The following is a 53,243-nucleotide window of genomic DNA, read 5'->3' as shown; positions in this document are numbered from 1 at the left end:
CAGCTCCTCACCCGCCTCGCGAAGATCGAAGCCAGGATCAGCGCTCACAAGATGGCTGCGGCCCGGGTGCTCGAGAAGGCCCGCAAGGCCGCAGCCAATGGTGACGGTCCGCGACCGGGAACGGGCACCTCCACCGGAGCCACGATCTCGATCGACTTCGGGGGTGACCGCAGCGGTGCCGACGCGTTGGTGAACACCGCGCAGCGGATCGAGGAGCAGACCACCCTCATCGAGAACGCGCTCGCCTCCGGAGTGATCAGCACCAAGCAGGCCGACCTCATCTCCCGCGCCCTGGCCAATCTGCCCGACGACGTGACCGCAGAACAGCGTGAGCGATGCGAAGAGACTTTGCTGAAGGACGCGCAGAAGCTGACGCTCAAGGACCTGCGCCGCAGGGCCGCCCGGATCACCGAGACCTACCGCAACACGACCGATGAGGTCGACGCCGACGAGGACGAGATCCTCCGCCGCCGCGAAGACGAAGCCCGCAAGAAGACGTCGTTCTCCATGTGGGACAACAACGACGGCACCGTCACCGGACGCTTCACCCTCCCCGAAGCCCAGGGCGCCATGCTCAAGACCGCGCTCGACGCGCTCGCCGCACCACACCAGAAGGTCGGGACCGTCAACGCCGCCACCGGCGAGATGGACGAGGTGGGGTTCGGGCAGACCTACCCCCAGCGCCTCGGACACGCCTTCGCCACCCTCGTCGAGCACCTCCCCGCCGACTCCCTGCCGTCCAACGGTGGTGTGAGTGCCGTCGTGACCGTGAACCTGGACCTCGACACCCTCGTCGGAGGTGTGAAGGCCGCCGGCCTCTCCGACGAGGCGAGGCGACTGGCCTGCAGCGCCCAGATCGTCCCGATGGTCCTCAACGGCACCTCACTCCCGATCGACCTCGGCAGCGCGAACCGCTACTTCAACAGGTCGTCCCGACGAGCGATGGAGAAGAGAGACGGCGGCTGCACCGCACCCGGATGCGACCGCGACTCACGGTGGACCGAAGCCCACCACCTGAATCCCTACGCCATCTCCAAGACCACCGACATCAGAGACGGCGCCCTCCTCTGTTCGTTCCACCACCACCGAGTTCACGACCAACAGTGGTCAGGCCGGATCAATCCCGATGACGGCCACGTCGAGTGGAAGCTCCCCGGCTCCGACACCTGGCAACGAAACCAGCGCTGGCGACCCTGACGAATCCACCACGGCACCCCGACCCATCGGTCGGGGCACTCGTGCTGCCCGGCCAGCACTGACCCATGTTGCTCGACCACGCCCCGCGGCTGGGAACAGGCTTCGGCCCCGAGAGCGGACGACGAGACTCGAACTCGCAACATTCTGCTTGGAAGGCAGAGACTCTAACCAATTGAGCTACGTCCGCTCTCGGGGCCGAAGCGACTCCAGGATGCCACATGCGCGTGGCCGGTGATGCTGCGGCCCGCGGGTCAGTCGCGACGTGCGAGCAGGAGCACCGCTCGGTCGTCGTCCTTGGTCTTCACCCGTCCGATGATGCGGCCGGCGGCGCCCTCGAAGCCGGGTCGCACGGCACGCGCGGCCACGGACCGGAGCCACTCGACGCCTTCCTCCACGCCCTGTTCACGGGACTCCACCACGCCGTCGGTGAAGAACAGCAGGGCCTCCCCCGACGCGAGGGTCCCTCGGGTCTCGTGGAAGTCGGGGTGCTGCAGGATGCCGAGCGCCGTGCCGCGGGCGTGGTCGGTCTTCCAGTCCGATGCGCCGGGGTGCCAGTGCAGCGCCGGCGGGTGGCCGGCGTTGATGATCCCGTAGTCCCCGCTGCGCAGGTCGATCGTCACGTGCACCGCCGTGGCGAAGCCCTCGTCCCAGTCCTGCCGCATGAGGAAGTCGTTGGCGGCCGCGAACAGGGCGAGCGGCGGCAGCGCCCCGATCAGACCACCGAGGGCCCCGGCGAGCTGCAACGACTGGGTCCCCGCGGCCACGCCCTTCCCACAGACGTCGACGAGCACCATCTCGAGCTTCCGCTCGTCCTCGCTCAGGTTGGCGACCATGAAGTCACCGGAGAAGTGCACCCCGCCCGCGGTCAGCATCGCGGACTCCGCGTGCCACGGAGCCGGCAGGGGCGGGACCTTGCCCTGAGCCTGCAGCCGGTCTCGGAGGTCGACCAGCATGGCCTCGCCCAGCGGACCGGGAAGTCCGCTCCGCCGACGTCGCGCCTCCCACAGCTGGATGCCGGCCACGACGGTCATCATCACGAGCGAGCTCACCCGGTTGGTCGTCATGCCCGTCTCGAGCGACTCGACGGTGACCGTGACGGCCACGAACAGCGCGATCGTGCCCACCAGCACGAGCAACGGCTTGAAGCGCAGGGTGATGCTGCCGAGCAGCAGCGGGATCACGAAGGTGAAGGCCGGGAACACCGGGTACGACACGATGGAGAGGGCGAGGATCACCGCGCTGAGGACCGCCAGCACCCCGAGGACCGCGACCTGACCCTCCTGGGTGCCGGTCTGCCAGCGCACGACCCGGTCGTCGACGTAGCGCCCCACGGTGTGCCGGGCGCGGCGAAGACGTGATCTCACCGGCCGAGCGTACCCGCGGCCTGGCACGTGGGGCACCAGAACAGGTTCCTTGCCGCGAGGACCTGGGTGCGCACCTCGTCGCCGCAGACGTAGCACTCCCGCCCGTCGCGACGGTAGACGTAGACCTCGCCGCCGTGGTCGTCGCGTCGCGGGAGCCGACCCATGACGGCCGGGCCGTGCGCCACGTGGACGGTGTCGATCCGACCCTTGCGCACGCCCTCTCGCATCAGGGCGACGAGGTCGGCCCAGAGGGCGTCCCAGATCGGCTCGGGCAGGTCCCGGCCGGGCAGGAACGGGTCGATGCGGTGCCGGAACAGTGCCTCCGCCCGGTACACGTTGCCGATGCCGGCGACCACCGACTGGTCCATGAGCAAGGTCGCGATCGGCGCCCTCGAGCGGTGGATCCGCTGCCAGGCGCGGTCGGGCTCGGCGTCCGCCCGCAACGGGTCGGGACCGAGCCGCGCGACGAGCGCCTCCACCTCTCCGGGCAGCAGCAGCTCGCACGCCGTGGGACCCCGCAGGTCCGCCGTGCGCGTGGGCCACTCCGCCGGGCCCTCGAGACGCCAGCGCACCTGGCCCTTCACCTCGGGGACCTCGCCCTCGGCGTGCTTCGAGATCCGGAACGCCCCGTAGAGGCCGAGGTGGACGTGCACCTGCTCGTCGAGGCCCTCGAACCGCACCAGCAGGTGCTTGCCCCACGCGTCGGCACCGGCGAGCACCAGCCCGTCGAGCCGGCCGGCTCCGTCGACGAAACGGCCCTGCGGACTGCTCGAGCGCACCCGGTCGCCGGTGAAGGTCTTCGTGAGGCGCCCGGCCAGGCGGTGGAGGGTGTGCCCCTCAGGCACGACGGTTCCGAAGGTCGGGGACGCCGCGGGAGAGAGCCACCAGGCGAGCGTAGCCATGCGGGTCGGACGCGCCAGTCGACCGTCCTGGAAGGTGCGGGCCGATGGCGGGGTCGGGCCGTGACTCCTGTGACGCCTCCTGTCATGATGAGGGATACGTGTCAGACGTGCGACCCTCCTGGGACGTGACGCGGCGGGTGAGGAGTCTCCGATGGAGCTCGGCAACAGTCGGCGCGCACTGGTGCGGTTCGCCTCGCTCCTCGCGTCGTTCGACGAGTCCAGCTACGTCGCTCCGCGCCTGTGCGAGGCCGCCCGCATCGTCGTCGGCGCCGACGGGGCATCGATCTCCGCCGCACTCCTGAACACCAAGCACGAGCTCCTGTGCGCGACCGACGACGTGACCCAGCGATACGAGGAGCTCCAGGAGGTCGCCGGAGAAGGCCCCGCCTTCACGGCCAGCCGTACCGGCGAGCTGGTCACGGTCCGCCTCGGCGACGTCTCCGCCGACCACTGGCCCGCCCTCGCCGTGATGAGCAACGACCTCGAGGGCACCATCTGGTCCGTCCCGATGCGTCCCGGTCGCCTCGTCGTCGGCGTCCTGACGCTGCACCGCGCCCACGGGCCGCTCGAGGAGGAGCTCGAGACCGTGCAGGAGGTTGCCGACGCCGTCGGCACCGCACTGCTCCAGGACTCGAGCGTCCTCGCCCCGGTCACCAGCGACACGGAGGCGTGGTCGGTACGATCACAGCTGCACCAGGCGAGCGGCATGGTGATCGCCCAGCTCGGAGTCAGCCCGGAGGATGCGGTCGCCCTGATCCGGGCACACGCGTACGCTCACGACAAGGACGTCAGCGTGGTGGCGGCCGACGTCATCGCGCGTCGAATCGACTACACGGACTTTCGCATCGGAGGCGACTGATGAGCGACATGGCACGCGCACTCTCCACGGTGTCGGCCTCACTCGTCATCCCCCACGACGTCGCAGGAACGTTGACCGCGCTGCTCGAGGAGGTCACGCAGGCCTTCGGCGCCGTGGCGTGCTCGGTGGCCGTCGCCGACCGGCACGACCGCCTCGAGGTCCTGACGTCGTCGTCCCACCGCGAGGACCTGCTCACGCTGCACGACGTCCAGGCCGCCGAGGGTCCGCTCTTCGAGGCGTGGACGCACGGCAGGCCCGTCACGATGCCCGACATCTCGAGCACGACCCATCCGTGGCCCGACCTCACGGCCGCGATGGAGACTGTGGGGGTCTGCTCCGCCCTGGCCGTGCCGCTGCGCTGGGGCGGCCAGCCGCTCGGTGCCGTGGGCCTCGTGCGCACCGTGCCGGGCGACTTCGACGCCGCCCAGGCCGTCCACCTGCAGGCGTTCGCCGACCTCGCCATGCTCGTCATCGTCCACGCGGACCCCGTCTCGGTGCGGACCGCCGTCCAGCGGATCGACGACGCACTGACCGGCCGGATCGCCGTCGAGCAGGCCAAGGGTGCGCTCGCGTACCTGCACGACTCCACGACCGCCGACGCGTACGACCTCCTGCGCAGGCGAGCCGAGGAGGCCGAGGTCACCTTGAGCGAGGCGGCCCACATCGTGCTGCGCGAGGCCGAGCAGGGCCGAGACGACGCCTAGGGCCAGAGACGTCGGCAGCGCGGCCGGCATCGCGGTGCGACCAGCCGTCGACGCATGACGGCGCCCGTCGGTGGCACCTCGTCCGTCCGCCGGAGACCCATCCGCCGCAGCGCGCCCTCCGGAGACCCACCGTCGATCAACCCGACCTCGCCGCCCGACCGATCCTCGGCCGGCGGACCCGTCGGGCCCCCAGGGTCTCGGCGATCCGAGCGATCATCTCGTCCAAGGTGGTCGTGGGCGCGTACCCGACGAGGCGCCGGACCGCGGTGTTGTCCGGGACGTGCCGGTGCTGGTCCTCCCTGCCGGACCCCTGCCTGTCCGCCTGCGGGACGTGGACGATCCGGCTGTGGCTCCGCGTCACCCGCGCGACGCGGCGCGCGAGGTGGTTGACGCTGAACGCCTCGGTGCCCCCGATGTTGTAGGCCCGGCCGATCGAGCCCTTCGACTCCTGCACGGCGACCATCGCGGGCACCACGTCGCCGACGTAGGCGAAGCACCGGGTCTGCTCGCCGTCCCCGAACACGGTCATGGGCTCGCCGGCCATGGCCTCGGCGACCAGGTGCGGCACGACCATGCCGTACTGGCCCACCTGACGCGGACCGATGGTGTCGAACAGCCGGACGATGCGGACCGGCAGACCGCGCTCGGTCCAGTAGGCGTGGCCGTAGGCCTCGTTGATGCCCCTGGCCGCGGCATAGGTCCACCGCGAGCGAAGCGGCGTGCCCAGGACCCGGTCGCTGTCCTCGGACAGGGTGTCGATCGCGTTCTTGCCGAACACCTCCGCCGTGGACACCAGCAGGACCTCGGCACTGGAGTCCAACGCGGAGTCGAGGACGTTCTCGGTGCCGTGGATGTTGATCCGCATGCCCGCGAGAGGCGAGCCGAGGGCCGCGTGCGCCCCGACGGCAGCTGCGAGGTGGAAGATGCGATCCGCACCCCTGACCGCGGACCGCACCTCCGACTTCTCCATGACCGAGCCCGATCTCAGGTGGAACCGTGGGTGGTCGAGCACCGTCGCGAGGTTCCTGATGTCGCCCGTCGAGAGGTCGTCCAGGACCACCACCTCGTCGCCCCGCTCGAGGAGCAGCTCGACCAGGTGACTTCCGACGAACCCCGCGCCGCCGGTGACGACGGACCGGTTCGTCCCGCTGGTCACGCGGTGTCCCCGGCCGTCGTCGACGTCGATCCACGCACGGTGTCGACGCCGGGCGCGATGCGATCGAACTCGTCGTCGAGGGCCACGCCGACGGCACGGTAGGTGTCGTCCAGGAGCTTGGTCAGCTCGGCGGTACCCAGCGTGCGCACCACGTGGACCTCCTGCTCGCACCGACCGACGAGCTGGGCGGCACGCTGCGCTGAGGCCGACGTCCATCCGGCGACCACGCGGGGGCCTGCTTCCTTCGCCGTCGCGCCGCGTCCCCCGATCCGGCGTCGGGCGCTGAAGGCGACGTGCACGGACGATCCCGGCTCGAGCCCGCGGTCGCGCAGCGGCTTCACCAGGAGGTCCTCCGTGCACCCCACGTACGCCGTGGAGGTGAGGAGGATGAGCTGGCCGGGGACCGCCTGGTCCACCACCACGGCGCACAGGGCTCGCAGGAGCTCGACGTCGGGGGCGTCGTCGTCGTCGGGTGTCGGCCCGCACACCACCACGGCTCGCGCGTCGCCGGCGCGGGCTAGGTCGGGCGAGACCGTGAACGTGTCCAGACCGAGGGTCGTGGCGAGACGCAGGAGGTCCTGGCCGGCAGGTCCGACGTCGTCCGGCGCCCGGCTCGGCGCCGGGACGTCCAGCGCGAGGACCCGCGATCCTGCCCTGTGGTGGGCGAGCGCCGTCAGCAGTCCGACCCGGCCGAGCCCGACGACGGCGACGTCGAAGGGGAACAGGTGCTTCAGCACGCTGCGCCGGGACGCCCGGGACGTGACGACCGAGGTCGGAGGACGGCGGCGTGCCGTGGCCAGCTGGGTCTGGGGGGAGTCGGCGAGCGTCATGGGGTGCTCCTTCTCGTCGGCGCCCCGTGCGCCGTCCTGGACGCCACTCTGGCCCCGACGCCCACAGGCTGAGAAGCCGAATCGCTCAGGCGTGCGGGGCGCAGCCGGACACCCGCACGTGGCCCGCCGCGGCCCGCATCCAGGTGTGCGGGACACCGCCGACGGCGGAGCGGAGCGCGACCGACGGCTCGGGTCTAGCCGCCCTCGCGCAGCATCTCCGCGACGAGCTCCGAGCGCGACGCCACCCCGATCCTCCGGTAGATCGCCGTGAGCCTCAGCTCCACCGTGCGGACCGACATGAACATCGCCGCGGCGATGTCGCGGGTGCGCAGGCCGTCCTTCACGTGAGTGGCGACGACCCACTCCTCGTCGCTGAGCTGGTCCCTGACGGGAGTGGCTTCGATGCCGTGCTCGGACGCTCCGCGGACCGCCCACCCCGTGGCCCCCGCGATGTCGAACGCGGCGACGGCCAGGGTCCGGGCCCGGGCACCCTCGTGCGCGTGGCCGAGCGCGGTGAGCCGGGTGGCCATCACCGCGAGCGTGCGGCCCTGCTCGTACGGGGACTCGCCCGGCTCGAACAGGCCGGCCGCGGCGGTGAAGAGCGGCAGGGACGCCTCACCCTCGGCGGTGAGCGCCCGCATGCGCGCGATCGCGAGGGCCGCCCACCGACTCGGATGGGCCGCCTGCCGGGCCTCGAGGGAGGAGAGGAGCCGGGTCGCCTCCCGGTGCCGACCCGTCGCGACACACGCCTCCGCGTAGTCGGCCCACTGACGCAGGAGGGTGGGATTGCGGAACCGGGCGGCGTAGCCGGTGACCTGGCGCAGCAGGGTGACCGAGGTGTCCGCGTCACCCCGGAGGAGGGCGATCGTCCCCCTCAGGGCGAGCGCCCGGGCCATGGTGGCGGGTGCACCCTCCAGCGAGGCCAGCTCACTGGACCGCTGCAGGACCTCGTCGGCGTCGTCGGTGCGTCCGACCGAGTACTGGATCCAGGCGCGCACGTACAGCTGCCCGGAGGACCGCAGCCCTGCCCACGGGGAGTCGGGGTCCCACGCGGTCGCGCACTCGCGGGCCCGTCGGAACTGACCGGCCGCCACCTCGTTCCCGACGGCGCCGAGCCGGGCCAGGTCGGTCCACACCGGGTCCAGGGCGGTCGGGTAGTGCAGCACGATGTTGAAGAGGTCGCGCGCCTCCCCGTGTCGCTCGGCCAGGGAGTGCGCCCGCGCCTGCATCAGCAGGGGCGCCGGCTCGCTGCCGTCCAGCGACCCGAGGCCGGTCACGGTGGCCCCCTCGGTCGACTTCACGCCGTCGATGGCGTCGAGGGCCGCGATGGTGATCCCGAGCTGGTCGACGGTCTTGTCCGAGAGCCGTCCCTCCGTGGCGGCGGTGGACGGGAGAAGCGCCCGCGCCTCCGCCGTCTCCCACCGCTCGGCGCGGAACCATGCGGCTGCGAGCTGGAGGCCGGCCGCCGTGTCGGGGGCGTTCCCGGCGTGCAGCTCGGCCAGGGCCCGCACCTGGTCGTCGACGAGCTGCTGCGACGTGACCATCTCGTGCACCAGCTCGAAGAAGGCCAGGCGCAGCGCCTGGGTGGCCGTGATGTCGACGACCTGCGGGTGGTGGCTGTAGCGCGCGGCCAGCACCACCTCGCCGTGGCGCAGGAGCTGGGAGCAGAGACCGATGATGGTGTCGAGGTGCCGGTCGACGTGCTCCACCCGCTGCAGCGCCCGCTCGGCCAGCTCGACCGCGGCCGCGACGTCGCCCGACGCGACGAGCCCGACCGCGCTGCGCAGGAGCGCCTCCACCCCGACGGGCTCGCCGTCGAAGCTCCCGTGCCACGCCTCGAGGTGCTCGCTGCGTCCCCGGGCCGCAGCGGCGAGACGCGCGTGCCCCTCACGGCGCGATGCCGATGACTGGGACCAGTAGATCCGGGAGCGCAGGCGGGCGTCCCGGAACGCGACGTGCTGGCCCCTACGGCTCAGGACACCCTCGTCCACCAGCTCGTCGACCGCGCCGGGCAGTCCGGAGTCGACGAGCCCGAGGACCAGGGGGTGCGCGAGGGACGAGAGGGCCACGACGTCGAGGGCGGTCCGCTGCCTCGCGTCCAGGCCGTCGAGGATCGGAGCGGTCAGCACGGCGGACCACGAGCCACCGCGCGGCGGGAGCTGGAGCCAGGCGTCACCTCGCGCCTGGTCCGGGTCGAGACGTTCCAGGTGCTCGCGCAGCAGGCTCGGGTTGCCGCGGCAGTAGGTCGAGAGCACGCGCACGGTCGACTCCGACGGTTCGTGTCCCGGGTCGCGGACCTCGTCGGCGAGGACGTCGGGCGGCAGCGGGCGCAGCTCTCGGCGGGGGATCCCACCCAGCGGCGCGCTCGCCGACATCGTCCGAGCCGTCACCACGAGCCGGAGCCCCGTGTGCAACAGGCGACCGGCCACGAGGCCGAGCACGGCCTGGCTGTGCGCGTCCATCCGGTCGACGTCGTCGACCAGCAGCAGCGTCGCGGGCAGTCGCATCGCCTGGATCACGTCGAGCACGTGGTGGGCCGCGTCGAGCTCCTGGCCGGGTCCCTCCGCCATCGACGCGGCCCGACGCTCGAGGTCGGGCGCCAGGTGCATCGAAAGCCCCACCAGCACCGACTCCAGGCCGGACATGGCGTACGCGGCCTCGTGCGGGTTGGTGCGCACCATGGTGGAGGGGACGGGCGTGCCGTCGACCGCCTCGCTCAGCAACCGGGTCTTGCCGATCCCCGGCTCTCCCACGACCAGCAGTGCACCCTCACGAGGTCCTTCGGCGAGGTCGATGATCGACCTCAGCGTGTGGTGGTGCGGGGTGGCGGTCACACGGCCTCCTGGTCCCCGACGCGAGGCACCGAGAGGTGTCTACATCGTCATGGTCGCCCAGGCGGGCCTGCAGCACCAGGGCCGGAGGTCCACGCCCGACCCGCCGACCTCAGTCGAAGCGACCGGTGGACTCGTACGTGGCGAGCAGGTCGATCCGGCGCTGGTGACGCTCGGCTCCGCTGAACGGCGTGGTCAGGAAGGTCTCGACGATCTCGACGGCCTGCTCGAACGTGTGCATGCGCCCGCCGATGGCCATCACCTGGGCGTCGTTGTGCTCACGGGCGAGTGCGGCCGTCTCCGTGCTCCAGGCGAGCGCCGCTCGAGCGCCGCGCACCTTGTTGGCGGCGATCTGCTCACCGTTGCCCGACCCGCCGATCACGATCGCCAGCGACCCCGGCTCGTCGACCGCGGCCTGGGCCGCCGCGACGCAGAACGGCGGGTAGTCGTCGTCGGCGTCGTACTCGTGCGCGCCGTGGTCGACGGGCTCGTACCCGTGGTCGGTGAGCCACGCCGCGAGGGCGTCCTTGAGCTCGAGGCCGGCATGGTCGGTTCCGAGGTGCACGCGCATGCGGACAGTGTCCCAGAGCGGACGGTTGCCGGTTCAGCGGCCTTCGCGCACCACGCGCCGCACGAACCCCGCGAAGGCGTCGGCGGACTCCTCGCCCCGGAACTCCCCCAGCACGTAGCGCTTGCGAGCCGACCGGGCCTCGGCCAGCGGGTCGTCCACGAGCAGGTCGTCGAGGACCTCGTCGAGGTTCTCGAGATCACCGCGCAGCACGTACGCGGTCTGGGCGATGGGGTACTCGTCGCGGAACTCCTCGACGCTCGACCGCATCGCCGTCATGCTGTACGGCTTCTCGGACTGCAGCCAGTCGGACACGACGCTGGACACGTCGGAGATGAGGGCGTCGGAGGCGTTCGTGCAGTCGGCCACGCTCCACTCGACGTCGGCGCGCCGTCCCCACACGTGCGCGGGACCGCCGGCGGCCCGGTCGGCCTCGAGCAGCCCGTGGATCTCGTGCACCACGGCCCGTCGGATGCGCCAGCGGTAGCTGAGCGGGTGCGGTCGGAAGACCACGCGCACCCCGCGTCGCAGGAGCGCGGCGACGATCTTCGGTCCCTGCTCCAGCGAGGAGAAGTTGACCGCGGGATCGAGGCCGTGCCACGTCGGCGCGTAGAGCACGGTCGGCTGCTCGAGGGACCCGATGGCACCGCGAGCGGGCTCGATGTCCCACGCCTGGGGGCGGCCGAGCACCTCGAACTTGTCGGCATCCACGTGGATGCCGTGGTTGGCGTATCGGTCGATGCCCGCCTGGCCGCACACGACGAGGACGTCGTAGTCCGCGTGCCGGGGGTTGTAGTTGGCCGGCTTGTCGGAGTCGCCGTGGTTGAGCCACACGTGCGTGATGTCCCGGCGCGCCATGAACCGGGCGTTGGTCTGGGCGTTCTGCACGTAGAAGAAGGCGCGGAGGCTGGGGACCAGAGCGTCGTCGAGGTCCTTCATCCCCCGTGACCCCAGCTGCACGAAGGGCGATCGCAGCGGGGTGTCGCCCTCGGTCAGGATCCGCTCGACGTACTTGGCGTGCAGGTTGATGATGACGTTCGGCTCACCGGAGCGCAGCAGGTAGGGCTCCCACATGCGAAGCTGCCACGGACCGCCCGACCTGCCGGCGTAGGCCATCGCCGTGGTCGGGGCGTGACGGACCAGGGCGCGACGCAGTCGTCTGCGGTGCCGCCAGTGCCGCAGCGTCCCCTCCGACGCGCCGACCGCGAGCGCGACGGCCACCACGACCCCGGGCACCGCCACGAGGGGCGTCGGGCGGGTGAGGGCGAGCACCACCAGGACGGCGAAGGCCGCACCCAGCAGCGCGGTGCGCAGCAGCGGCACCAGGCGGTGCGGGGCCGGAGGTCCGTCCGCGACGCCTCGCAGGCCGTAGGCGTGGGTGGGGACGACCACCAGGGGCTCGCGGCTGAGCTGCCGGTCGAGAAAGCGGCGCCAGGCTGGGCGCTCGGTCTGCCCCGGCTCGGCCTGCTCCACCACGCGCGACAGTATGCCAGCCGCGATCACGCCTCCCGTGCCGTGGACCGCGCCGTGTCGAGCCACCCGCCGACCGCGACCACGAGGGCCCGTGACGCGTCGAAGACGGCCGGCTGCCGCCAGAAGGAGTGGATCATCCCGAGGGCCCGGTGCGCGGTGACCTGCACGCCGGCGTCGGCGAGCGCTGCCGCATACGCCTCGCCCTGGTCACGGAGCACGTCGTGCTCGCACGTGACGACGACGGCGGGCGGGTGCTCGGCCAGGTCGGCTGCGCGGAGCACGCTCACCTCGGGCTCGTCGGCCCGGTCCCCCGGCGCGTACGCCTCCCACATCCACGTCATGTCGTCGATGCCGAGGGCGGCGTTCTCGAGCGACGGGTCGAGGTCGGCCCGGCGGTCGGTGACGGGGTACAGCAGGACCTGGTGGTCGAGGAGTGCCGGGTCGCGCACGCACAGGCCCGCGACGAGGTTGGCGCCGGCGGAGTCGCCGATCGCGGGGACCCAGTCGGTGTCGACCCGGTGGCCGCGGCCGTTCGCGCGGAGCCACCGGGCGGCCCGCTCCACGTCGTCGAGGCCCGCCGGGAACGGGTGCTCCGGAGCCAGTCGGTAGTCGACCGACAGCAGGGCCCAACCGGTGACGTGCGCGAGGTACCGGCAGAAGACGTCGTGCGTCTCGACGTCGTGCATGACCCAGCCGCCCCCGTGGACGTAGAGGGCCACGGGTGCGCCGAGCCTCGGACGGTAGAGCCGGCACGGCACGCCGTCGGCGTCCACGTCGGCCACGTGGTCGAGGCCGATGCGGTCCTGCTCCAGGGCGGCCGCCCGCGACTGGGCGCGGATGTCCCTGACGGCCTCGAGGTCCAGCGGCGGCCCGCCGTCGTCGGATCCAAGGGCCGCCAGGTAGGCCCGGGCCTGGGGGTGCAGCGTCATGGGGTCAGCCTAGGACTCGGGGGCCCGCGTCGGGCTCCGCGAGCGACACCGGGAAGCGTCGCCCACGGAGTCCACCCGCGCTCAGTCGAAGATCGGGTCGCGGTCGCGGGTGCGCTTCAGCTCGTAGAACCCGTCGTACCCGGCGAGCAGCCGCGCGCCGTCGAACACCCTGCCGGCGTCCTCGCCCTTGGGCGCGGGCGACAGCACGGGGCCGAAGAAGGCGGTGCCGGCGACGGAGATCACGGGGGTGCCGACCTCCTGGCCGACCCGGTCGATGCCGTCGGCGTGCGAGGCGCGGACGGCGTCGTCGAGCGACGTGTCCTCCGCGGCGTCGGCGAGCTCGGCGGGCAGGCCGACCTCGGCCAGGACCTCCTCGTAGAGCTCACGCGTGAAGTCGCGTCCGCCGGGGTGACGGGCCGTGCCGATGGCGGTGTAGAAGGCGCGCAGCTTCTCCTGCCCGTGCTGCTGCTCGATCGCGATGGCCAGCCGGACCGGACCCCACCCGGCCTGGATCATCTCCTTGTACTCGTCGGGGACGTCCTTGTCCTCGTTGAGCACCGACAGGCTCATCACGTGGAACACGGTGTGCACGTCGCGCACCTGCTCCACCTCGAGCATCCAGCGCGAGGTCATCCACGCCCACGGGCAGAGCGGGTCGAACCAGAAGTCGACGGTCTCGGTGGTGGCGGTGGCGTCGGTCGAAGTCATGCCCCGATCCTTCCACGCGAGCCCCAGCGCGCTCGGCGACCCGGCGATCTCACAGTGCCACCCCCGACCGTGTGCGGACAGTGTTACCGAGCCCTGACGTCGGGCGGTGCGCCGCGAAACACGTCGTCCCTAGCGTTCGAGACGTCCTGGGGCCCCTCGGCCCCTCCCGGATCGAACGAGGAAGTCCATGACGATCGAGCTCGACACGCCCCGCTCCGCTCCGTCGGCACCGACCCGGGCCGCGACCCCGCCACCGCAGCGTCGCACCGGCCGGTGGATCGACCACTGGGACCCGGAGGACCCCGCCTTCTGGGAGTCGCAGGGACGTCGGGTCGCGCGGCGCAACCTCGCCTGGTCGATCTTCGCCGAGCACCTCGGCTTCTCCGTCTGGCTGTTGTGGAGCGTCACGGCCACCTTCCTCGCCTCGGCCGGCTTCGCGTTCACCCCCCAGCAGCTGTTCTGGCTGGTCGCGGCTCCCAACCTCGTCGGCGCCCTCATCCGGCTGCCCTACACGTTCGCCGTGCCCCGGTTCGGTGCCCGCAACTGGACGGTCGTGAGCGCCCTGCTCCTGCTCGTGCCGACCGGGCTCTTCGCCTGGTTCGTGCAACGGCCGGACACGCCGTACTGGGTCTTCATCGTCATCGCGGCGACGGCCGGCGTCGGAGGCGGGAACTTCGCCTCCTCGATGGCCAGCATCAACTTCTTCTACCCGGCGAGCCGCAAGGGCGCGGCACTCGGTCTCAACGCCGCCGGCGGCAACCTCGGTGTCTCCCTGGTCCAGCTGTTCCTGCCCGTCGTGGTCGGCGGCGCCGGTCTCTTCGGACTCGTGCAGGCCAGCGGCTCCGGGATCGCGCTGGAGCGGGCGGCCTACGTGTGGGGAGGTCTGGCCGTCCTGGCCGCGGCCGGCGCGTTCTTCTTCATGAACAACCTGTCGGTGGCGGCGTCACGACCCCGCGAGCAGCTGCGCGTGGTGACCTACCGGCACACCTGGATCATGGCGCTGCTCTACATCGGCACCTTCGGCTCCTTCATCGGCTTCTCCGCGGCGATGCCCCTGCTCATCAAGATCAACTTCTGGAACCAGCCCGTGCCCGACGTCGTCGGCATCGGCGTCAACGTGGCCTCCTTCGCCTTCCTCGGCGCCCTCGTCGGCTCGATCACCCGACCGTTCGGCGGCTGGCTGGCCGACCGGTTCGGCGGAGCACGGATCACCGTCGTGTCCTTCGCCCTCATGACCGTGGGCACGCTCGCGGTGCTGCTCACCCTCACCCGGCTGACCCCCGTGCCCAAGATCGACCCGACCACCGTCGACCCGGAGACCTTCACCTACCCGACCGCCGTGACGAGCGCGGTGGAGGCCAACGAGCAGGTGTTCTGGTTCTTCCTGGCCGCCTTCCTCTTCGTCTTCGCGGCCTCCGGCGTCGGCAACGGGTCGACCTACCGGATGATCCCCATCATCTGGAAGGTGCAGGCCGAGCAGGCGGGGCCGGAGGGCTCGCCCGAGCGTCGCGCCGCCCTCCTGCGCTCCACGCGCGAGGCATCGGCCGTGCTGGGCATCGTCGGAGCCATCGGTGCGATCGGTGGCTTCCTCATCCCGATGACGTTCGGTGCACCGTGGATCACGGACCCGGTCTCCGCGGTGAAGACGGCCTTCGCCCTGTTCGCGGCGTTCTACGTGGTCTGCCTGGTGGTCACCTGGGCCGTCTACCTGCGGCCGCGGTCCGCTATGGCCCGCGCGAAGGTCTGACGTGCACGACACCCCCAGCCCCATCACCGACACCGACACGCACTGCCCCTACTGCGCCCTGCAGTGCGCGCAGCGGCTCGGCGGCCACCCTCTGGCCGCCGAGCCCCGCGACTTCCCGACGAACCGCGGCGGCATGTGCCAGAAGGGGTGGACGTCGGCGGAGCTGCTGCGCACCCCCGACCGGCTGGTGGAGCCGCTGCGGCGCACGCCCCGGGGGCTTCGACCGGTGAGCTGGGAGGAGGCCCTCGACGACATCGCCGACCGTTCACTCAGCCTCGCCGAGCAGCACGGACCCGATGCGCTCGCGGTGTTCGGCGGGGGCGGTCTCACCAACGAGAAGGCCTACCAGCTCGGCAAGTTCGCACGGCTGGCGCTCCGCACGCGGATGGTCGACTACAACGGGCGGTTCTGCATGTCGTCCGCCGCGGCGGCGGCCAACCGGTCGCTGGGCGTCGACCGCGGTCTGCCGTTCCCGCTCACCGACCTCCGGGACGCCGACGCCGTGCTGCTGCTCGGCAGCAACCTCGCCGACACCATGCCACCGGCCGTCCAGCACCTCGCCGGCGCTCGGGAGCAGGGCGGGCTGGTGGTCGTCGACCCGCGGAGGTCCGCCACGGCTCGCCTGTGCGACGACGGCGCGGGGACCCACCTGCAGCTCGTTCCCGGCACCGACCTGGCACTCCTGCTCGGCCTGCTGCACGTCGTCCTCGGTGAGGGCCTGGCCGACACCGCCTACCTGCACGAACGCGTGGACGGGGTGGAGGAGGTCCGCCGTTCCGTGGCCTCCTGGTGGCCCGAGCGCGTGGCCTCGGTGACCGGTGTCCCGGAGCCGCAGCTCCGCGCCGTCGCCCGGCGGCTGGCCGACGCCTCCCCGCACCGTGGCGGACGGGGCGCCTTCGTGCTCACCGGTCGCGGCGCGGAGCAGCACACCGACGGCACCGCGACGGTGTCGGCCGCGATCTCCCTGGCACTGGCCCTCGGGCTGCCCGGCGCCGAGCGTGGTGGCTACGGCGCCCTCACCGGGCAGGGGAACGGGCAGGGTGGTCGCGAGCACGGGCAGAAGGCGGACCAGCTCCCCGGCTACCGGTCGATCGAGGACCCCGCCGCCCGGGCCCACGTCGCGGGGGTGTGGGGTGTCGACCCCGACGCCATCCCCCGGTCCGGGGTCCCCGCCGTGGAGCTCCTGGCCGGGCTGGGCACCGCGGACGGTCCGCGCGGACTCTTCGTGCACGGGAGCAACCTGGTGGTGAGCGCTCCCCGCGCCGGTGCCGTGCGCGAGCGGCTCGCCTCGCTCGACCTGCTCGTCGTGTGCGACGTGGTGCCCTCCGAGACGGCACTGATGGCCGACTACGTCCTGCCGGTCACGCAGTGGGCCGAGGAGGAGGGGACGATGACCAGCCTCGAGGGTCGCGTGCTGCGGCGCCGACGCGCGGTCACGGCACCGCCCCAGGTCCGCGACGAGCTCTGGATCTGGGCCGAGCTGGCCCGGCGGCTCGACGCCCCCGGCACGTGGTCCACCGAGTCCCGGGAGGTCTTCGACGAGCTCGCCCGTGCCAGTGCCGGCGGACGGGCCGACTACGCGGGCATCGCCCACGACCGGCTGGACAGGGGCGAGGCGCTGTACTGGCCGTGCCCCGATCCGACGCACCCCGGGACCCCCCGTCTGTTCACCGAGCGCTTCCCCACGGCGTCGGGACGGGCCACGATGGTGCCGGTCTCGTCCGACGGACCCGACGACGCCGTCCGCGAGGACGCACCCATCCACCTGGTCACCGGTCGCCTGCTGCAGCACTACCAGTCCGGGGCCCAGACCCGGCGGGTCCCGGCGCTGCGCCAGGCCGCCGGCGAGGCCCACGTCGAGATGCACCCGGCGCTGGCGGCACGGCTCGGCGTGGACGCCGCGGAGCTGGTCCGGGTGACCTCGACCCGCGGCTCGATGGTCGCCCCGGCACGCCTGACCCGCGACATCCGCCCCGACACCGTCTTCGCGCCCTTCCACTTCGGCGGCGACGGACTCGTGAACGCCGTCACCAACGACGCCACCGACCCGGTCTCGGGGATGCCGGAGTTCAAGGTCTGCGCCGTGACCGTCGAACGGGTCGAGCCGGGGGCGGGCGTCCGCCGACCGACCGGCGCGCCCACCACGCTGCTGGAGGTCGAGTCATGAGGATCGTCGTGGTGGGTGCCGGGATGGTGGGCCACCGGTTCGCCTCCGAGGCGGTACGCCTGCGCCCGGACGCCGACGTGGTCCTCGTCGGCGAGGAGCCCTACGAGCCGTACAACCGCGTGCTGCTGTCGGAGCTGGTGGCGGGTCGGACCGACCTGGCCGCCCTCACCCTCCCGGCCACCCCCGGCGTCGAGGCGCTGCGGGGCGTGCGTGCGGCCGGTCTCGACCGCGCCGCTCAGCGGCTCACCCTCGACGACGGCACCACGCTGGCGTGGGACCACCTCGTGCTGGCCACCGGCGCACGGGCGCGCACGCTCCCCCTGCCGGGCCTGGACACCGCCGACGGGCCGCCGGTCCCCGGCGTGCACGTGCTGCGGAGCATCGACGACGCCCGCGCCGTCGTCGCGGGTGCCCTGAACGCCGACCGCGCCTGCGTGGTGGGAGCCGGCGCCATCGGGACCGAGGTGGCCTGCGGCCTGCGTCGTCGCGGGCTCGAGGTGACGGTGCTCGCCTCCCGCGACGGGATCCTCGACCGCGACCTCGACGAGCACGTCGCGCAGGTGGCCGGGCGCACGCTCGCCGACCTCGGGGTGCGGCTCGTGCCGCGCGCCAGGATCCGCGGCATCGAGGTGCAGGACGGGCACGTGGCCGCGGCGGTCCTCGGCGACGGCACCCGCGTCGGCACCGACCTGCTGGTGCTGGCCACCGGTTCCGTCCCCCGCACCGAGCTCGCGGCACAGGCCGGCCTCACGGTCCGTCACGGCATCGTCGTGGACGAGGACCTGCGCACGAGCGACCCGAACGTCAGCGCGATCGGCGACTGCGCCGAGACGGCGGACGGCGTCAGCGGCCTGGTTGCTCCCGGCTGGGCCCAGGCCGACGCCCTGGCGGCCCACCTCGTGAGGTCGACGCCCGTGCCGACGCTCGCGGTGACCGGTGCGGCCATGCGGCTCAAGGCCGTGGGCCTGGACGTGGTCACGGCCGGCGTGCGGGCCTCGACCGCCCGGCCCACCGACCGCGTGGTGGCACTCGACGACGGCGGTGCGCGACGGTTCGTGGAGGTGGTCGTGCGTCAGGGCACGCTCGTCGGCATGACGTGCGTGGGCGCGCCCGACCTCGCCGCTCGACTCTCCGTGCAGCTCGATCGCCCGGGCATCGCCCCGCCCGACCCGCTGCAGCTGCTCGTGGGCGCACCGGAGGAGCAGGCGGGCTCCCCCACGGCGATGCCGTCGAGCACGACGGTGTGCCGGTGCAACGGCGTGACCAAGGCCGACGTCGTGTCGTCGTGGGACGACGGCTGCTGCACCCTCGACGAGGTCGTCGCGGCCACACGCGCCACGACCGGGTGCGGAGGATGCCGCAGCCTCGTGTGCGGCCTGGTCGACTGGCTGCAGGAGGTCGACCCGCCCGCGCGACCCGCACCGGCACCCACTCCGACGGCGATCTCACGCCCCGCGCCTCAGGAGCGTGAGACAGGTGTTGCAGCCCGGTAACCGTGGACGTCGGACCTCGACACACGGGCTTCGTAGCGTCGACGACATGGAACGCAGCACCCTGGTCGTGGCCGGAGCAGGCATGGTCGCCCGCCGCCTCGTGGAAGCCCTCGTGGAACGAGGTGCCACCGACACGTGGGACGTGGAGGTGTTTGGCGACGAGCCGCACGCACCCTACGACCGGGTCGCGCTCACCAGCTACTTCGACCTCGGGCGACCCGAGGACCTGCTGCTCGGGGACCAGGCCCTCTGGAGCACGCCGGGCGTCACCCTGCACACCGGCGCCCCGGTGCAGTCCGTCGACACCGCGACCCGGACCGTCGTGGCCGGTGGCGAACGGCGTCGCTACGACGCCCTGGTGCTGGCGACCGGGTCGTACGCCGCGGTCCCCCCGGTCGAGGGAGCCGACCTGGCCGGCTGCTTCGTCTACCGCACGATCGAGGACCTCGACTCCCTGCGCACGTGGATCGACGAGCGGTCGTCCGCGCTCGGGCGACCGGTGCGAGGCGCGGTGGTCGGTGGTGGCCTGCTGGGGCTCGAGGCCGCGGGCGCCCTCACGTCGCTCGGCGCCGAGACCACGGTCGTGGAGTTCGCGGACCGCCTCATGCCGGTGCAGGTCGACCCCGGTGGCGGCGAGGCGCTGCGCCGGCTGATCGAGGGTCTCGGCGTCCACGTGCGCACCTCGACCGCGACCTCCCGCGTGGACGCCGACGACGAGGGTCGTGTCCGCGGCATGGAGTTCGCGTCGGGCGACCGGCTCGACGTCGACGTCGTCGTGTTCGCCACCGGCGTGCGGCCCCGCGACGAGCTCGCCCGGGGCGCCGGGCTCGACGTGCACCCACGCGGTGGTGTGCTCGCCGACGCCGGCTGCCGCACCAGCGATCCCGCCGTGTTCGCGATCGGCGAGGTCGCCTGCGTCGCCGACCGTGTGTGGGGCCTCGTCGGCCCCGGCTACACCATGGCCGAGGTGGTCGCCGACCGGCTGCTCGGCGGCGAGGCCGCTTTCACCGACGCCGACCTCTCCACCAAGCTCAAGCTGCTCGGGGTCGACGTGGCCAGCTTCGGCGACGCGTTCGGCACGACCCCCGGCAGCCTGGAGGTCGTCTACGCCGACCCCGTCCAGGGCCTCTACAAGAAGCTCGTGCTGAGTGACGACGCGTCCACGCTGCTCGGCGGGGTCCTGGTGGGCGACGCCTCGGCCTACGGCAGCCTGCGGCCACTCGTGGGGCACGCCCTCGGCACCGACCCCACGGGCTGGCTGCTGCCCGAGTCCGCCGAGCGACCCACGGGCGGCGCGCTGCCCGACGAGGCGACCGTGTGCTCGTGCAACAACGTGACGGCCGGTGCCGTGCGCTGCGCCGTCACCGAGCAGGGGTGCACCGACCTGGCCGGGGTGAAGGCCTGCACCAAGGCCGGCACCAGCTGCGGCTCGTGCGTGCCGATGGTCAAGCAGCTGTTCCAGGCCCAGCTGGCCGAGGCCGGGATGGAGGTCAGCGACGACCTCTGCGAGCACTTCTCCCTCAGCCGTGCGCAGCTGTTCGACGTCGTGCGCGTCAGCGGGATCCGGACCTTCAGCGAGCTGGTGGCCCGCCACGGCCGTGGTCGCGGCTGCGACGTGTGCCGGCCGGTCGCGGCCTCGATCCTGGCCTCGCTCTACCAGGAGCACGTCCTCGACGGCGAGGGCGCGGCGCTGCAGGACACGAACGACCACGTGATGGCCAACATGCAGAAGGACGGCACCTACTCGGTGGTCCCGCGCATCCCCGGCGGCGAGGTGACCCCCGAGGGACTGATCGTCATCGGCGAGGTCGCGAAGGACTTCGGCCTGTACACCAAGATCACCGGCGGCCAGCGGATCGACCTGTTCGGGGCGCGGATCGAGCAGCTGCCCGCCATCTGGTCGCGTCTGGTCGACGCCGGGTTCGAGTCCGGGCACGCCTACGGCAAGTCGCTGCGCACCGTGAAGTCGTGCGTCGGGTCCACGTGGTGCCGCTTCGGCGTGCAGGACTCCGTCGGCCTCGCGATCGCCCTCGAGCTGCGGTACCGCGGGCTCCGCTCGCCGCACAAGATCAAGCTCGGCGTGTCCGGCTGCGCGCGCGAGTGCGCCGAGGCGCGCGGCAAGGACGTCGGCGTGATCGCCACCGACCAGGGCTGGAACATGTACGTCGGCGGCAACGGCGGGTTCACGCCCCGGCACGCCCGGCTCTTCGCCGAGGACCTCACGACCGAGCAGCTGGTCCGTGCCATCGACCGGTTCCTCATGTACTACGTGCGCACGGCCGACCGGCTCCAGCGCACCGCACCCTGGGTCGAGTCGGTCGAGGGCGGCCTCGACGCCGTGCGTGCCGTCGTGATGGACGACGCCCTCGGCATCGCCGCCGACCTCGACGCGGCCATGGACGCCCACGTCGGGGGCTACCGCGACGAGTGGGCGGCCACGCTCGAGGACCCGGAGAAGCTCCGCAAGTTCGCCTCGTTCGTCAACGCCCCCGACGTCGCCGACCCCGACCTGGCCTACGTGCCCGAGCGCGGCCAGAAGCGACCGGCGTCGCCGGCCGAGCGCGGCGTCGTCATCGCCGGCGACACCTTGCCCGTCCGCACCGCAGGAGGCCCTCTGTGACCACGTCCCTCGTCCCGACGCAGACCACGACGGCCCACGCCGTGTGCCGCGTCGACGACCTGCACCCCGACCGCGGGGCCGCCGCGCTGGTCGACGGCCACCAGGTCGCGCTCTTCCTGCTCGCCGACACCGGTGAGGTGCTGGCGGTCTCCCACCGCGACCCGTTCACCGGCGCGAACGTGATGGCCCGTGGGCTCGTCGGGTCGCGGGGTGAGGCCGCCACCGTCGCCTCGCCCCTGCACAAGCAGACCTTCGACCTGCGCACCGGCCGGTGCCTCGACGACCCCGACGTGTCCATCGCCACCTGGCCCGTCTCGGTCGTCGAGGGCGTCGTGCACGTGCTGATCGACCAGACTGGGTGACCGTGAACGTCCTTCGACCCGTCCTCGCCGGCACCGCGGTGCTCGTCACCGCCCAGCGCCGGGCCGAGGAGCTCGCCGGCGCCCTGCAACGGCGGGGGGCCGAGGTCACGACGGCGTCGTCGCTCGGCGTGGAGTCACACATCGACGAGGCCGGTCTGCTCGCCGAGACCCGCCGACTGCTCGCGGACCCGCCGGACGTCCTGGTCGTCACGACCGGCATCGGCTTCCGTGGCTGGCTGGACACCGCAGAGGCCTCGGGCGTGGGGCACGACCTGGTCGAGGCGCTGGGCCAGACCCGCATCGTGGCCCGGGGGCCGAAGGCCCGGGGTGCCCTCCAGGCCGCGGGACTCACCCCGGACTGGGTCGCGGAGTCCGAGACGTCCGCCGAGATCGTCACGCTGCTCCTCACCGAGGGCGTGTCGGGTCTCCACGTGGCGGTGCAGCACCACGGGGCCGGTGACGACGGCATCGAGTCGGCGTTGCAGGACGCGGGCGCGACCACCACCACGCTCGTCGTCTACCGGTGGGGCCCACCCCCCGACCCCGAGGCCGTCGAGCGCTCCGTCCGCATCGCCACCTGCGGCGGGTTCGACGCCGTCGTCTTCACCTCGGCGCCGGGCGCCTCGGCGTGGTTCGAGGTGGTCGAGCGGCAGGACGGTCTCGACGCGTTGCAGCACCTGGTCGCGGCGCGGCGGCTGACGCTCGCCGCGGTCGGACCCGTGACGGCCGACCCCCTGATGACGCGCGGCTTCCGCCCGCTCGTGCCGGAGCGCTCGCGCCTCGGCGCCCTCGTCCGTGAGCTGATCGTGCACCTCGGCGAGGACGCCGCCGCGATCGAGGTGCCGGACGGACAGCTCCGCCTGCACGCCACGACCGCCACCCTGGACCACACGATCCTGCCCGTCTCGCCGAGCGGGCTCGCCGTGCTGCGGCTCCTGGCCGAGAAGCCCGGCAGCGTCTGCACGCGCGAGCAGCTGCTCGACGTACTGCCCGGGGACTCGCGCGACCCCCACACCGCCGAGATGGCCGTGGCCCGGCTTCGCGACGCGGTCGGCCGGTCGACCATCCGCACCGTCGTCAAGCGCGGCTACCGCCTCGCGGTCGAGGAGGAGACATGAGACCTGCGCTCGTCGCCACGTCCCACGGGACGTCGAGCCCCGAGGGCCGCAGGGCGGTGGCCGCCCTCGTCGAGGCGGTCCGGCAGCGGCTGCCGCACGTGGAGGTCCTCGACGCCTTCGTCGACGTGCAGGAACCGTCCCCGGACGCGGTGACGGCGCGGCTTCGAGGTCCGGCCGTGGTCGTGCCACTGCTCCTCGCGCCGGGGTTCCACGTTCGGGTGGACATCGCCCGTGCGGCGAGCGTTCCCGGCGCGTCGGCGGCCCCCACCTTGGCCCCGGACAGCCGTGTCGTCACCGTGCTCGTCCGACGACTCCTCGAGGCCGGGACGTGCGACGACGACGTCGTCGTCATGGCGTCGGCCGGCTCGAGCGACGACCACGCCAGGGCCTGCTTCGAGGAGGTGGCCCGCGACCTCAGCGCCGCCATCGGCCAGATCGTGCCGGTCGGCTATGTCGGCGGCACCGGACGACCGCTCGACGACGTGGTCGCCGACGCACGCGCCGGCGGGGTCGACCGACGCGTCGTCGTCTCCTCGTTGCTGATGGCGCCGGGCTTCTTCCACGACCGCATCGCCCACGCCGACGTCGACGTGGTGACCCGGCCGCTGCTCGACGACGGTCCGGTCGACACCCGCCTCGTGGACCTGGTGCTGGAGCGGTACTCCGATGCCGCGGCTCAGGGGGCGTGGAGCGGCACGGGCTGACCGGCGCGCATCTCCTCCACGAGCGACGCGACGACCGCGTCGAGGCGACCCTCGTGCGCGGCGGCGACCCTGCGCTGGCGCTCGTACGACGGCCCGCGTCGGACGATCTCGTCGATGCCGGCCAGCTCGTCGGTGCAGCCGAGCCGCTCGGCGACGGGCTCGAGCGTGACGAGCAGCCGGGCGAGGTCGGCCGTGACGAGGTCCTCGTGCGCGTGCTGGTCGAGGATGAGCCAGGAGTCCATGCCGTACCGCGCGGACCGCCACTTGTTCTCCTGGGCGAACCACGGCGGCAGGTCGGGCAGGTCGTGACCGGCGTCGAGCTCGCTCGAGAAGTGCTCGACCAGGCAGTGGGTGAGCGCGGAGATGCTCATCAGCTCGCTCATCGTGGGGATGCCGTCGCACACGCGGACCTCGAGCGTCCCGAACTTCGGGGACGGACGCAGGTCCCAGCGGATCTCGTCGAAGACGTCGATCACGCCGGTCGTGGTCAGGTCCTGCGCGTAGTGCTCCAGCTCGGACCACTCCTGGAAGTGGAACGGCAGCCCCGCCGTCGGGAGCTGCTGGAACATGAGGGCCCGGTTGGAGGCGTATCCCGTGGCCTTGCCGCCCCAGAACGGCGAGGACGCGCTGAGTGCCTGCAGGTGTCCGTAGTACGCGAGCATCGCGTTGCTGATCGGCAGCACCTTGTCGCGGTCCTCGATGCCCACGTGCACGTGCACGCCGTAGATCAGCATCTGGCGGCCCCACCACTGCGTGCGGTCGATGAGCGTCGCGTAGCGCTCCTGGTCGGTGACCTTCTGGTTGTCCCAGCGGGCGAACGGGTGGGTGCCGGCGCACATCAGCTCGACCCGGAGGGGGTCGGTCACGGTGCGGATCTCGTCGATCGCCTCCTGCAGGTCGGCACCGGCCTCGGCCACGGTCCGTCGCGGCCTGGACACCACCTCGACCGTGTTGAGGAGCAGCTCCTGACGGATGAGCGGGTGCTGACCCCCTCCCGCTGGGGCGACGGCGTCGAGCACCGTCTGCGCGACCTGGCGCAGGTCGCCGGAGTCGGCGTCGACGAGGGCGAGCTCCCACTCGATCCCGACGGACGAGCGCTCGGAGCGCGCGAAGGGAAGATCCACCCCCTCATCCTGCCCCAGGACGACGGCCGAGGCCTTATCGTCCCAGCATGCGCGACGTGAGCGGGGCCTGGCGGTCCGACCACCCGTGGGCGGTCGTGTACGACAAGGTCAGCGGTGACCCGCGGCTCGGTGCGCTCCTGTGGCGCGTGGGCGTCGGCTCGAGCGTCGACGAGCTGCACCGGCGGGCCCGCCGCGAGCTGACCGCTCTCCCGCCCGGGTCGACGGTCCTCGACGTGCCTTGCGGCGGGGGCGTGGCCCTGCGCGACGTCCCACCGGACGCGGCGCTGCAGTACGTCGCCGCCGACATCTCCCCCGCCATGCTCGCCCGCACGCGACGCGAGGCCGAGCGACTCGGCCTGCCCGACGCGGGCCCGCTCGCCGTGCGGACCCGCGAGGCCGACGTGCAGGACCTCGACGACGCCGACGACACCTACGATCTCGTGCTCGCCTTCACGAGCCTGCACTGCTTCCCCGACCCGGAGGCCGCCGTGCACGAGCTGGCCCGGGTGCTCAAGCCCGGCGGACGCATCGTCGTGAGCGTGTTCTGCTCCGACGCCGGCCTGCGGTTCGTCCCGGTCCACCTCGCCGGTCGCGCGGTCGGGGTGCTCGGCCCCGGGGTCCGGCGCGGCGACGTCCGCCGGTGGCTCGTGGAGGCCGGCTTCGTGGACCTGCGGCTGGACCAGGCCGGTGGACTCACGTACGCCGACGCCACCCTCGCCTGATCCCGGACGGCCGGCCGCCGACCGCGCACCACGGTGTCCTCCGCGGTGCATAGAGTGGGCGGCATGCCCGGAACCAACCTGACCCGTGAAGAAGCGACCGAGCGCGCAGGCCTCGTCTCCACCGACCACTACGTCGTCGAGCTCGACCTCACCACGGGCGAGGAGCGCTTCGGCTCCACCACGACCCTGCGGTTCGGCGCGGTCCCGGGCTCGTCGACCTTCGTCGACCTGGTCGGCGCCGAGATCGGCGCCATCACGCTCAACGGCACCTCGCTCGATCCGGCCACCTACGCGGACAGCCGCATCCCGCTGCCCGACCTGAAGGCCGAGAACGAGCTGGTCGTCGAGGCGACGTGCGCCTACTCCCACTCCGGCGAGGGCCTGCACCGCTTCGTCGACCCCGTCGACGACCGCGTGTACCTGTACACCCAGTTCGAGGTCCCGGACGCGCGCCGGGTCTTCGCGACCTTCGAGCAGCCCGACCTCAAGGCCACCTTCGACTTCCGCGTCACGGCCCCGTCGCACTGGGCGGTCGTGTCCAACTCCCCCGTCGCCGAGACCATCGAGGTCTCCGAGGGCGCCAGCACCCGGGTGTTCGAGACCACCAAGACCATGTCGACCTACATCACCGCCCTCGTGGCCGGCGAGTACCACGGCGTCGAGGACGTCTACGTCGGCGAGTACGGCGAGATCCCGCTGGGCGTCTGGTGCCGCCAGTCCCTCGTCGAGCACCTCGACGCCGACGACATCCTGCTCGTCACCAAGCAGGGCTTCGCGTTCTTCGAGGACGCGTTCCAGATGGCGTACCCCTTCGGCAAGTACGACCAGCTCTTCGTGCCGGAGTACAACATGGGCGCGATGGAGAACGCGGGATGCGTGACCTTCCGCGACGAGATGATCTTCCGCAGCCGGCAGACCGTCGCCGCCTACGAGCAGCGGGCCAACACGATCCTGCACGAGATGGCGCACATGTGGTTCGGCGATCTCGTGACCATGAAGTGGTGGGACGACCTCTGGCTGAACGAGTCGTTCGCCGAGTTCGCCGCGCACCACTCGTCGGTCGAGGCCACCCGCTTCACCGACGCGTGGACCGGCTTCACCAACAACCGCAAGAACTGGGCCTACCGCCAGGACCAGCTGCCGTCGACGCACCCCATCGCCGCCGACAACTACGACCTGCACGCGGTCGAGGCCAACTTCGACGGCATCACCTACGCGAAGGGCGCCTCGAGCCTCAAGCAGCTCGTGGCCTGGGTGGGGGTCGACGACTTCTTCGCCGGCCTGCGCTCGTACTTCACCAAGCACGCCTACGGCAACACCACGCTGCAGGACCTCCTCGTCGAGCTGCAGGAGGCCTCGGGCCGCGAGCTCGACTCGTGGGCGGCGGAGTGGCTGCAGACGTCGGGCGTCAACACGCTGCGCGCACGCTTCGAGACCGGCGACGACGGCACGTTCACCTCCTTCGCCGTCGAGCAGACCGCGATCGAGGAGTACCCCACGCTGCGTCGCCACCGCATCGCCATCGGCCTCTACGACGTCGTCGACGGCCGGTTCGTGCGCACCGAGCGCATCGAGACCGACGTGCGGGGCGAGCTCACCGAGGTCCCCGAGCTCGTCGGCCTGCGTCGGCCGGCCCTCGTGCTCCTCAACGACGACGACCTCACCTACGCCAAGATCCGCCTCGACGAGCAGTCGTTCGGCCAGCTGGTCGAGCACGACATGGCCTTCACCGAATCGCTGCCACGGGCCCTCTGCTGGGGCTCGGCGTGGGACATGACGCGCGACGCCGAGCTGCCGTCGGCCGACTTCGTGTCCCTCGTGCTGGCCGGCGTCGGCTCCGAGACCGACCTGACGGCCGTCGCCTCGCTGCTGCGCCAGGGCCAGTCCGCGGTCAACCTGTACACCTCCGACGAGGACCGACCGCCGCTCGCCGAGCGCTGGGAGGCCGGCGTGCGTGCCCTCCTCGAGGCGGCGGAGCCGGGCAGCGACCACCAGCTGGCGTTCGTGCGCGGCTACGCCGCCGCGACCACGTCGGCCGAGCAGGTGCGTGCCCTGCTGGACGAGGGACTGCCGGGGCTCGACGTCGACACCGACCTGCGCTGGACGTTCGTGACCGCCCTCGCCCGTCTGGGCGCTGCCGACGAGGCCGACATCGCTGCCGAGCTGGAGCGCGACAACACCATCTCCGGCCGTGAGCGCGCCGCCGCCGCGCGCGCCATCCGTCCCACGGCCGAGGCCAAGGAGGCGGCCTGGCAGGCCGCGGTGGTCGACGAGTCGACCCCCAACGAGACCCGTCGCCAGACGGCGTCGGCGTTCCAGGTCTCGGGGCAGGGCGACGTGCTGGAGCCCTACGTGCAGCGCTACCTCGAGATGGCCGAGTCGGTCATCGAGGACAAGGGCGTCTGGATCGGGCAGGTGGCGCTGGTCTACCTGTTCCCGCTCGCCAACCCCGCGCCGTCCACCCTCGACGCGGTCGACGCGTGGCTCGGCTCCACCGAGGCCTCGGCCGCGGCCAAGCGCTACGTGAGCGAGGGTCGCGACGACCTCGCCCGCGCCCTGCGCGCCCGCGCCCCCCGCTGACCGCGGGCCGGGAGATTCCCAGGTCGACCTGGGAATCTCCCACCACGCACGGAGAGCTCAGCCGCGCACGGGAAGCGAGCCGTGCGTCCCTGCGATTCCCAGGACGACCCGGCAATCTGCGTGACGGGTCGGCGCGGGTGCCCCCGCTCCGCGATTCCCATCAGCTGATGGGAACGCCGCACTCCCCTGGCGGGTACGCCATGGGGAGTGGGTGAGAACGCAGGTGGGTTCGTGATTCCCATCAGCTGATGGGAATCACCGAGCCGGCCGGGCTCAGTGGTGGGCGGCCTCGTTGCCCGGTGCCACCTCGAGGTCGGTGGACGGCGCCGGGGGCACGTAGTTGTTGCGCGCCGTGAGCAGACCGAAGAGCGACACGACCACGAAGAGGCCGACGGTGCCGCCACCGAAGAGCAGCAGCCACTCGAGCGTGCTGCGCTCGGGAGCCGCAGGCCAGGCCTCGGAGGCCGGCGAGTCGGCCCAGGCGGTGGCAGAGGTCGTGCCGAGCACCACGAGCGTGGAGACGACGACGGCGAGGATGCGCGCGGGAGCCTTCATGGCCACCATCGTATCGCCCGTAGGCTGGAGGCATGCTCGGCCTCGACGTGAACCTTCCCCAGTCCTGGACGTGGGAGTCCCTCACCACCAGCGGGACCCGCATCGTCGCGATCATCGTCCTGGCGCTGCTGCTGCGCTGGGTCGCCCGCCGGGCCATCGGTCGCATCGTCAAGAAGACGGGTGAGGGCCAGGTCCCCGGCGCGATCGCGAACACCCGGGCCGGCGCCATCCTGTCGGACATGCGCCCCGGCGCGGGCGAGCGGCGCAAGCAGCGGGCCCAGGCGATGGGAGACCTGCTCGGCTCCATCGTCGGCCTGGTCATCGCCGGTGTCGCGTTCGTCATGATCCTCGACGTCGTGGGCGTCCCCATCGCGCCGCTGCTCACCAGCGCCGGCATCGTGGGCATCGCGCTCGGCTTCGGCGCCCAGACGTTGGTGAAGGACTACCTCGCCGGCGTCTCGATGATCCTGGAGGACCAGTACGGCGTGGGCGACTCCGTCGACCTCGGCGAGGCCAGCGGGATCGTCGAGGCGGTGGGCCTGCGCATCACGCGGCTGCGCGACGTGAACGGCACCGTCTGGTACGTCCGCAACGGCGAGATCCTGCGGGTCGGCAACCAGAGCCAGAACTGGGCCCGCACGGTCCTCGACGTGACCGTCGCCTACGACTCCGACCTCGACGTCGTGCAGGCGATCCTGGCCGAGGAGGCGGAGGCGATGTACCACGAGGAGCGCTTCGCCGGAGTGATCATCGAGGAGCCCGAGGTGTGGGGCGTCGAGCGCTTCGACAAGGACGGCGTGGTCGTGCGCGTCGTGCTCAAGACCGCGCCGCTGCAGCAGTGGCTGGTGGCCCGCACCCTGCGTCAGCGCGTGAAGCGGCGCTTCGACCAGTCCGGCATCCGCATCCCGTCCACGGCGGCGGTCCCGTTCGAGAGGACCACCGAGTGAGCTCGTTCTACGACGAGATCGGCGGTCACGCCACGATCGAACGCATCGTCGACGTGTTCTACGCGGGCGTGGCCACCGACGAGCTGCTGCGCCCGATGTACCCCGAGGAGGACCTCGGCCCCGCGGCGGAGCGGTTCACGCTGTTCCTCGAGCAGTACTGGGGCGGGCCCACCACGTACAGCAACACCCGCGGACATCCACGACTGCGGATGCGGCACGCCCCCTTCGCCGTCACCCTGGCCGCGCGCGACCGGTGGCTGCACCACTTCCGCGCTGGACTGGACGCCGTGCAGCTCACGCCCGAGCAGGACGCCCAGTTCTGGGCCTACGTGCAGCACGCGGCGACGTTCATGGTCAACACCGCCGACGAGCCCTCCCCCGACCAGGCCTCACCCGGACTCACGCCCACCGTTCGACGCGGCGCAGGACCGGTCAGCGAGGGCTGAGCTGCTCGGTCAGCACGGCGCGCTCGTCGTCGTCGAGGACGCGTGAGCGCTGCGCCTGGAGGTCGAAGCCGACCAGCACGGCCTCGGCCCGTCCGCGCCGCCCCTCGTCGAAGAGCGTCGTGACCGTGAAGGACGAGCGGCCCACCCGCGTGACGACTGTCCGGGCCGGGTACGGCTCGCGCTGCCACGCGAAGGGCTCACCGAGCGTGAGGTCGACCTGGGCGACCACGAAGCGTGCGGCGCCACCGGCGCCACCGGCGCCCCGCACCCGTGCCACCGAGGCGATGCGCGCCTCCTGGGCGTACTCGAACACCGCGATCGGCGTGGCGACGTCACCCGTCCCGACGTCACTGCGCCGGACCGCCACGTCGTAGCCCTCTCCCCCACCCGGCACGTCGCCGTCGGGCGCCGGGGCGTCCGACCACGTGACCCGCGCGAAGGGCGCCGCGCTGGTGGCGGGAGCGATCTCCTGCACCAGCCGACTGCCGTCGTCGGTGGACGTCACCCGCAGCGGCGTCCGGCTGAGCAGCAGGGGGCGCAGGAACTCCACGGAGATCGAGCGGGCCGTGCGGTCGGCCAGCTCACCGGCGGCCACGTGCACGGCGCGCGCCTCGGAGGCGTAGTCGAGGTACACGACGTTGTTGACGTGGCTCAGCTCGTCGAGATCGGCCCAGCGCATGGGCAGCTCGTGCTCGAGCCGGGTCGGGTCATGAAGCGGGTTCGACACCCGTCGATGCTCTCAGACCGGGGTGGGGACGCCCTGGTCGGTCGTCTCGATGACGACGAGGGTGTCGCCCTCCTGGACGATCTGGCCCTCGGTCACGAGCACCTCGGAGACCGTGCCGGTGGCCGGCGCGTGCACCGGCAGCTCCATCTTCATGGACTCCAGGACCGCCAGCACGTCGCCCTCGACCACCTGGGCTCCCACCTCGGTGACGAGCTTCCAGACGTTGGAGACGATGTCGGCCTTCGCGGCCGACGTGCCGGGGGCGCTCACGCCTGAGCCCCCTGGGCGCGCGGTGCCAGGACGCCGAGCGCCTGCACCATGCGGTCGCGGGTCTCCTCGGCGACGATCACGTCGTCGAGGATGCCGGCCTCGGCCGCGAGGTAGGGCCGGGCGACGTTCTCGCGGTACTCGGCGGCGAGCTCGTCGCGGAGGGCGTCGGGGTCCTCGGCGTCCTTGAGGGCGCGACGGTGCAGCAGCGCCACGGCGCCACCGGGGCCCATGACGGCGATCTCCGAGCCCGACCACGCCCAGGTGAAGTCGGCGCCGAGCGACCGCGAGCCCATGGCGATGTAGGCGCCGCCGTAGGCCTTGCGCACCACCACGGTGAGCACGGGCGACTGCGCCTCGACGTAGGCGCGCAGCATCGTGGCGCCCTGGGTGATCACGCCGCGACCCTCCTCGACCGTGCCGGGCAGGAAGCCGGGGACGTCGACGAAGGTCAGGACGGGCAGGCCGTAACGGGCGCAGAAGTCGACGAAGCGCGACGCCTTGACCGACGCCTTCGCGTCGAGGATGCCGCCGCGGGCCTTCGGCTGGTTGGCGATGATGCCGACCGGGCGTCCGTCGAGGTGGGCCAGCACGGTGAGCACGCTCGGGGCGTGCTCCGGGCTGAGCTCGAGCCGGGGACGGTCGTCGAGGACGCCGTCGAGCACCTCGTGCATGTCGAAGACGATGCTCGACTTGTCCGGCACCACGTGCGGCAGACGCGCGACGGCCTCGGGCCGAGCGGGCGCCGGCTCGACGAGGGCCTGGGGACCGCCGACGTGCGACGGCAGGAACGAGAGGATGCCGCGGGCCGCGTCGAGCGCAGCCTGCTCGTCGTCGACCTCGAGGTGGGCGACACCGCTGGTCCGGGTGTGCATGCCGGAGCCACCGATCTCGTCGGCGGTGGCGTCCTCACCCGTCGCGGCCCGGACGATCTCCGGCCCGGTGAGGAACATCTGGCCCTGCTCCTTGACCATGATGGTCCAGTCGGTGAGCGCCGGGGAGTAGGCCGCGGCGCCCGCGCAGGGGCCGAGGATGAGCGAGATCTGCGGGATCTTGCGGCTGGCCTCGACGTTGTTGGCGAAGATGCCGCCGCAGCCGTGGAGGGCGTGGATGCCGTCGTGGATCCGCGCTCCGCCGGAGTCGTTGATGTAGACGATCGGGTGGCCACGGTCGATCGCGATGCGCTGGGCGCGCTGGACCGTCTCGGCGAACACCGCTCCGATGGCCCCGGAGGCGACCGCCGCGTCGTGGCTCGCGACGACGACGGGTCGACCGCCGACGAGCCCCCACCCGATGACGACACCGCTGCCGCTGGAAGGTCCCGCCGTGCGCAACGGCGAGATCTCCACGAACGTGCCCTCGTCGACCAGGAGGTGCGCGCGTTCGCGCGCGGTGTTCACACGTCGGCCACGGGGCTCGACGCGGGCGGTCCGCTCCTGACGTCGCTGCGCGAGGACGTCACGGTGGTGCGGTCGGCCGGCGTCCAGCCCGCTGTCGACTGCTGCGTCGGCTCCCGCGTCGAGGGCGGTGGGCACGTCGAGCTGCGTCATGCGATCTCCTGAAAACGTGAGGGTTTCCTCAACTGTACCGCAAAGCCGAGGAATCCCTCATCTTTGTGACCCACCTCGCCCCGCCGGTCGCGAGCGCGCCGAGGGGTCTGGCCGCGACTGCACCCGTGCGCTACCGTGAGCCCAGACCTAAGCAAGCGCTTACCTCAGGAGAATCTGCATGAGCGAGAACCGCCGCACCGCCCTCGTCACCGGAGCCGCCCAGGGCATCGGTGCCGCCGTGGCCCAGCGCCTGGCCGCCGACGGCCTCGCCGTCGCCGTCGTCGACCTCGACGAGGGAGCCTGCGCCGGCACCGTCGACGCCATCACCGCCGCGGGCGGTTCCGCCATCGCCGTCGGCGCCGACGTCTCCGACGCCGCCGCCGTGGACGCCGCGGTCGAGCGCATCGCCGCCGAGCTCGGCGGACCGACGGTGGTCGTCAACAACGCCGGCATCATCCGCGACAACCTGCTGTTCAAGATGACCGTCGACGACTGGGACGCCGTCATGGCGGTGCACCTGCGCGGCTCCTTCAACACGGTCAAGGCCGCCCAGAAGCACATGGTCGAGGCGAAGTTCGGCCGCATCGTGAACCTCTCGAGCACCTCGGCGCTCGGCAACCGCGGCCAGGCCAACTACTCCGCCGCCAAGGCCGGCCTCCAGGGCTACACCAAGACCCTCGCCATCGAGCTGGGCAAGTTCGGCGTCACCGCCAACGCGATCGCCCCCGGCTTCATCCAGACCGACATGACCGCGGCCACCGCCGAGCGCATCGGCGTCCCGTTCGACGACTTCATCAAGTTCAGCGCCGAGCAGATCCCCGTCCAGCGCGTGGGCCAGCCCGACGACATCGCCCACACCGCCTCGTTCCTCGTGAGCGAGGGTGCCGGGTTCGTCTCCGGCCAGGTCATCTACGTCGCCGGCGGACCGAAGGACTGATCGCACGTGACCGGACCCGAGGGGCTCGACCTCGACGCGCTCCGACGCTGGCTCGACGACCAGGCCCCCGGCCTGCTCGCCGGGCCGCTCGAGGCGACGCTCATCACCGGCGGCAAGTCGAACCTGACGTACGCCGTCACCGACGGTGAGCGCGACGTCGTCGTGCGTCGCCCGCCCCTCGGGCACGTGCTCGCCACGGCGCACGACATGACGCGGGAGCACCGGGTCATCGACGCGCTGGCGGGCACCGCCGTGCCGGTCCCCGCGACCTACGGCCTCTGCCAGGACGACACGGTCATCGGCGCACCGTTCTACGTGATGGAGCGGGTCGTCGGCACACCCTTCGCCCGCGCCGCCCAGCTGGTCGAGATCGGCGAGGAGCGCACCCGCACCATCACCGAGCGGATGGTCGACGTGCTCGCCGACCTGCACGCCGTCTCCCCCGACGACGTCGGGCTCGGCGACTTCGGTCGACCCGACGGCTACCTGGAGCGGCAGGTCCGTCGCTGGAAGAAGCAGCTCGACGCCTCCCGCAGTCGCGACCTGCCCGGCATGGACGACCTCATCGCCCGGCTCGACTCGTCGATCCCGCAGACCAGCGAGGGCACGATCGTGCACGGTGACTACCGCCTCGACAACGTGCTCGTCGACACCGGCCCCGAGGGTGGCGACCGCCTGACGGCCGTCCTCGACTGGGAGATGAGCACGCTGGGCGACCCGCTCACCGACGTCGCGATCCTGCTGGCCTACCAGCAGCTCGCCGAGAGCGCGGCCGACGGCCCGGGTTCCGCCATGGTCACCGACGCCGCGAAGGCGCCGGGCTACCTCCCGCGCGAGGAGGTGCTGCGCCGGTACGCCGAACGGTCCGGACGCGACGTCTCCGACATCGACTTCCACCTGGCGCTCGCGTTCTTCAAGCTGGCCGTGATCCTCGAGGGGATCCACTACCGGCACGCGCACGGACAGACGCTCGGCGCGGGCTTCGACGGCATCGGCGACCTGATCGAGCCGCTCATCCAGGCCGGTCTGCGCGCCTGACCACCTCACGGGGCGGCGACCGGTCGGTCGTCCCCGTGAGGTGACCCACCAGTAGGTCGAGCCCCGAAGTGGCGTGCAGGGCGGCGCCCGTCCCCTAGGGTGGGCCGCGTGACCGCGGAGATCCTCGAGCCCCGACGTCGCCCGACGCAGGACCGCAGCCGGGCGAAGTTCGAGCTGCTGCTGCGCACGTCGCGCGACCTCCTGCTCGACGTCGGCTTCGAGTCGTTCACCTGCGAGGAGGTCTCGCAGCGGGCCGGGCTCCCCACCGGGACCCTCTACCAGTACTTCGCGAACAAGTACGTGATCGTGTGCGAGCTCGACCGGCAGGACGCCGTGGCCGTGCACGAGGAGCTGACCAGCTTCTCGGAGATGATCCCGTCGCTGGACTGGCTGCGCTTCCTCGACCGGATGATCGACCACGTGGCCCGGCTGTGGGCCGACGACCCGTCGCGGCGGGCTGTGTGGCTCGCCGTGCAGTCGACCCCGGCCACCCGAGCGACCGCTGCCGTCACCGAGCGCGAGCTCGCTGCCGCCGTGGCCCGCTTCCTCGCCCCCCTGACGCCCGGCACCCCCCGCGAACGTCGCCGGATCATGGCCGAGGTGCTCCTCCACGTCAGCTACTCGATGCTCAACTTCTCGGTGCGCGACGGCCAGAGCCACGCCGAGGCGGTCATCGAGCTCAAGCGTCTGCTCGCCGCGTACCTGCTGTCGTCGGAGCCCGACGCCCGCTGAGCGCGGCTCAGGACCAGGCCAGCAGCACCACGACCGCCGCGACCGCGAACGCCAGCGCGGCCACGCTCGCCGGCACCCGGCCGTCGCCGACGAGCTCGATCGACACCTCGCCGCCGCTCGACGACGTTCCTCGACCCCGGAGCACCAGAGCGCCGACCCACCCGACCATCGCGAGCACGAGCACGGCCGAGACCACGGTCAGGGCCGTCCCCTCGATCCAGGCGACCCGTGCCACCAGCAGGCCCAGGACCACGCACGACGCGGCCGTGCGGCGCCAGGCGAGCCAGGTCCGCTCCTGCGGAACCGCCCGCGGAGGACTCACCCGGGCACCGCCAGCACGACCAGGACCACGCAGGCCACGACCACCGCGCCGACGAGCAGGAGTCCGACCCCGTTGGAGGGCAGCGGCCGACCTTGGCGCACCGCGCGCTCGGTACGCGCCCAGCTCCGCCAGGCATGCGCGGCGCACAGCGCACCGGCGATCGCGAGCCCGGTCGACGTCAGGGCCACCACGAGGTCGGGCAGCTCGAGATCGAGCACGTGCACGGCCACCGCCCCGGCGAGCAGGGCCAACGAGGTACGGATCCAGGCGAGGAACGTGCGCTCGTTCGCGAGCGAGAAACGCGGATCGGGCTCCTCGCCGACGCCGTACACGCTGCGTGGCCAACGACGGTCGCCACGGTCCTCGGTGGTCATGGGACGACCCTAGCGACGCGCACCCTCCGCCAGCACGACGTAGGCGAGGGCGTGGTCACCGTCGTGGCTGAGGCTCACGTGCGCCTCCACACCGGGCAGGTGCTCCGCGACCTCCCCGTGCAGACGCAGACGGGGGCGGCCCCACGCGTCGCACACCACCTCGACGAGCCCCAGCACCTCGTCGCCCATGACCGGCGGCTCGCCGAAGATCGAGGCCGACCAGGCCTTCACGAAGGCCTCCTTGGCCGCCCAGCGCGCCGCGAGGTGGCGACCCTCGCCACCACCGTGCTGCCCACGACCGACCTGCGCCGCGCGCTCGGCCGCGTCGCGCCGCTCCCCCGGGGTGAACACCCCGGCGAAGCGTGTGCCGGGGAGGGCGAGCTGGTCGACGAACGACGGCACGTGGACCAGGTCGACGCCGACTCCCAGCACGGTCCTCTCGACCGTCCCGGGAGACGGCGCGCCGGCAGCCCCGCCGGCGCCGTCTGCCGCCCGCGGCCCGGCACCCCCGCCAGGGGTCACGAGCAGGCCGTGGCGACGTACACGTCGTCGTCGCCCAGACGCGCCTGCGGGTCGAGCAGCACCGACGCCTCCCGGCCCCGCACGCCCTCCTTGCCGAGCCGACGTCCCGCGGGACGCTCGTACGCGGTGGCCGCGCCGACCATCACCTGCGCCAGGCGCATCCGGCCGGCCACGACCCGCTCGCGCGACCGTGCGACGTAGTCCTCGCGCTCGGCCTCGGGCAGCGCCTGCACGAACGCCTCCGGGTGCGCCAGGGCGATGAGCCCCGCCACGTGGCCGAAGCCGAGGCTCGTGACCAGGCCGGCCTTGAGCGTCGCACCGGCGAGCGGCTCGCGCAGCCAGACCAGGTGCTCGTGCTCGGCGAGCACGTCGTCGACGCAGTCGAGGCTGCGGTTCGGCGGCAGCATCCCGCCGGCCAGCACCTGGGTGAGACCGATCAGCTGGAATGCCGCGGCACCACCCTTCGCGTGGCCGGTGAGCGTCTTCTGCGACACCACGAACAGCGGGTTGCCGGCGCTGCGACCGATCGCCGCCGCGAGCCGCTCGTGCAGCTCGGACTCGTTCGGGTCGTTGGCGTCCGTCGACGTGTCGTGCTTGCTCACGACACCGATGTCGTCGGCGTCGAGGCCGAGCACCGTCAGCGAGCGGGCCAGCTGCGACTCGCGCCCCCCGATGGCCGCGGCCAGGGCACCGATCCCGGGCGCCGGGATCGACGTGTGCACGCCGTCCGCGAACGACCCGGCGTAGGCGACCACGCCGTGGACCGGCAGGCCCATGCGGGCCGCGACGTCACCGCGGGCCAGCAGCAGCGTGCCGCCGCCCTGGGACTCCACGAACCCGCCGCGACGACGGTCGTTGGCCCGGCTCACCCGACGCGGGTCGATGCCCTTGGCGAGCATCGCGCCCGAGTCGGCCGTCGCGGACATGTCCGCGAAGCCGATGATGCCCTCGGTGCTGAGGTCGTCGAAGCCACCGGCCACCACGAACTCGGCCTTGCCGACCTTGATCTTGTCGACGCCCTCCTCGACGGAGACCGCCGTGGTGGCGCACGCGGCGACCGGGTGGATCATCGCGCCGTAGCTGCCGACGTAGGACTGCACGACGTGCGCGGCGATGACGTTGGGCAGCGCCTCCTGCAGGATGTCGTTGGGGTTGTTCTCCCCCAGCAGGGTGTTGATGTACAGCGCGTGCATGGAGGCCATGCCGCCCATGCCGGTGCCCTGCGTGTTGGCGACGAACGCCGGGTGCACCCAGCGCATCAGCTCGGCCGGCGTGAAGCCGCTCGAGAGGAACGCGTCGACGGTGCACACGAGGTTCCAGATCGCGACGCGGTCGATGGACTCCAGCATCTCCGCCGGGACGCCCCAGGCGGAGGGGTCGAAGCCGGTCGGGATCTGACCGCCGATGGTGCGGCTCAGCTCCATGCGGCGCGGCACGCGGATCTCGGTGCCGGCCTTGCGGGTGACGGTCCACTCGCCGTCGGGCGACGACGTGATGCTGGTGCGCTCGGGATCGGCGGCCACCATGGCGCGGGCCTCGGACTCGCTGCCGACCGAGAACGTCAGGTCGTCGTCGAGGTACACCGACGTGAGCAGCGGCGCCGTGTTGTCGACCATCGAGCCGTCGTCGCCGTAGGTGCGGATGCCGCACCGTGCGACCACGGCGTCGTGGTACCGCTCGTGCACGTCGGCCTCGTCGACCGGCTCGTTCGACTCGACGTCGTACCAGCCCTGGTTGACGTCGTCCCACATGATCAGGCCGGTGTTCCAGGCCAGCTCGAGCACGCCGGCCGCGGACAGCTCGTCGTGCACCTCCATCTCGAAGCGCGTGCGGGCCGAGCCGTACGGGCCCAGCTCGCCGGTGCCGACGATGACGACCATGTCCTCGGGGCGCGCGGTGACCTCGCCCCACGCCGGGGTGGCGGCGTCGGGCAGCTGCGCCGGCGACGGCGCGAGGGCCGCCACGGTGGGCGTCTCGTCGTCCTCCTCGACCGTCGGGCGCTCCACGCCCTCGGCCAGCGCGCGCAGGTCGAGATCGGCCTCGCCCAGTCCGCCGGTCAGGTCCAGCTCGACCGGGGCGACGGACGCCTGCTCGCGCAGCGCGGTCGTGCAACCCTGGGTGAGCAGCGCGTCGGCCATCTCGTCGGGGCTCCAGGTGCGGACACCGGCGGACTCGACGGCCTGCACGAGCGGGTCGTTGCCGCCCATGAGGCCGGTGCCGCGGACCCAGCCGATGATGGCGTGGGTCAGCGTCACGCGGTCCGACCAGCTCTTCTCGGCACCCCACTTGGTGACGACGGCATCGAGCGCGGCCTTGGCCTCGCCGTACGCGCCGTCGCCGCCGAACATGCCGCGGTTGGGCGAGCCCGGAAGCAGCACGTGCAGGCGGGACGCCAGGTCGTGGTCGCGGCCCGTGGTGGCGAGGGCACCGACGAGGCGCTCCACCGACCACAGCAGGATGCGGGCCTCGACCTCGGTGCGGCTGCCTGCGTCGGACAGGTCGCCCATCACGCGCCCGGCCGCGAACGGCACGAGCAGCGTGGGCACGAGCGCCGGCTTGGTCACGGTCTTGGTGCTGCCGACCGTGCGGGCCTGCTCGGTGACGATCCACGACGAGAGCGCGTCGACGTCGGCGAACGAGGCCATGTTGGCCGGGACCACCCAGAGGCGGGCACCGGCACGGGCGTGCGTCCGGTAGAGCTCGCGGTAGAACCCGACCTTGCGGCTGTCGAGGCTCGACGTGGTGGCCACGACCGTGGCGCCACCGGCGAGGAGCTCACCGACGACCGAGGCGGCGATCGAGCCTCGGCTGGCGCCGGTGACGACGGCGACGTCGTCGCTCCAGGTGCCGGGCGTGGTGTCGAGGGCGGCCTCGGCGATCTGCTCGAGGCGGGCCCTCAGCGCGGCGTCGTCGGTGCGTCCGGCCCACCAACGGGCCTGCGACGCCACGACCTCGCCGCTGCCGGTCAGGTCGATCTCCTTCTCCGCCCACGGCCCGGAACCCCCGCCGGGCGCGGTCTGGCCCAGCGCGATGCGCGCGAGATCCTCACGGGCGCTGGCCCAGCGGTCGTCGACCAGCACGGCACGGCGCTCGTCGAACGCCGGCGCGACCGCGTCGACCCAGTCGGAGCCGAGCTCGGCCTCGACCCGGTCGAGCACACGCTGGGCGTCCTCGTCGGTCTCGGTCGACGGGACGTCGGCGGCGAGCCCCAGCTGCGCGAGCAGGTGACGGGCGGTGCTGGCGAGCACACCGTCGGGTCCGGTGATCTCGCCGGTGATCTCGGCGAGCGCGGCGGCGTCGACGGTGGCGTCGGAGCCACCGGCGGACGGCAGGTCCACGCTCACGCCGTGGCGCGCGGCCACGGCCTGGACGGCGGCGTCGACGGCCGCGTCGACCTCGGCGCCGTTGGACGGCACCGGGATCGTGGCGAGGTCTCCCCCGCGCACGCTGGCACCGTCACGCGTCGAGAGCGCCAGCTCGGCCAGCACGTGGCTCGCCCAGCCCGCGCCGAGCTGCCAGACGTCGGTGACGCGGTCGGCGACGGCCGACTGCTTGCGACCCGTGGGGCCGAGCACCTTCTTGAGGTGGTCGGCGAAGGTCGCGGAGAGCACCGGACCGAACGGCTTGTAGCTGCGGGCCAGGCCCTTGACCTGGGCCGAGAGCGTGGGCACGTCGGCATCGGCAGCGCCGTCGATGGCGCCGAGCGACAGCTCGCCGCCGAGGTCGACCAGCAGCTGGTTGCGGCGCGACGACGCACCGTCGCAGAGCGACTCGATGGAGTCGGCAGCACCGATCTGCTCGGGGCGCAGCTTGGTCCACCAGGCGATCAGCGTGCGGGTGCCGTCGGCGGCGTCGAAGCCGAGGTCGGCCGGACGCGGACCGCCGGAGGACACCGGGGCCGCGGCGGGCGCCGGGGCGGCCGTCGTCGCGGCGGACTCGGCGGCGGGCGCCTCGTCCACGACGTCGTCCTCGATGGGCGCGGGGTCCTCGTCGGTCGCGAACACCGCGGCGGCGTCCCGCTCGACGTTCACGACCTCCACGCCACGCTCGCCGAGCGTCGACTGGACGGCCGGGAGCCTGATCGTGGACGACGCGAGGTTGGCGACGGTGGGCGACTGGCCCACGCCGATCTCGACGAAGCGCTCGACCCCGAGGCCACCGTTCTCGACCGACGCGAACATCAGGTCCTGCGTCTCGATCCAGCGCACCGGGCTGGCGAACTGCCAGGCCAGGAGCTCGACGAGCAGCGTGCGGCACAGCGCCTGCGGGCGGGCGGCCCAGGTGTCGAAGTCGGACAGCACGGCGTCCAACGGGGACTCACCGACGAGATCGGCGATCTCCTGCACGAAGCCCTGGCCGAGCGAGAACGGCCGCGGCACGAGGTTCGGCACGTACCGACCCTCGAGGATCGTCGGATCGATCTCGGCCGGCAGCAGCTCCTCCAGGCGGGCCCGGAAGTCCGGGACGCCGCCGTGCAGCACGCGGGAGTGGAACGGCACGTCGATGCCGGGCACCAGGATGAAGGCGGCCTTGCCACCGAAGCGTGCGCGACGCTCGGCGATGTCCTCCTCGAGGACCTCGAGACCGCGCACGGTGCCGGCGATGGCGTACTGCGAGCCGCGCAGGTTGTAGTTGACGATCTGCAGGAACTGCCCGCTGCGCTCGGCGACGCCGTCGACGTAGGCGGTGACCTCGTCGTCGGCCAGGCCGATCTGCGACGGACGGATGGCGGCCAGGCGGTAGTCGCTGCGGCCGTGCTCGTCGCGGGGGACGAGCGTGTGCATGACGGAGCCGCGCTGGAACACGACCTCCACGACGGCCTCGAGCGGGATGACACCCGACACGGCCGCGAGTGCGTTGTACTCACCGACCGAGTGACCGGCCAGCACGGAGCCCTCGACGAACGCGCCGGACTCGCGCAGCTCGGCCATCTGGGCGGCGCCGAGCACCGCCATGGCCACCTGCGTGAACTGGGTCAGGAACAGCACGCCGTCGGGGTGCTTGTGGGTGGTGCCGTGGGCGACGAGCACGGTCGGGTTGTCGCGCACGACCGTGAGGATCGAGAAGCCGAGCGCGCTGCGGGTGTGCGCGTCGGCACGGTCCCACACGGCGCGGGCGGCCTTGGACCGCTGGTAGCCGGCCATGCCCATGCCCGGGTGCTGGATGCCCTGACCGGGGAAGGCGTAGGCCGTGCGCGGTGCGGCCACCCGGGCCGTGGCGGCCATGACGAGCTCACCACCGGCGCGGCAGGTGACCTCGACGACCTCGTCGCCGTCGACCAGGGCGGTGCGCTCGGCCTTCACCGAGACGGCCGCACCGGGGGCCAGGGGGCTGAGCCAGCGGGTGGTCCAGCCGAGCAGCGTGCGACCCGTGGCGTCGGCCACCACGCGCTGCGCGGCGGCGGACAGCCACATGCCGTGGGCGATCGGCTCGCCGAGACCCGCCAGACGGGCTGCGGCCACGCTCGTGTGGATGGGGTTGTGGTCGCCCGAGACGGAGGCGAACGCGCGCAGGTCGGTGGGGGTGACCACCGTGCCCTCGGCGCGGGTGCGGCGCGGCGTCGGGTGCACCTCGGCGTCGCCCAGACGGCCACCCGCACGGACGGGCTCGCCGGCGTCGGCCGAGCCGGGACGGCCCCGCACGCAGAAGCGCTCGACCAGCGTGGCCACGGTGCCGTCGGCGTCCGTGGCGGTGACGTCGACCGTGACGACACGACCGAGGTCGGTGGCGCGAACGGAGCGGACGGCGGCGCGGAGGGTGAGCTCGGTGCCGTCGACCGGCGTGCGGGTCACGTCGATCGCGTGGTCGAGGTGCACCAGGTCGAGCATGCCCTCGACGACGGGGTCTCCCGCCTCGGTACGGCTGGCGCCGATGACGGCGAAGACGGCAGGCCAGGCGAGGCCCACGAGTGCGTCGGGCACGAACGCGGCGGTCTCGCCGGCGGTGACACCGGCGTGGTCGGCAGCGAGGTCGTCGCTCCACGGAGCACTGAGCGTCGCGGCTCCCTCGGAGACCGACGGGAGCGAGCCGCCCGCGGCGGCGGTGAGGAGGTCGAGCATCGCGGCGGCGGCGGTGCTCGTGGAGATCACGGGCGCGCCACCGGTGGCCACGCCGTCGGTGACGTCGAAGGTGAGCGTGAGCGTCCGGCCGCCACGGTCCAGCGGCACGACGAGCTCGGCGGCGTGGCCCGATCCGGTCAGGACGGCACCCGTCTCGGGGTGCTCGGCGCGCTCGGGGGCGACGCTGACCCAGCCCGTCGACGACGAGGCCGGGGTCCCGAGGCGGTGCACCGGGTTGCGCACGGCGCGCCCGGCCCACACGGCGTCGGGCGAGGCGAGCACGAGGGACACGGCGCCGGTGGCGCCGTCGGCGCGGCGCAGGCCGACGACCTCGAGCGGTGCGGCACCCGAGGCGAGCACCGCGTCGACCGCGGCGTCCTCGAAGCGGCTCAGCAGGTCGGCCACCGGCTCGTCCACGCGGGTGATGCCCGCGACCGAGACGGTGCCGGGGATGACGCAGACCTCGTCGGCGGCGAAGCGCGGGTCGTGGGCCTGCCACAGGGAGTCCGAGCGCCACCAGCGGCGCACGTCGGCGTCGACGACGGGCACGAACGGCACGGGCTTGCCCGGACGACGGCACACCTGCACGAAGAAGGGGACGTCGGCCGGGTGCAGCACGACGTCGTCGGCGGCCGGGTGGGCCTCGCGAAGTGCGGTGAGTGCGGCGGTGGCGTCCTCGACGTCGGCGGGCGTCGCGAACAGGGTGGCGACGGGGCCGTGGTCGACGTCGACCAGGCGCGCCTCGGCGCGCTGCAGCATCGCGTGGAAGCGGTCGCGCAGCGTCACGTCGAGCCAGGCGGAGCCGCCCTCGTCGTCGTGTCCGGTGGGTGCCGCATGATCGGTGGTGAGCGCGGCGAAGCGGTCGAGCCACGCACCGTACGTCATGGTCGCGACGTCGCCGAAGTACGGCTTGGCGGTGCGGTCGAGGGCCTCGACGATCTCGTCGCGGCGGGCTGCGACGGCGTCGGCGTCGCCGGCGACCTCGTCGAGCAGCCGTCCGGTGCGCGACGCGGTGTTGTCGATCTCGTGGATGTCGGCGCCGAGCTGGCTGCGGCCCGAGGACATGCCCCCGTCAGCCGCACCCGCCCCGACCCACGCGGGCGTCCCGGGGGTGTCGACGAGGAGCTGCTTGACCGCGGGCGAGGTGGTGGCCTCGAGGGTCGCCATCGCCGCGGTGCCGACGAGGACGCCGTCCAGCGGCATGACGGGGTGGCCGTGGGCACGGGCCCACTCACCGGTCAGGTAGGCCGCAGCCACCTCGGGGGTGCCGATGCCGCCGCCGACGCAGACGACCACGTTGTCGTGGGCGCGGAGCTGGGCGTACGTGGCGACGAGCAGGTCGTCGAGGTCCTCCCACGAGTGGTGACCGCCGGCCTTGCCGCCCTCGATCTGCACGATGATCGAGCGAGGCGCGACCTTGTCGGCGATGGCGAGCACCTGGCGGATCTGCGCCACGGTGCCCGGCTTGAACACGACGTACTCGATGCCGACCTCGGCCAGCTCCTCGACGAGCGCGACGGCCTCGTCGAGCTCGGGGATGCCGGCGGTGACGATCACGGAGTCGATGGGCGACCCGGCGGCCCGGGCCTTCTGCACCAGACGCTGACCACCGAGCTGCAGCTTCCACAGGTAGGGGTCGAGGAAGAGGGAGTTGAACTGGAACGTGCGGCCCTCGTCGAGGAGGTCGTCGAGCTCGGCCATCCGCTCGGTGAAGATCTGCTCGCTCACCTGGCCGCCGCCGGCGAGCTCGGCCCAGTAGCCGGCGTTCGCGGCCGCGGCCACGATGGCGGCGTCGACGGTCGTGGGCGTCATGCCGGCCAGCAGCACGGGCGAGCGACCGGTCAGACGCGTGAACGCGGTCTCGACGCGCAGGCTGCCGTCGGGCAGCGTGGCGGCGGTGGGGGCGTAGGACGACCAAGGACGGCTGCGACGGGGAGCCGCGCCGGGCACCGTCAGCTCGCGGTGGCCGCGGCGCGTGGCGACGGAGACCACGCCGGCGCCCCGGACCTTCGCCTCGGCGGCGCTCAGGCGCGCGGCCAGGTCGCCGGGACCGACGTCGAGCAGCCACTCGGCACCGGCGTCGAGCACGCGCTCGACCTCGGCGACCCAGTCGACCGGCTCGACGACGGCACGCCGCGTGAGCGTGCGAGCCTGCTCGGGGTCGAGTCCGCAGGTGGCCGCCCAGGTGGCGGCGAGGTCGGCGGCCTCGGAGAGCGCAGGGTGGTGGAAGGCGAGCTGCGCGGCCACGGGCTCGACGACGGGCTTGAACGCCGCGCCTCCGGTGACCTTGCGTGCACGCTCGTCCTTCTGGGCGGCGGCCACCTCGTCCATGAGCGTCACGGCACGGCGCAGACCCTCCTCAGGACCCGACAGCACCACGGAACGACGTCCGTTGCGCAGGTGCGTGACCACGTCGGCCGAGGCGGGGAGCGTCGAGAGCGCCTCCGCCACGCGCGCGGGGCTCTCCCCCGTGACGCTGAGCATCGTGGCTCCGAGCAGGCCGCGGCGGCGACCCACGACGTGGGCTGCCGCACCGGCCAGACGGGCGTACGCGTAGAGCTCGGCCGGGTCGGCGCCTGCCAACGCCTCCAGCGCGAGGGAACCCTGCGAGTGCCCGGCGGACGCGACCGGCGGGGTCGCGGTGACGTCGAGTCCCTGGCGGCGCAGGGCCGCCAGCCCGGCGAGCTGGGTGAGCAGGATGCCGGGGACGGACACGGCCGGGACCTGCTGGTCGACGGCCGAGGGAAGGCTGGGCGCCTCGTCGTCCTCGGCGGACTCACCGACGGCCAGGGCGTCGACCCACGCGAGCGGCGTGACCGTGGCCCCGGTGCGCAGGAGCTCACCGGCCACCGGCTCGAGGGTGCGCTCGGCGCGATCGACGACGGACGTCAGGTCCGCCTCCAGCGCGAAGTCGCGGACCAGGGTGGCGAGCGCGTCGAGCCAGGCCTCGCCCTGTCCCCCGGCGACGACGGCGTAGCGCTGCCCACCCCGCAGACGGTCGACCAGCGCCTCGCGGCGGCCTCCGGTGGTGGCGGTGCTCGTGGTCGTCGGCGTCGTGGGGGTGGTGGTCACGTCGAATTACCTCGCTGCGGCAGATGGGTGGAAGCACCATCGTCGCAAAACGTGAGAGGATCCTCAAGTTTATTCCGAGGGTTTCCTCATGTTCTGTTGGTCACACGTCCGTCTGCCTGCGGCTGCGCTGCCTCCACTCCGACCCTGCGTGGTCTCCGAAAGAGCCTCGACCGGACGGCCCCCAGCGCGCTCGACCCGGCTTCCGAGCCCACCATCGGTGGATCCTCAACCGCAGATCGCGCGCTGCAGTTGCTGAGACACCGATGGGTACGCGGGAACCGGGTCATCGGTGGATCCTCAACCACAGCAGCACTCCTGCGGTTGAGGATCCACCGATGACCCGGGTGTGCCCGCAGGTTCGGCCGCGCCGCACCCCTCTGTCCGGTCGAGGCCTTTCGGAGGCCGAGCCGAGACCCGGCCGGAGCAGCGCACCCGCAGGTCGACGCCGGCCGAGAGCGACGCAGTCGCAGGGTGGAAGACGAACGACCCCGCAGCCGCCGAAGCAGCCACGGGGTCGATCGAGGAAGCCGAGGTCAGACCCCGCCACCCAGGAGCAGTCCACCGTCGGCGGTGATGGTCTGGCCGGTGAGCCAGGCGGCGTCCTCGGAGAGCAGGAAGCCCACGACGCCGGCGATGTCCTCGGGCTGCCCGAGGCGCTTGAGCGGGTACGGCGCGGAGACCTCGTCCTCGCGACCCTCGTAGAGCGCCTTGGCGAACTTCGTCTTGACCACGGCCGGGGCGACCGCGTTGACGCGGATGTCGGGGCCCAGCTCGACCGCCAGCTCCTCGGTCACGTGGATGAGCGCGGCCTTGGAGGCGCCGTACATGCCGATCATGGGCGCCGGCTTGAGGCCGGCCACGGACGCGACGTTGACGATCGCGCCGCCGTGCTCACCCATCCACTGGCCGTACGCCTGCTGCGCCCACGCGACGGCGGAGAGGACGTTGACGGCGAAGATCTTCGCCGCGGCCTCGAGGTCGATGTCGATCATCCGGCCGTACACGGGGTTGATGCCGGTGTTGTTGACCAGGAAGTCGAGGCGCCCGAAGGTCTCGATCGCGGTCCGCACCGCCTCCTCCTGGTGGCCGGCGTCGTCACCGGAGCCCGCCACGAAGACAGCGCGGCCGTCTCCGAGCGTCGCGGCAGCCTCGGCGAGCGCGTCGGGCTTGCGCGCCGTGATGAGCACCTGGGCGCCGTCGTCGACGAGCCGCTGCGCGATGCCGAGACCGATGCCCCGGCTGGCGCCGGTGACGATCGCGACCTTGCCGTCGAAGCGCCCCATCAGGAGAGCCGCTCGATGACCATGGCCATGCCCATGCCGCCGCCGACGCACATCGACTCGACGCCGAACTGCTTGTCGTGCCACTGCAGCGAGTTGATCAGGGTGCTCGTGATGCGTGCGCCGGTCATGCCGAACGGGTGGCCCACGGCGATCGCGCCGCCGTTGACGTTCAGCTTGTCCATCGGGATGCCGAGGACCTTGGCCGAGCCCCACGACTGCACCGCGAAGGCCTCGTTGATCTCGTACAGGTCGATGTCGTCGATGCCCATGCCAGCGTTGCGCAGGGCGGCCGGGATGGCCTCCACCGGACCGAGGCCCATGATCTCCGGCGAGAGGCCTGTGACCGCGGTCGAGACGATGCGTGCGAGCGGCGTGAGGCCGAGGGCCTTGGCCTTCTCGTCGCTCATGATCACCACGGCGGCGGCACCGTCGTTGAGCGGGCACGCGTTGCCTGCGGTCACGGTCCCGTCAGGACGGAAGACCGGCTTGAGCTGGCTGACCGCCTCCATCGTCACGCCCGCGCGGGGTCCGTCGTCCTTGGAGACGACGGTGCCGTCGGGCAGCGTGACCGGGGTGATGTCCTTGGCCCAGAAGCCGGACTCGATCGCGGCCTCGGCGAGGTTCTGGCTGCGCACGCCGAACTCGTCCTGCTCCTCGCGGCTCATGCCCAGGTGCTGGGCGACGTTCTCGGCCGTCTGGCCCATCGCGATGTAGAGGTCGGGCAGCTCGCCGCTCTCCCGCGGGTCGGTCCAGGTGTCGGCACCACCTTCGGCACGCTTGGCCGTGCGGGCGATCGCGTCGGCGAACCGCGGGTTCTCCGAGCCCGGCAGGTCGGAGAAGCCGTTCTGGAAGCGGCTCACCGTCTCCACGCCGGCGGAGATGTAGGCGTCACCCTCGCCGGCCTTGATGGCGTGGAACGCCATGCGGGTGGTCTGCAGCGACGACGAGCAGTAGCGGTTCACGGTCACGCCGGGCAGGTGGTCCATGCCCGAGAGCACGGCCACGGCGCGCGCGAGGTTGTGCCCCGCCTCGCCGGCCGGCTGGCCCACGCCCAGGTGCAGGTCGGTGATGTCCTTCGGGTCGAGCCCGGGGACCTTCTCCAGCGCGGCCTGCACCATCTGCACGGTGAGGTCGTCCGGACGCATGTCCTTGAGCGAGCCCTTGACGGCGCGCCCGATGGGCGAGCGGGCGGTCGAGACGATGACGGCTTCGGTCATGGTGCTGCCTTCCGGTGGTGGGAGTCGTGCGGCGGGGTGGTGCGGCCCTCTACGGGCTCAGGGACGGTCGGCTCAGAACCCGAGGTCGCGGCCGATGAGCTCCTTCATGATCTCGTTCGAGCCGGCCCAGATGCGGGTCACGCGAGCGTCGCGCCAGGCACGGGCGACGCGGTACTCGTTCATGAACCCGTACCCGCCGTGGATCTGGACGCAGTGGTCGAGGACGGAGTTCTGCAGGTCCGACGTGTACCACTTGGCCTTGGCGGCGTCGACGGCCGTGAACCGACCCTCGGCGTGCGCGGCGACGGCCTGGTCGAGGTAGGCCTCGGCCACCTCGACCTTCGTGACCAGCTCGGCGATGAGGAACTTGTTCCACTGGAACGCGCCGATGGACTGGCCGAAGGCCTTGCGGTCCTTCGCGTACTGGATGGTCTCGAGCAGGATCTGCTTGGCGTGCGCGACGTTGGAGATGGCGCAGCTGAGTCGCTCCTGCGGAAGCTTCTGCATCATGTGGATGAAGCCGCGGTCGATCTCGCCGATGATGCGGTCGTCGCCCACGCGGACGTTCTCGAAGAACAGCTCGGCGGTGTCGGACTCGGTCTGGCCGACCTTGTCGAGCTTGCGGCCGCGACTGAAGCCCTCGTCGCCGGCCTCGATGGCGAACAGGGTGATGCCCTTGGCGCCCTTCTCGGGCGAGGTTCGCACGGCGGTGACCACCAGGTCGGCGCTGTAGCCGTTCGTGATGAAGGTCTTGGAGCCGTTGATGACCCACTCGTCGCCGTCTCGCACGGCGGTGGTCTTGAGCGCGGCGAGGTCGGAGCCGCCGCCCGGCTCGGTCATGCCGATGGCCAGGAGGCACTCGCCCGTGGCGATCTTGGGGAGCCAGCGCTCCTTCTGCTCCTGGGTGCCCAGCTCCACGATGTAGGGGGCGGTGATGTCGGAGTGGATGCCCACGCACGACGCCAGGGCGGCACTGACCTTGCTCAGCTCCTCGGCCCAGACGGCGTTGAAGCGGAAGTCCTCCGCGCCGGAGCCGCCGAACTCGTCGGGGATCTCCAGGCCCAGGAGACCCATCTCACCCGCGGCGAGCCAGAAGTCGCGCGGGATGGCCTTGTCCTCGATGTACTGCTCGATGTTCGGCGCGACCTTCTTCGCCAGGAACGTCGCGCAGGTGTCGCGGAAGTCGTCGTGGTCAGCGGTGTAGACGGTGCGGTCCATCGGGTCCCTCGTGCTCGGGTGCGGGCCTGGTTCACTACGCGCGGGTAGGTAAGCGCTTGCTTAGCGTGCCCGGCATGGGCCATGCTGTCAACCGACGAAAGGGACCTGTGATGACAGCCACGGCACGCGAGCGTCTGCTCGAGGCCGCCGTCGAGGCCTTCGCCGAGAAGGGCTTCACGGCGACCACGACCCGCGACATCGCAGCACGCGCCGGCATGAGCCCGGCAGCGGTGTACGTGCACCACGACACCAAGGAGAGCCTGCTCTTCACGGTCAGCATCGACGGGCACCGCTCGGCGCTCCACGTGGTGGAGTCCGGCGACGATCCCGCCGCCACGCCACCGGAGCGCCTGCGACGGCTCGTGCACGACTTCAGCGCCTGGCACGCCTCGCACAGCCGGGTCGGCCGGATCGTCCAGTACGAGTTCGACGCACTGACCCCCGAGCACCGCGCCGAGGTCGCCGCGCTGCGCCGCGCGATCGAGCGCAGCCTGCAGCAGGTGCTCGAGGCCGGCGTGGCCTCGGGCGACTTCGCCGTGGACGACCTGGTGGGCACGGCACGCGCCATCCTGAGCCTCAGCATCGACCTGGTGCGCTGGTTCTCCCCCACCGGGCCGCAGACGCCCGCCGACGTCGCCGAGCTGCACGCGCGGCTCGCCCTCCGCATGGTCCTGTCCCACGACGACTGACGGCGCCCACCCCGAGGGGTGAGCGCCGTCGGGCGCGGGCAGGTGCGAGGCTCAGGCCTGGAGCACGGCCTCCGCGTTGATCGTCAGCGTGATCTTGTCGCCGATCATGACCTTGTCACCCTCGAGCGGGATGTTGAAGTCGATGCCGAACTCCTTGCGGCTGATCTCGCCGGTGGCCTCGACGCCGACGCGGGTGCCGCCCCACGGGTCGCCGCCCTCGCCGAGGAAGTCGACGTTCAGCTCGAGCGGCTTGGTGACGCCCTTGATCGTCAGGTCGCCCTGCACGACGAAGGTGTCGTCGGACTTCTGCACGACGCCGTTCGTCGTGAACGTCATCTTCGGGTGCGCCTCGGTGTCGAAGAAGTCACTCGAGCGCAGGTGCGCGTCGCGGTCCGCGGTGCCCGTGTTGATCGAGGAGAGGTCGACCTCGACGGTGACGGTGGAGTCCGTGACCGGGTCGGCGGTCACGAGGGTGCCCTCGAAGGTCTCGAACTTGCCGCGCACCTTGCTCATGATGTGGCGGACGGCGAAGCCGATCTCGGTGTGCGTGGGGTCGAGGTTCCACGTACCGGTGGTGATGGTGCTCATGGTGTCTCCTGAAGATGGGGAGTGAGGTTCGTGGTTGAACCTTCAACGTTCGAGACGGTAGCATATAGTTGAAGACTCAATCAACCCTCTCGACCGGGATCCCTCCCGCACTAGGATGTGCCCATGACCACAGCGCCCACCGACACCCCGTGGCTCGACGCGGACCAGCAGCAGTGGTGGCGCTCCTACATGGGTGGCACGACCGTCCTGATCGACCAGCTCGACCGCGACCTCCGCGCCGCCCACGACCTCTCCATGGCCGAGTACGAGATCCTCGTGCGCCTCTCCGAGGCCGACGACCGCTCGATCCGCATGGCCGAGCTCGCCGCGGCCGTGTCGCACTCGCGCAGCCGCATCACCCACACCATCGCCCGGCTCGAGCGGGACGGCATCGTGCGACGCACGGCCAGCTGCACCGACGGGCGCGGCGTGAGCGCCGTGCTCACCGACCACGGCTACGAGGTCCTCGGCCAGGCTGCCCACACCCACGTGCGCGGCGTCCACGAGTACCTGGTCTCGCGCTGCAGCCGCGAGGACCTCGAGGCCGTGGGCCGCGTGTTCGAGGCCGTCCGTGACGGCCTGGAGGGTCGTCGCTTCTAGTCGAGACATTGCACGCGTGCTATGGACACCCATAGCACGCGTGCAATAGTCTCGGTGTCGTGAAGGACATCCGGGACGAGGCGCTCTACGCGGGCGTCGTGGCACAGGTCGTCGCGCGGCGGACGGAGCTCGGGCTGTCGCAGCGTGAGCTCGCCGACCTCTGCGGCACCACCCAGTCGGCCATCGCCCGGTTCGAGTCGGCCACCCGGCCACCGAAGCTCGACACGCTCGCTGCGGTCGCCGAGGCCCTCGACTGCACGCTCGAGGTCACCTTCCGCGCCCGCACCCGACCAGCACGCGCCCGATCGACCGAGGAGACACCATGAGCACACGCGTCGACACCGAGGACATCGCCTCGACCAGGAGCGAGCGGGTGCTCGCCGTCGTCCTGGTCGTCTTCCTGCTGATCGGCTCCGGCTGGTTCTACGTCAAGATCGACGACTGGGTCGGCGGGTCCCGCGCCTGGGAGTACACCGCCGCCGAGCAGCGCTCGATCGACGCCGCCGAGACCGCCGAGGACCGGGCCTGGCGGGCCGAGGAGGAGCGGGACACGGCCCTGACCGACCTCGAGCTCGCGCGGGAGAACCTCAGCCTCGCGATCGAGCAGGACCAGCCCACCGAGTCGCTGTCCGAGACGTTCGAGGAGGCGCAGACCGAGTACGCGGAGGCTCGTGCCGAGGCAACGACGGCACGCAGTCGAGCCGACGCCGCCCAGCAGGCCGCCGACGACGCACGCGAGACCTACGACGACCGCGCCCGCGGCAAGGACGGCCGCTACTGGATCGTCGCCCTGCTGCGCCTGCTGTTCGTCGGAGCGCTCGTCGGCGGGTCCCTGCGCCTCATCACCGTGCAGCGCGCCCGCGAGTCCCGCTACCTCACGCTCGGGCTCTCGGCGGTCGCTGCCTCCACCCTCACCGCCGTCTGGTTCGCCGGCGACTACATCACCGACTACATCGACGTCCTCGAGCTCGGACCGCTGGTGCTGTCGGTGCTCGGTGCCGGCGCGACCGTCGTCGCGTTCGTCGCCCTGCAGCGGTACCTCGCCCGCCGCGTGCCCCGCAGCCGGGTCCGCAAGGGCGAGTGCCCGTTCTGCGGGTTCCCGGTCAGGGGCGACGGCCCGCACTGCGAGGGGTGCGGCCGCGAGGTCGTCGGCGAGTGCGGCGCCTGCTCCAGCCCTCGGCGGGTCGGCTCGCCGCACTGCGCCGTCTGCGGCCACGACTGACGCGACCCGGTCAGGCGTCGAAGTCCTGTGCGCGCCGCAGCACCGTGGCTCGACGCACGAGCGGCCCCGTCACCGCGAGGTGACGGGGCCGCTGCGTGAGGGTGCGGTCAGTCGCGCGTGAGGCGACGGTGCGTGACGCGGTGCGGGCGTGCCGCCTCCTCGCCGAGGCGCTCGATCTTGTTCTCCTCGTAGGAGGCGAAGTTGCCCTCGAACCAGAACCAGCGTCCGGGCTCGTCCTCCGTGCCCTCCCAGGCCAGGATGTGGGTGGCGATGCGGTCGAGGAACCACCGGTCGTGCGACGTGACCACGGCGCAGCCGGGGAAGTCGAGCAGCGCGTCCTCCAGCGACGACAGCGTCTCGACGTCCAGGTCGTTGGTCGGCTCGTCGAGCAGCAGGAGGTTGCCGCCCTGCTTGAGGGTGAGCGCGAGGTTCAGCCGGTTGCGCTCACCACCGGAGAGCACCCCGGCCTTCTTCTGCTGGTCGGCACCCTTGAAGCCGAACGAGGCCACGTAGGCGCGGCTGTTCATCTCGAAGTTCGCGACCTTGATGAAGTCGAGTCCCTCGGAGACGACCTCCCACACGTTCTTGTCGGCCGCGATGCTGCCGCGGGTCTGGTCGGCGTAGGAGATCTTGACCGTCTGGCCGACGTCGAGCGAGCCGGAGTCGGGCTGCTCGTGGCCGGTGATCATGCGGAACAAGGTGGTCTTGCCGACGCCGTTG

44 protein-coding genes and 1 tRNA gene (1 of these 45 cut by a window edge) are annotated in these 53,243 nt (G+C 72.3%); 21 read left to right on the top strand and 24 right to left on the bottom strand.

Annotation, left to right across the window (positions count from 1 at the left end; translation table 11 throughout):
• On the top strand, positions 1-1,197 hold a 1,197-nt coding region (locus ASF37_RS11035; RefSeq protein ID WP_156368169.1), incomplete at its 5' end, for an HNH endonuclease signature motif containing protein.
• A 113-nt stretch (positions 1,198-1,310) separates the two neighbouring features.
• On the opposite strand, the gene ASF37_RS11030 is transcribed toward ASF37_RS11035, so the two are convergent.
• The 3 genes from ASF37_RS11030 to ASF37_RS11020 all read right to left on the bottom strand — a co-directional run bounded on the left by ASF37_RS11030 (position 1,311) and on the right by ASF37_RS11020 (position 3,406).
• Positions 1,311-1,384 (bottom strand) — tRNA-Gly (locus ASF37_RS11030).
• Positions 1,385-1,448: 64 nt separating this feature from the next.
• On the bottom strand, positions 1,449-2,561 hold the full coding sequence (locus ASF37_RS11025; RefSeq protein WP_156364701.1) for a PP2C family protein-serine/threonine phosphatase: 1,113 nt from the start codon (positions 2,559-2,561) through the stop codon (positions 1,449-1,451).
• Positions 2,558-3,406 (bottom strand): Fpg/Nei family DNA glycosylase, encoded by an 849-nt coding sequence (locus tag ASF37_RS11020; protein ID WP_056580602.1) that lies wholly within the window; start codon positions 3,404-3,406, stop codon positions 2,558-2,560. The genes ASF37_RS11025 and ASF37_RS11020 overlap by 4 nt, the downstream gene beginning before the upstream one ends.
• Positions 3,407-3,614: 208 nt before the next feature.
• Here ASF37_RS11020 and ASF37_RS11015 point away from each other — a divergent pair, with 208 nt between their 5' ends.
• Together ASF37_RS11015 and ASF37_RS11010 are read left to right on the top strand one after the other, a co-directional pair.
• On the top strand, positions 3,615-4,322 hold the full coding sequence (locus ASF37_RS11015; protein ID WP_055964986.1) for a GAF and ANTAR domain-containing protein: 708 nt from the start codon (positions 3,615-3,617) through the stop codon (positions 4,320-4,322).
• Complete coding sequence (locus ASF37_RS11010) at positions 4,322-5,026, top strand: GAF and ANTAR domain-containing protein (protein WP_055964983.1); 705 nt, start codon at positions 4,322-4,324, stop codon at positions 5,024-5,026. Before ASF37_RS11015 ends, ASF37_RS11010 begins: the two co-directional genes overlap by 1 nt.
• Positions 5,027-5,162: 136 nt before the next feature.
• Here the strand turns inward: ASF37_RS11010 and ASF37_RS11005 are convergent, their stop codons facing one another.
• The 7 genes from ASF37_RS11005 to ASF37_RS10975 form a co-directional block, all read right to left on the bottom strand.
• Positions 5,163-6,182, bottom strand: a complete 1,020-nt coding sequence (locus tag ASF37_RS11005) for an NAD(P)-dependent oxidoreductase (protein ID WP_055964980.1) — start codon at positions 6,180-6,182, stop codon at positions 5,163-5,165.
• Entirely contained in the window at positions 6,179-7,012 is an 834-nt protein-coding gene (locus tag ASF37_RS11000) for a hypothetical protein (protein ID WP_055964976.1), read from the bottom strand. The genes ASF37_RS11005 and ASF37_RS11000 overlap by 4 nt, the downstream gene beginning before the upstream one ends.
• A gap of 194 nt (positions 7,013-7,206) precedes the next feature.
• Positions 7,207-9,846, bottom strand: a complete 2,640-nt coding sequence (locus ASF37_RS10995; protein ID WP_056580362.1) for a LuxR C-terminal-related transcriptional regulator — start codon at positions 9,844-9,846, stop codon at positions 7,207-7,209.
• Positions 9,847-9,955: 109 nt separating this feature from the next.
• Entirely contained in the window at positions 9,956-10,414 is a 459-nt protein-coding gene (locus ASF37_RS10990; protein WP_056553036.1) for a ribose-5-phosphate isomerase, read from the bottom strand.
• Between the two features lie 33 nt (positions 10,415-10,447).
• The gene (locus ASF37_RS10985; protein ID WP_156368168.1) at positions 10,448-11,887 is read right to left on the bottom strand and encodes a CDP-glycerol glycerophosphotransferase family protein; all 1,440 of its coding nucleotides are present in this window, start codon (positions 11,885-11,887) and stop codon (positions 10,448-10,450) included.
• Positions 11,888-11,910: 23 nt separating this feature from the next.
• A complete protein-coding gene (locus tag ASF37_RS10980; protein ID WP_056580355.1) occupies positions 11,911-12,813 on the bottom strand; it encodes an alpha/beta hydrolase in 903 nt (300 codons plus the stop codon).
• 81 nt (positions 12,814-12,894) lie between these two features.
• Complete coding sequence (locus tag ASF37_RS10975) at positions 12,895-13,521, bottom strand: DsbA family protein (RefSeq protein WP_055964961.1); 627 nt, start codon at positions 13,519-13,521, stop codon at positions 12,895-12,897.
• A gap of 187 nt (positions 13,522-13,708) precedes the next feature.
• Between ASF37_RS10975 and ASF37_RS10970 the strand changes: the two genes are divergently transcribed.
• From ASF37_RS10970 to ASF37_RS10940, 7 genes are read left to right on the top strand one after another with little or no spacing between them, the layout of a single operon-like run.
• Entirely contained in the window at positions 13,709-15,268 is a 1,560-nt protein-coding gene (locus tag ASF37_RS10970; protein WP_055964958.1) for an MFS transporter, read from the top strand.
• Position 15,269: 1 nt separating this feature from the next.
• Positions 15,270-17,435, top strand: a complete 2,166-nt coding sequence (locus ASF37_RS10965; protein WP_235499982.1) for a molybdopterin oxidoreductase family protein — start codon at positions 15,270-15,272, stop codon at positions 17,433-17,435.
• Positions 17,432-18,928 carry an FAD-dependent oxidoreductase gene (locus ASF37_RS10960; protein ID WP_056580353.1) on the top strand — a complete coding sequence of 499 codons (1,497 nt, stop codon included), beginning with the start codon at positions 17,432-17,434 and terminating at the stop codon, positions 18,926-18,928. The genes ASF37_RS10965 and ASF37_RS10960 overlap by 4 nt, the downstream gene beginning before the upstream one ends.
• Positions 18,929-18,974: 46 nt before the next feature.
• Positions 18,975-21,548, top strand: coding sequence for a nitrite reductase large subunit NirB (gene nirB / locus ASF37_RS10955; RefSeq protein WP_056580350.1), 2,574 nt, complete (start codon positions 18,975-18,977; stop codon positions 21,546-21,548).
• Positions 21,545-21,910 (top strand): nitrite reductase small subunit NirD, encoded by a 366-nt coding sequence (gene nirD, locus ASF37_RS10950; protein WP_055964946.1) that lies wholly within the window; start codon positions 21,545-21,547, stop codon positions 21,908-21,910. The genes nirB and nirD overlap by 4 nt, the downstream gene beginning before the upstream one ends.
• A 2-nt stretch (positions 21,911-21,912) precedes the next feature.
• Positions 21,913-23,028, top strand: coding sequence for a uroporphyrinogen-III synthase (locus ASF37_RS10945; protein WP_235499981.1), 1,116 nt, complete (start codon positions 21,913-21,915; stop codon positions 23,026-23,028).
• Positions 23,025-23,732 carry a sirohydrochlorin chelatase gene (locus tag ASF37_RS10940; RefSeq protein WP_056580346.1) on the top strand — a complete coding sequence of 236 codons (708 nt, stop codon included), beginning with the start codon at positions 23,025-23,027 and terminating at the stop codon, positions 23,730-23,732. Before ASF37_RS10945 ends, ASF37_RS10940 begins: the two co-directional genes overlap by 4 nt.
• On the opposite strand, the gene ASF37_RS10935 is transcribed toward ASF37_RS10940, so the two are convergent.
• Positions 23,705-24,856 (bottom strand): glutamate--cysteine ligase, encoded by a 1,152-nt coding sequence (locus ASF37_RS10935; protein WP_056553057.1) that lies wholly within the window; start codon positions 24,854-24,856, stop codon positions 23,705-23,707. The two genes, ASF37_RS10940 and ASF37_RS10935, sit on opposite strands and share 28 nt — an antisense overlap.
• 47 nt (positions 24,857-24,903) lie before the next feature.
• Here ASF37_RS10935 and ASF37_RS10930 point away from each other — a divergent pair, with 47 nt between their 5' ends.
• Together ASF37_RS10930 and pepN are read left to right on the top strand one after the other, a co-directional pair.
• Positions 24,904-25,578 (top strand): class I SAM-dependent methyltransferase, encoded by a 675-nt coding sequence (locus ASF37_RS10930; protein WP_056553059.1) that lies wholly within the window; start codon positions 24,904-24,906, stop codon positions 25,576-25,578.
• A gap of 63 nt (positions 25,579-25,641) precedes the next feature.
• The gene (gene pepN / locus ASF37_RS10925) at positions 25,642-28,158 is read left to right on the top strand and encodes an aminopeptidase N (RefSeq protein ID WP_056580597.1); all 2,517 of its coding nucleotides are present in this window, start codon (positions 25,642-25,644) and stop codon (positions 28,156-28,158) included.
• A 273-nt stretch (positions 28,159-28,431) separates the two neighbouring features.
• Here pepN and ASF37_RS10920 read toward each other — a convergent pair whose 3' ends face one another.
• Positions 28,432-28,713, bottom strand: coding sequence for a hypothetical protein (locus ASF37_RS10920; protein WP_156364703.1), 282 nt, complete (start codon positions 28,711-28,713; stop codon positions 28,432-28,434).
• Between the two features lie 32 nt (positions 28,714-28,745).
• Between ASF37_RS10920 and ASF37_RS10915 the strand changes: the two genes are divergently transcribed.
• Both ASF37_RS10915 and ASF37_RS10910 read left to right on the top strand, forming a co-directional pair.
• On the top strand, positions 28,746-29,660 hold the full coding sequence (locus tag ASF37_RS10915) for a mechanosensitive ion channel family protein (RefSeq protein WP_056580344.1): 915 nt from the start codon (positions 28,746-28,748) through the stop codon (positions 29,658-29,660).
• Positions 29,657-30,106, top strand: a complete 450-nt coding sequence (locus tag ASF37_RS10910) for a globin (protein ID WP_056580342.1) — start codon at positions 29,657-29,659, stop codon at positions 30,104-30,106. Before ASF37_RS10915 ends, ASF37_RS10910 begins: the two co-directional genes overlap by 4 nt.
• Here ASF37_RS10910 and ASF37_RS17165 read toward each other — a convergent pair.
• Genes ASF37_RS17165 through ASF37_RS10895 form a run of 3 tightly spaced genes read right to left on the bottom strand, consistent with a single transcriptional unit; the run spans position 30,093 to position 32,650 of the window.
• On the bottom strand, positions 30,093-30,833 hold the full coding sequence (locus tag ASF37_RS17165; protein ID WP_056580340.1) for an acyl-ACP thioesterase domain-containing protein: 741 nt from the start codon (positions 30,831-30,833) through the stop codon (positions 30,093-30,095). The two genes, ASF37_RS10910 and ASF37_RS17165, sit on opposite strands and share 14 nt — an antisense overlap.
• A 12-nt stretch (positions 30,834-30,845) precedes the next feature.
• Positions 30,846-31,103 carry a biotin/lipoyl-binding carrier protein gene (locus ASF37_RS10900; RefSeq protein WP_200914499.1) on the bottom strand — a complete coding sequence of 86 codons (258 nt, stop codon included), beginning with the start codon at positions 31,101-31,103 and terminating at the stop codon, positions 30,846-30,848.
• Positions 31,100-32,650: an acyl-CoA carboxylase subunit beta gene (locus ASF37_RS10895; protein ID WP_082481724.1), complete on the bottom strand. Its 1,551-nt coding sequence runs from the start codon at positions 32,648-32,650 to the stop codon at positions 31,100-31,102. Before ASF37_RS10895 ends, ASF37_RS10900 begins: the two co-directional genes overlap by 4 nt.
• A gap of 178 nt (positions 32,651-32,828) precedes the next feature.
• Here ASF37_RS10895 and ASF37_RS10890 point away from each other — a divergent pair, with 178 nt between their 5' ends.
• The 3 genes from ASF37_RS10890 to ASF37_RS10880 all read left to right on the top strand — a co-directional run bounded on the left by ASF37_RS10890 (position 32,829) and on the right by ASF37_RS10880 (position 35,357).
• Positions 32,829-33,587 carry an SDR family oxidoreductase gene (locus ASF37_RS10890; protein WP_055964923.1) on the top strand — a complete coding sequence of 253 codons (759 nt, stop codon included), beginning with the start codon at positions 32,829-32,831 and terminating at the stop codon, positions 33,585-33,587.
• Between the two features lie 6 nt (positions 33,588-33,593).
• Positions 33,594-34,625, top strand: a complete 1,032-nt coding sequence (locus ASF37_RS10885) for a phosphotransferase family protein (protein ID WP_056580338.1) — start codon at positions 33,594-33,596, stop codon at positions 34,623-34,625.
• A gap of 108 nt (positions 34,626-34,733) precedes the next feature.
• Positions 34,734-35,357, top strand: a complete 624-nt coding sequence (locus ASF37_RS10880) for a TetR/AcrR family transcriptional regulator (protein ID WP_056553075.1) — start codon at positions 34,734-34,736, stop codon at positions 35,355-35,357.
• 7 nt (positions 35,358-35,364) lie between these two features.
• Here ASF37_RS10880 and ASF37_RS10875 read toward each other — a convergent pair whose 3' ends face one another.
• From ASF37_RS10875 to ASF37_RS10845, 7 genes are all read right to left on the bottom strand, one after another.
• The gene (locus ASF37_RS10875; RefSeq protein WP_056580337.1) at positions 35,365-35,679 is read right to left on the bottom strand and encodes a DUF202 domain-containing protein; all 315 of its coding nucleotides are present in this window, start codon (positions 35,677-35,679) and stop codon (positions 35,365-35,367) included.
• Positions 35,676-36,053, bottom strand: coding sequence for a YidH family protein (locus ASF37_RS10870; protein WP_055964916.1), 378 nt, complete (start codon positions 36,051-36,053; stop codon positions 35,676-35,678). The genes ASF37_RS10875 and ASF37_RS10870 overlap by 4 nt, the downstream gene beginning before the upstream one ends.
• 9 nt (positions 36,054-36,062) lie before the next feature.
• Entirely contained in the window at positions 36,063-36,485 is a 423-nt protein-coding gene (locus ASF37_RS10865; RefSeq protein WP_055964913.1) for a holo-ACP synthase, read from the bottom strand.
• 86 nt (positions 36,486-36,571) lie between these two features.
• Positions 36,572-45,706 carry a type I polyketide synthase gene (locus ASF37_RS10860; RefSeq protein ID WP_056580335.1) on the bottom strand — a complete coding sequence of 3,045 codons (9,135 nt, stop codon included), beginning with the start codon at positions 45,704-45,706 and terminating at the stop codon, positions 36,572-36,574.
• A 533-nt stretch (positions 45,707-46,239) separates the two neighbouring features.
• The gene (locus tag ASF37_RS10855; RefSeq protein WP_056580333.1) at positions 46,240-46,989 is read right to left on the bottom strand and encodes an SDR family oxidoreductase; all 750 of its coding nucleotides are present in this window, start codon (positions 46,987-46,989) and stop codon (positions 46,240-46,242) included.
• Positions 46,989-48,206 (bottom strand): acetyl-CoA C-acetyltransferase, encoded by a 1,218-nt coding sequence (locus tag ASF37_RS10850; protein ID WP_055964906.1) that lies wholly within the window; start codon positions 48,204-48,206, stop codon positions 46,989-46,991. The genes ASF37_RS10855 and ASF37_RS10850 overlap by 1 nt, the downstream gene beginning before the upstream one ends.
• Before the next feature lie 72 nt (positions 48,207-48,278).
• Positions 48,279-49,424, bottom strand: a complete 1,146-nt coding sequence (locus ASF37_RS10845) for an acyl-CoA dehydrogenase family protein (RefSeq protein WP_055964903.1) — start codon at positions 49,422-49,424, stop codon at positions 48,279-48,281.
• Between the two features lie 110 nt (positions 49,425-49,534).
• Between ASF37_RS10845 and ASF37_RS10840 the strand changes: the two genes are divergently transcribed.
• Positions 49,535-50,113 (top strand): TetR/AcrR family transcriptional regulator, encoded by a 579-nt coding sequence (locus tag ASF37_RS10840; protein WP_156364705.1) that lies wholly within the window; start codon positions 49,535-49,537, stop codon positions 50,111-50,113.
• Between the two features lie 51 nt (positions 50,114-50,164).
• Here the strand turns inward: ASF37_RS10840 and ASF37_RS10835 are convergent, their stop codons facing one another.
• Positions 50,165-50,701 (bottom strand): YceI family protein, encoded by a 537-nt coding sequence (locus tag ASF37_RS10835; protein WP_056575724.1) that lies wholly within the window; start codon positions 50,699-50,701, stop codon positions 50,165-50,167.
• 123 nt (positions 50,702-50,824) lie between these two features.
• On the opposite strand from ASF37_RS10835, the gene ASF37_RS10830 reads away from it, so the two are divergent.
• From ASF37_RS10830 to ASF37_RS10820, 3 genes are read left to right on the top strand one after another with little or no spacing between them, the layout of a single operon-like run.
• Positions 50,825-51,301 (top strand): MarR family winged helix-turn-helix transcriptional regulator, encoded by a 477-nt coding sequence (locus ASF37_RS10830; protein WP_055964897.1) that lies wholly within the window; start codon positions 50,825-50,827, stop codon positions 51,299-51,301.
• Between the two features lie 59 nt (positions 51,302-51,360).
• The gene (locus ASF37_RS10825; protein ID WP_055964893.1) at positions 51,361-51,627 is read left to right on the top strand and encodes a helix-turn-helix domain-containing protein; all 267 of its coding nucleotides are present in this window, start codon (positions 51,361-51,363) and stop codon (positions 51,625-51,627) included.
• Positions 51,624-52,523 carry a zinc ribbon domain-containing protein gene (locus ASF37_RS10820; RefSeq protein ID WP_055964889.1) on the top strand — a complete coding sequence of 300 codons (900 nt, stop codon included), beginning with the start codon at positions 51,624-51,626 and terminating at the stop codon, positions 52,521-52,523. The genes ASF37_RS10825 and ASF37_RS10820 overlap by 4 nt, the downstream gene beginning before the upstream one ends.
• Positions 52,524-52,630: 107 nt before the next feature.
• Here the strand turns inward: ASF37_RS10820 and ettA are convergent, their stop codons facing one another.
• Positions 52,631-53,243 carry the 3' end of an energy-dependent translational throttle protein EttA gene (gene ettA / locus ASF37_RS10815; RefSeq protein WP_055964887.1) on the bottom strand. 1,070 nt of this gene lie beyond the right edge of the window, so 613 of the gene's 1,683 nt are visible here — the last part of the coding sequence; its start codon lies beyond the right edge, outside the window; it ends in the stop codon at positions 52,631-52,633.

The organism is Aeromicrobium sp. Leaf289, assembly GCF_001423335.1.
Taxonomy (GTDB): Bacteria; Actinomycetota; Actinomycetes; order Propionibacteriales; family Nocardioidaceae; genus Aeromicrobium.
This window is presented reverse-complemented; position numbering and strand designations above follow the sequence as displayed.

Bases quoted from the DNA above. Each gene is read 5' to 3' on its own strand.
- ASF37_RS10835 (WP_056575724.1), bottom strand. From the start codon at position 50,701: ATGAGCACCATCACCACCGGTACGTGGAACCTCGACCCCACGCACACC.
- ASF37_RS10855 (WP_056580333.1), bottom strand. From the start codon at position 46,989: ATGGGGCGCTTCGACGGCAAGGTCGCGATCGTCACCGGCGCCAGCCGG.
- ASF37_RS10890 (WP_055964923.1), top strand. From the start codon at position 32,829: ATGAGCGAGAACCGCCGCACCGCCCTCGTCACCGGAGCCGCCCAGGGC.
- ASF37_RS10830 (WP_055964897.1), top strand. From the start codon at position 50,825: ATGACCACAGCGCCCACCGACACCCCGTGGCTCGACGCGGACCAGCAG.
- nirB (WP_056580350.1), top strand. From the start codon at position 18,975: ATGGAACGCAGCACCCTGGTCGTGGCCGGAGCAGGCATGGTCGCCCGC.
- ASF37_RS10840 (WP_156364705.1), top strand. From the start codon at position 49,535: ATGACAGCCACGGCACGCGAGCGTCTGCTCGAGGCCGCCGTCGAGGCC.
- ASF37_RS10895 (WP_082481724.1), bottom strand. From the start codon at position 32,650: ATGACGCAGCTCGACGTGCCCACCGCCCTCGACGCGGGAGCCGACGCA.
- ASF37_RS10820 (WP_055964889.1), top strand. From the start codon at position 51,624: ATGAGCACACGCGTCGACACCGAGGACATCGCCTCGACCAGGAGCGAG.
- ASF37_RS11000 (WP_055964976.1), bottom strand. From the start codon at position 7,012: ATGACGCTCGCCGACTCCCCCCAGACCCAGCTGGCCACGGCACGCCGC.
- ASF37_RS10920 (WP_156364703.1), bottom strand. From the start codon at position 28,713: ATGAAGGCTCCCGCGCGCATCCTCGCCGTCGTCGTCTCCACGCTCGTG.
- ASF37_RS10975 (WP_055964961.1), bottom strand. From the start codon at position 13,521: ATGACTTCGACCGACGCCACCGCCACCACCGAGACCGTCGACTTCTGG.
- ASF37_RS10930 (WP_056553059.1), top strand. From the start codon at position 24,904: ATGCGCGACGTGAGCGGGGCCTGGCGGTCCGACCACCCGTGGGCGGTC.
- pepN (WP_056580597.1), top strand. From the start codon at position 25,642: ATGCCCGGAACCAACCTGACCCGTGAAGAAGCGACCGAGCGCGCAGGC.
- ASF37_RS10980 (WP_056580355.1), bottom strand. From the start codon at position 12,813: ATGACGCTGCACCCCCAGGCCCGGGCCTACCTGGCGGCCCTTGGATCC.
- ASF37_RS10870 (WP_055964916.1), bottom strand. From the start codon at position 36,053: ATGACCACCGAGGACCGTGGCGACCGTCGTTGGCCACGCAGCGTGTAC.
- ASF37_RS10940 (WP_056580346.1), top strand. From the start codon at position 23,025: ATGAGACCTGCGCTCGTCGCCACGTCCCACGGGACGTCGAGCCCCGAG.
- ASF37_RS10960 (WP_056580353.1), top strand. From the start codon at position 17,432: ATGAGGATCGTCGTGGTGGGTGCCGGGATGGTGGGCCACCGGTTCGCC.
- ASF37_RS10845 (WP_055964903.1), bottom strand. From the start codon at position 49,424: ATGGACCGCACCGTCTACACCGCTGACCACGACGACTTCCGCGACACC.
- ASF37_RS10915 (WP_056580344.1), top strand. From the start codon at position 28,746: ATGCTCGGCCTCGACGTGAACCTTCCCCAGTCCTGGACGTGGGAGTCC.
- ASF37_RS10990 (WP_056553036.1), bottom strand. From the start codon at position 10,414: ATGCGCGTGCACCTCGGAACCGACCATGCCGGCCTCGAGCTCAAGGAC.
- ASF37_RS11010 (WP_055964983.1), top strand. From the start codon at position 4,322: ATGAGCGACATGGCACGCGCACTCTCCACGGTGTCGGCCTCACTCGTC.
- ASF37_RS10970 (WP_055964958.1), top strand. From the start codon at position 13,709: ATGACGATCGAGCTCGACACGCCCCGCTCCGCTCCGTCGGCACCGACC.
- ASF37_RS11015 (WP_055964986.1), top strand. From the start codon at position 3,615: ATGGAGCTCGGCAACAGTCGGCGCGCACTGGTGCGGTTCGCCTCGCTC.
- ASF37_RS10850 (WP_055964906.1), bottom strand. From the start codon at position 48,206: ATGACCGAAGCCGTCATCGTCTCGACCGCCCGCTCGCCCATCGGGCGC.